This window comes from Amycolatopsis decaplanina DSM 44594 (genome assembly GCF_000342005.1).
GTDB lineage: Bacteria > Actinomycetota > Actinomycetes > Mycobacteriales > Pseudonocardiaceae > Amycolatopsis > Amycolatopsis decaplanina.
In genome coordinates, this window is sequence record NZ_AOHO01000045.1 from 167,859 (window position 1) to 223,785 (window position 55,927).

A 55,927-nucleotide genomic window follows, 5' to 3' on the forward strand; every position below is an offset into this window, starting at 1 on the left:
CGGGGCCGAGCGGCACGAAGCCGGTTCCCCCAACACCGTCGGCGTCCACGCGCTCGGTGTCGCCTGCGAGACCCTGGCCGCGAACTGGGACGCGATCGTCGCCCACGAGGACGAGCTGCTGGCGCGGTTGCGCCGCGGTCTCGCCGGCATCCCCGGATTCGCCGAACTGCGACTCTTCGACGCGCCGGTCGACCGGGTCGGCACGCTCAGCTTCGTCGTCGACGGCTTCGACCCGGGCTGGCTCGCCGCGGTCCTGTCCGCGGAGTACGGCATCGGTGTGCGGGACGGCGCGTTCTGCGCGCACGTGGCGACCAAACGGCTGATCGCCGTCGCCGGTTCGACGGGTCAGCAGGCCGTGCGGGTCAGCCTCGGTCTCGGCAGCACCATCGAGCACGTGGACCGGCTAGTCCTGGCGCTGCGCCAGATCGTCGCCCGCGGCGCGCGCTGGAAGTACGAGAAGCCGGAAGGCCGCTGGGTTCCGGAGAACGACCCGCGCGAACTCCCACCGTTCTGCGCCTGAACCACTACCCTCACCCCGCATGGGGAACGAGCGACCGCGTTACTGGTTTCCGCTGGCGCTACTGGGATTCGCCCAGCTGGCGGTGGTGGCCTTGTCCTTCGGCGGGATGTGGTCCGGAGGCTGGTTCGCCTACGCACCCGCTACGGGCGAGCAGCAGTTCCTGACTCAGAATCTGTATGGAGTCGGGTCCGGCGGAGTCTTCGGATCCTTTCGCGGTGTGGAGATGAGCCGCGAGACCGCGGCCGCGCTGGACATGTCGTTCTCCGGCCTCGGCCGGAACGACGGCTGGCTGTTCGCCGTGCTCGCGGTCTACCTCGGCACGGTGCTCTTCCATGCCCTCCGGTCGAAGGCCATGCGGTGGTGGAAGGTCGTCGCGATCGCGCTCGGCGGACTGGTCGCCATCGTGCTGGCGGATCTGGTCGGGTACTGGGAACTCGATCTCGACGGCGACACCCGGAGCGCGATCCTGCTGACACTCGGTCTGGTCGCGCTCGCCTGGCTGGAGCGCAGCGTGCTCGTGCTGGTGGTGGCCGCGGCCTACGTGCTCTGCGCGGTCGTGCTCGCGCAAGGGCAGCTCGCGCTCGTGCTGTCGTCGCTGGTCGTGCTCGCCGGGGCGTTCGCGGCCCTGCTGAGCAGGCCGAAGGCGGCCGCCGAGGAGACCTGAACACGCTCAGTGGACAATGGGTGCGTGAGTACAGAGCCCGAAACCGCGCCGCCCTCGCCGCCGCTGCCCAAGAAGCGCGTCGCCGTGGTGTTCGTCGTCGCCGCGGTGCTGTGGGGGATCGACCTCCTCACCAAGCAGATCGCCGTGTCCACGCTGGAGGGCAAGCCGCCGGTCGAGTTCCTCGGCGGGCTCGTGTACTTCCAGCTGGTGCGCAACCCCGGTGCCGCCTTCTCGATGGCGACCGGGCTGACCTGGGTGCTCGCGCTGGTCGCGATCGCCGTCGTGGTCGCCATCGTCTGGCTGTCCCGGCGGCTGCGCTCGGTCGGCTGGGCGATCGGTCTCGGCCTGGTGCTGGCGGGCGCGCTCGGCAACCTGACCGACCGGATCTTCCGTGCCCCCGGCCCGCTGCAGGGACACGTGGTCGACATGATCTCCGCGTTCGCGCCGAACGGTCAGGGCTGGGCGATCTTCAACGTCGCCGACTCCGCGATCTGCGTCGGCGGCGTGCTCATCGTGATCCTGTCCCTGCTGGGCAAGGACTACGACGGATCGTCTACAAAGGACAAAAAGAAGGCGGCGAGCGAATGAGCGCGCGGATGTTGCCCGTCCCCGACGGGCTCGACGGCATGCGCGTCGACGCGGGGCTGGCGAAACTGCTGGGACTTTCCCGTACGGTCGTGGCGGAACTGGCCGAATCCGGCGAGATCCTCCTCGACGGCAGGCCCGCCGGGAAGTCGGACCGGCTGACCGCCGGCGGGCTGCTCGAAGTGACGCTGCCCGATCCGGCCTCGGCCGTCGAGGTCGTCGCGGAACCCGTCGAAGGCATGAAGATCCTGCACGACGACGACGACATCGTGGTGATCTCGAAGCCGGTCGGCGTCGCCGTGCACCCGAGCCCCGGCTGGACCGGGCCGACCGTCGTCGGCGGGCTCGCCGCCGCCGGGCTCCGCATCGCGACCTCGGGCGCGGCCGAACGCCAGGGCGTCGTGCACCGGCTGGACGCCGGCACCACCGGCGTGATGGTCGTGGCGAAGAGTGAGCACGCGTACACCGTGCTGAAGCGGGCGTTCAAGGAACGCACCGTCGACAAGGGTTACCACGCCATCGTCCAGGGCCACCCGGATCCGACACGCGGCACCATCGACGCGCCGATCGACCGGCACCCCCGGCACGACTACAAGTTCGCCGTCGTCCAGGGCGGGCGGCCCAGCGTCACGCACTACGAGGTCGTCGAGGCCTTCCGCGCCGCTTCGCTGGCCCAGATCAAGCTGGAGACCGGGCGCACGCACCAGATCCGCGTGCACTTCTCCGCGCTCAAGCATCCGTGCGTCGGTGACCTGACCTACGGCGCCGACCCGGTGCTGGCGCGCAAACTCGGGCTTTCCCGGCAGTGGCTGCACGCGAAGACGCTCGCCTTCGCCCACCCGTCCGACGGGCGCTGGGTCGAATTCGAGTCGGAGTACCCGGACGACCTGGCCACCGCGCTGCGGATCCTGCAGGACGAGAACTGAGCCCCGAGCCTCGTGAGTGGTAAGGACGGTTAGAACCGTCCTTACCACTCACGAGGCGAGCCGGGTCAGTCCTCGATCGACCAGGTCAGCGTGCGCTCGTCCGGCTCGGGCCGGGGCGACCAGCGCACGGCGACCACGCGGGTGGCGTCCGGCAGCACGTACACGGTGTGCCCGCCGAGGGTCTCACCAGGCCGGACGCCGATCTTGTGCGGCGGCCGCGAGGTCAGCGAGACCGGCGCCTTCGCGATCGGCTTGCCGTCCGCGGTGAGCAGTTCGAGGTAGTTGTCCGGGAGCGACACGAACGGGATGTTCCCGCGGTTGGTGATCTCGGTGTGCACCACGACGGACCGTTCCCCGGCTTCCAGCGAGTAGCCCGCCGCGCTGAACAGGTAGTCCGCCGGGTCCTGGACCTCGAGCAACTGGACGGTGAGCTGCTCGCCCTCCAGGCCCTGGGTCTCCATCACGTCACCGGTCCGGCCCTTCTTGCCCTCCGGGGCGGGCTGCGGCGTGACCTGCTGTTCGTCACCACGAGCCCACGACGCGGTCTGGGGGACACCCCACGTGCTCATCACCGGGTCGGCGGGCGCCATCGGGGGCGCGGCGAACTGCTGCTGCGGAGGGACGGGCGGCCGCGGCGGTGGCTGCTGAGGCGGCGCCATCGGCTGGCGCACCGGAGCCGACGGCGGACCGGGATAGCGGCCCGACGGCGTGCCGTGCACGTTGTACGCGCCCGAAGGCGTCCCGTGGACGTTGTACGGCCCCGAAGGGGTGCCCTGGACGTTGTGCGGTCCGGAGTGGCCCGGCGGACGCTGAGGCTGTGGGGGTTGCTGAGGCTGCGCGGGTTGTTGAGCCCAGGAAGGCGGCGAGCCGGCGATGGCGGCCCGTAGCCCGTTCGGGTCGCTCTCCACGCCCACGAGCAGCGGCAGCCCGCTGCCGGAGAGGGCGACCAGGCGGTACGCGACCTCGCGCGGATCCATCCCGACCTTGGCCGCGAGTTCGTGTACGGCCGCCTTGCCCAGGTCCGCGAGGGCGGCGAGCAGGCGGATGTCCACGGGATCGGTCACGGCCACGTCCGGGAACGCTACCGTCTCGCCCCCGGCGCCGCGGGGAGAGGCCTTCCGAGTGCGGCAAAACCCGGCTTCGGTCGTACGCGTTCTCCATTAGGGTCGGGGATACCGCCTCCACCGACCCCCTGGGGAAAGAACCATGAGCGAAGTCTCCGCCCTCGCCGACGAGTTCGTCGAAGCCCTCTTCGACGCCGAGCCGGTCATGCCCGCTTTGCAGGGCTTCCGTCCGGAATCGACCGGGCTCACCGATCTCAGCGAGGCCGCGGGGGACGCCTTCCGCGCGCGGCTGGCCGGGTTCGCCGAGCGGGCCGAGGCCATCGCCACCGACGGCTTGAGCGCGGAGGAGAAGACCACCCGTGACGTCCTGATCGCGATGGCACGGGCGAGGATCGCGCTGCTGGACTCGCGGTTCGTCGAGTTCACCGTCAGTGATCTGTTCATCTCGCCCGCCGCCGAGGTGCTCACCGTGCTGCCGATGATGTCGGTCGGGACGGGCGCGCAGGCGGAGGCGCACCTCGGGCGGATCGCCGCGATCCCCGAGTACCTGCGGCAGGCCGCCCAGCGGCATCGTGACGGCGTCGCCCGCGGCCTGGTCCCGGTCGCGTATCTCGTCGATGCCACCATCGCGTACCTCGACCGGCACCTCGCCGAGCCGTCGGCCGATCCGCTGCTGCGCCAGCCCGCGCCCGACGAGGACTTCGAAACCCGCCGCGCCGGCCTGCTGCGCGACGTCGTCCGGCCCGCGATCGCCGAGTACCGCGAGGTGCTCGCCAAGGAGATCGCGCCGCACGGCCGTCCCGAGGACAAGCCCGGTGTCTGCTGGCTGCCCGACGGCGAGCGCATCTACGCCCTGCTCGCCGAGATGCACACGACGACCGACCGCACCCCTCGTGAGCTGCACCAGACCGGTCTCGACGTGATCGCCGACCTCGCCGACGAGTATCGCGAGTACGGCTCGCGGGTCTTCGGCACCAGCGATCTCCAGGAGATCTTCACCAAGCTCCGCACCGACCCGGCCTTGCGCTGGTCCAGTGCCGACGAGATGCTCGATTCCGCTCGCGCGGCCATCACCAGGGCCGAGGCCGAGGCGCCGAAGTGGTTCGGCCGGATCCCGCCGCAGCCGTGGACGGTCGAGCCGGTCCCCGCCGAATCCGCGCCCGGCGCGCCCGCCGCGTACTACATGTGGCCCGCGGTCGACGGGTCCAGGCCCGGGATCTACTTCGCCAACACGCACAAGGCGGAGGAGCGCTTCCGGCACGCCGCCGAGGCGACGGCGTTCCACGAGGCCATTCCCGGCCACCACTTCCAGCTGAGCCTCGCGCAAGGACTCACCGAACTCCCGCTGCTGCGCCGCATCGGTGACTTCACCGCGTACGCCGAGGGCTGGGGGCTGTACACCGAGCGCCTCGCCGACGAGATGGGCCTGTACTCCGACGACGTCGCGAAGCTCGGCATGCTGACCATGGACTCGATGCGCGCCGGACGGCTGGTCGTCGACACCGGGCTGCACGCGCTGGGCTGGAGCCGCCGCCAGGCCATCGACTTCCTCACCGAGAACACGCCGATGGCGCTCGTGGAGATCGAGTCCGAAGTGGACCGGTACATCGCCTTCCCCGGCCAGGCGCTGTCGTACATGGTGGGACGGCTGGAAATCCAGCGCATCCGCGCCGAGGCCGAGCTGACGCTGGGCGGCCGGTTCGACATCAAGGCCTTCCACGACGTCATGCTCGGCGGCGGGTCGCTGCCGCTTTCGGTGCTGAACGGTGTGGTCCGCGACTGGGTCGACGGCCACGGCGACACCCCGAACGGCCTCGCCGAAGAGCTGATGGAGCTCAAGTTCGAAGAGCTTCCGCTGTGGCGCTCCCTGCTCGGCCTCCCCGGCGACCACGGCGCCCTGCCCGACCCGAGCGCGGAGGCCGCGGCCGCGCGGCGCGCAACGGCGGTCGCCATCGCCGAGCGGGCCGAAGCCCTTGACACCGAAGGACTTTCCCCGGCCGAGGCGGTCACCCGCGAGGTCGTGATCCAGCAGGCGAAGGCGATGGTGGACGTCATCGACGCCCGCGCCGCCGAATTCTCGGTCAGCGACGGGCTGGCCTCGCCCGCGCTGTTCATGCTCAACGAACTCTCGGTGCTGTCGCTGAACGACGAGGAAAAGGTCCGCGGCTACCTCAAGCGGTTGGAGGGCATGGGCGCCTACCTGGACGCCCTGATCGTGCGCCAGCGCGCGGCGGCGGCCGACGGGCTGGTCCCGCCCGGCTTCCTCGTCGAAGGCGGGATCGCCTACGTGGAGCGCTATCTCGGTGACGAGGCGGGGGATCCGCTGGCGCTCACCGCGTCCGTTTCCGTGGAGGGCTACGAAGCCGAACGGGACCGGCTGCTGGCCGAGGTCGTCCGGCCCGCGTACACCCGGTATCGCGACTTTCTCGCCGACGAGCTGCGTCCCGTGGCGAAGTCCGAAGAGGAACCGGGTCTCTGCGCGCTTCCGGGCGGGCAGGAGAAGTACGCCGCGCTGATCCGGGCGCACACCTCCACCGAGCGCACCGCGCGGGATCTGCACGACACCGGGCTCGACATGATCGCGAAACTGGCCGACCAGTACCGCGAGCTGGGCGAGAAGATCTTCGGCACCAAGGATCTCGACGAGATCTTCGAGCGGCTGCGCACCGACCCGGCACTCCGCTGGCGAGACGGCGACGAACTGCTCACCGCCGCGCGTGACGCCATCCTCCGAGCCGAAGCCGTCGCCCCGCAGTGGTTCTCGACCGTTCCCGAGGAGCGGTGCGAGGTCGAGCCGGTCCCGCCCGCGGAGGCGCCCGGTGGCACGCTGGCGTACTACATCGAGGCGTCGCTCGACGGTTCGCGGCCGGGCACCTACTACGCGAACACCTACGAGGCCGAGCTGCGCCCGAAGCACACGAGCGAGGCGATCGCCTTCCACGAAGCCGTTCCGGGCCACCACTTCCAGATCTGCATCGCGCACAAGCTCAAGGGCCTGCCGATGTTGCGCGGGCACGCCGACGTCAACGCCTACGTCGAAGGCTGGGGTCTCTACTCGGAGCGCCTCGCCGACGAGATGGGCCTGTACTCCAGCGACCTGACCAGGTTCGGCATGCTCACCCAGGATTCGATGCGCGCCGGGCGGCTGGTCGTCGACACCGGGATGCACGCGCTCGGCTGGAGCCGCCGGCAGGCCGTCGACTTCCTGGTCGAGAACACGCCGATGGCCAGGGTCGAGATCGAGGCCGAGATCGACCGCTACGCCGCCGTTCCCGGGCAGGCGTTGTCGTACATGGTGGGGCGGCTCGAGATCGAGCGGATTCGCGCCGAGGCGGAGGCCGCGCTCGGTGACCGGTTCGACATCAAGGGCTTCCACGAGGTCGTGCTGAGCAACGGGATCCTGCCGCTGCGGGTGCTGGACGACGTGGTGAAGGCATGGGTGGCCGCGCAGTGAGCCGGGACACACGCGACGAGCGTGGCCCGGGCGCATACTATCGCTAAGCGAACGCTCAGTAACTTATGAGGAGATGCCGATGAGGATCGGGACCGCGATCAGCTACGCCGGCGGGTTCGCCGAGAGCGTGGCCGACATCGTCGAGCTGGAGAAGGCCGGACTGGACATCGTCTTCGTCCCCGAGGCCTATTCGTTCGACGCCGTCAGCCAGCTCGGCTACGTCGCGGCGAAGACCGATCGCGTCCAGATCGCCTCGGGCATCTTCCAGATCTACACGCGGACGCCGACGCTGACCGCGATGACCGCCGCCGGGCTCGACTTCGTTTCCGACGGCCGGTTCACACTCGGCATCGGCGCGTCCGGTCCGCAGGTCATCGAGGGTTTCCACGGCGTCAAGTACGACGCGCCCCTCGGTCGTACCCGCGAGATCATCGACATCTGCCGTCAGGTGTGGCGGCGGGAGAAGGTGGTGCACTCCGGCACGCACTACTCGATCCCGCTGCCACCCGAGCAGGGCACGGGCCTCGGCAAACCGCTGAAGCTGATCAACCACCCGGTGCGCGAGCGGATCCCGATCCTGCTGGCCTCGATCGGCCCGAAGAACGTCGCGCTCACCGCCGAACTCGCCGAGGGCTGGGAGCCGATCTTCTTCCACCCCGAGAAGGCCGCCGACGTCTGGGGCGCGTCGCTGGCGGAGGGCAAGGCGAAGCGCGACCCGTCGCTGGGCGAGCTGGACACCTTCGTCGGCATCGCCCTGGCGATCGGTGACGACGTCGAAGGGATGCTGGACCACCTGCGCGGCATGCTGGCGCTCTACATCGGCGGCATGGGCGCGCGCGGCAAGAACTTCTACAACAGTCTCGCTCAGCGGTACGGCTACGAGGCGGAAGCCAAGCTCATCCAGGACCTCTACCTGGACGGCAAGAAGGAAGAGGCCGCCGCGGCGGTGCCGAAGGAGCTGATCAGGGCGATCTCGCTGATCGGGCCCGAGGGCCACGTCAAGGAGCGGCTGGCCGCCTTCCGCGAGGCCGGCGCGACGACGCTGGTGGTCAACCCGCTGCTTCCCGGTCGTGAGGCCCGTGTCGCGCAGGTTTCGAAGCTGCGCGAACTGATCGACTAGGGGCGCAGGGGGGAGGCGAACCTCTCACCTGTATCGATCCGGTATCCTTGACCTGCGCCGGTGTATCCCCTTCGTGGTCAAAAAGTGGTCTTCCGGTGGAAAGAGAACGTGAATCACGCCTGAACGGCAAGAAAATCCGCCATTATCAGGAGTGAAAGCGAGACCTCGGGGGAATACGTTCGCGACGAAGGTGAGGTGCCTCGCGTGCGCAAGCAGATCGGCGAGCCGTCCGCCGCGGTCCTTGACGTCGGGTCGTTCAGCGCGCGGCTGGTCGTTGTGGCCAAGGGTGGTTCGCCGCTCGACCCCGTGCTGAGCCACCAGACGCGGCTGCGGCTGGACAGGGAACTCGACGACGACGGCAAGCTGACCCGGCGTGGCATCGACGCGGTCACGTCCGCGGTCGAGGCCGGGATGACCACGGCCGCCAAACACGGTGTCGAGGACGTCTACCCGCTCGCCACCTCGTCGATCCGTGACGCCGCCAACGTGAAGCAGGTCGTTTGTGACGTCGCGAAGGCCACCGGGGTCAAACTGCGGTTCCTCAGCGGCCGCCGCGAGGCCGAACTGGCCTACGTCGGCGCGCGCCGGTGGTACGGCGCTTCCGCGGGCGGGCTGCTGGTGCTCGACATCGGCGGCGGGACCGTCGAACTCGCCGCGGGGGACGCGGAGGAGGCCGGGTTCGCGCACTCCCTGCCGCTCGGTGCCCGCTCACTGACGCGAGACTGGTTCGCCACCGAGTGCCCCTCGGCCAAGGTCGTGCGGGCGATGCGGGAACACGTGCTCGACGAGGTCCGCGACGCGATGCAGGACGTCCTGCCGCAGATCCGGGACCATCGCGCCGTCGGCTGCTCCAAGGTGCTGCGGCAACTCGCCCGGCTGGCCGGCGACCGGCCGTCCCGCTCCCGGGAACTGCACCTCGACGACCTCCGCGCCTGGATCCCGCGGCTGGCGAAACTACCCGCGAAACGCCGCGCCGAGCTGCCGGGCATCTCGCGGCAGCGTTCCCATCAGGCGCTCGCGGGCGCGATCGTCGCCGAGGCGCTGCTGACGCTGTCCGGTAAGCAGGTCGCCATCTGCCCGTGGTCCACCAGGGACGGGCTGCTGCTCGGCATGCTCGACGGGCTGGTCACGCTGGAGGGCAAACCGGCGAAAGCCGCCTGAAGACTGGCGCATCCGGCCGCGAGCGGGTACCCCGGACACATGAGGGAAAGCAAGAAGAGCTTCGGGCAGGACGACGAAGAAAACCTCGACGACCTTCGCGGGATCCAGCCGAAGACCGACGTGCCGGGCGCGCCCAACCGTGATGTCGGCCCGCACGGCACCAAGGAGGTCGACGACGTGCCGGGCAACGGTGAAGTGCCGATCGAACCGCCGGACTGAGCAGCGGCTTCACGCGTCCGGAGGCTGCCTCCGCACCGGAGCGCGGCCCGCGGGCTGCACCGGCGCCGGACCCGGATCCAGCGCCGGGATCGGCAGCCGCACCGGCTCGGAGGTCACCGTGAAAGTCTCGCCGTGGTGCGCCAGCTCCAGCGGCTCCCCGGTGATCACGTGGTACGTCGCGCCCTCACCGTCGATCTCGACCTGGAACCGGGTGCCGCGGAAGGTCAGCCGGAACGCGATCCGCCGCAGTCGCGGTGGCAGCTGCGGCGCGAAGGTCAGCCGCCCGCCGTGGTCGCGCAGCCCGCCGAACCCGGCGACGGTGCCTTGCCACGCGCCCGCCAGCGAGGCCAGATGCAGCCCGTTGCGGACGTTGTTGTGCACGTCGTGCAGATCGGTGAGCGCGGCCTCGGCGAGGTAGTCGTAAGCCAGTTCGAGATGGCCGACCTCGGCCGCCACCACGGCCTGGGTTCCCGCCGACAGCGAGGAATCCCGCACGGTCCGCGCCTCGTAGTAGGCGAAGTCGCGTGCCTTCTGCTCCGGGGTGAAGGAATCCCCGCACAGGTGCAGGGCGAGCACCAGATCCGCTTGCTTGACCACCTGCTTGCGGTACAGGTCGAAGTACGGGAAGTTCAGCAGCAACGGGTAGAAGTCCGGATCCGTGGCCTCGAAATCCCACTCGTCGTGCTCCAGGAACCCTTCGGACTGCGGGTGGACGCCGAGGTCCTCGTCGTAGGGCACCAGCATCGCGTCGGCCGCCTTGCGCCACAACGCGACCTCGTCCTCGGTGACTTCGAACGCGGTCGCCACGTCGTCGTGCTGGCCGACGATTTCGGCGGCGTAGAACAGGTTCCGGCGGGCCATCAGGTTCGTGTAGACGTTGTTGTCCGCCACCGCGGAGTACTCGTCCGGTCCGGTGACGCCGTCGATGCGGAACCGGCCCCGCCGGTCGAAATGCCCGAGCGACGACCACAACCGCGCGGTCTCGAGGAGCAGTTCCGCGCCGCAGGTCCGCATGAACTCCTCGTCGCCGGTGGCGTTGAGATAGCGCACGACGGCGTCGGAGATGTCCGCGCTGACATGGAACGCCGCCGTGCCCGCCGGCCAGTACGCCGAACACTCCGCGCCGTTGATGGACCGCCAGGGGAACGCCGCGCCGCGCAAACCCAGCTGTGTCGCCCTTTCCCGCGCTTTGTCCAAAGTGGAGTGACGCCAGCGCAGTGCGTCGCGGGCGGCGTCCGGCATGCTGTAGGTGAGCACGGGCAGGACGAAGGTCTCGGTGTCCCAGAACGCGTGCCCGTCGTAGCCGGGGCCGGTCAAGCCCTTGCCCGCCAACGCCCTCGTCTCGCCGCGGGCCCCGGCCTGCAGGAGATGGAAGAGCGCGAACCGCACCGCCTGCTGCAGTTCGGGGTCGCCGTCGATCTCGATGTCCGAGGTTTCCCAGAAGTCGTCGAGGAACTCCTTCTGCTCGGCGAGCAGTCCCTTCCAGCCGGTCTGCCGGGCCCCGGCCAGCGCGGCCTCGACCTGTGCGCGCACGGCGGGCACCGAACGCTGCGCGGACCAGCCGTAGGCGAGGAACTTGGTGATCCGCAGGCGTCCGCCCTTGGGCACGTCGACGGCGATGGTGAGCCGTGCCAGATCGTCCTCGGCCTCGATATGCGTGCGCACGCCGTCGGAGACGTCGATCTTGTGGTCCATCGCGGCGGCCATCCGCAGCCCGGATCGCCGGGTCTGATGCACCAGCACCGCGTGGTACGCCTCCGCGTGGTGGTATTCCCCGACCAGTGGCGACTCCAGTGCCGCCGCGACCCGCGGATCGCGCGTGTCGGACTCGATCGGTTCGTTAGCCAGGAGATCCGACTGCACCACCAGCTGGAGGTCGTCGTCGAGCGGCTCGACCTCGTACCGGATCGCCGCGACGGCGCGCTGGGTGAAGGAGACCAGGCGTTCGGTCTTCACCCGGACCCGGCGCCCGGTCGGCGAAGACCAGACGGTGTCGCGCGCGAGGGTGCCCTTCCGGAAGTCGAGTACGCGGTCGTGATCGGTGGCCTGGCCGTACCGCATGTCGAGCGGTTCGTCCTCGACCAGCAGCCGGATGATCTTGCCGTCGGTCACGTTGACGACGGTCTGCCCCTCTTCGGGATAGCCGTAACCGCTCTCCGCGTAAGGAAGGTCGTGCTGTTCGTAGAAACCGTTCAGATAGGTGCCCGGCAGACCGCGCGGCTCGGCCTCCTCGAGGGTGCCACGCAGGCCGATGTGCCCGTTGGACACCGCGAACGCCGATTCGGTGCGCTGCAACGCGTCGACGTCCATTCCATGCCAGCGCAGCTCCCAGGGCGCGACTTCGTAGCCGCGGAGAAGCGATTCGGTCACTTGCGGCCCTCCAGGAGTTCGGCGAGGTCGTCCACCACCACGTCGGCACCGTGCGCGAGCAGTTCGCCGGCCTGGTGCGCCCGGTTCACCCCGACCACGTAACCGAAACCGCCGTCCTTGCCCGCCTGCACGCCCGCGAGAGCGTCCTCGAAGACGGCCGCGTCCGCCGGTGCGACACCGAACGCCTCGGCACCGGCGAGGAACGAATCGGGGGCGGGCTTGCCGCGCAGGTTCTTCTCGGCGATCACGATCCCGTCGATCCGCGCTTCGACGAACTTCGTCAGGTCGGCCGCGTCGAGCACCTTCGCGCCGTTGGCCGACGAAGTGACGACGCCGACGCGCAATCCTGCCGCCTTCGCCGCCTTCAAATACCGGACGGAACCCGGGTACGGGGTGACGCCCTCTTCGTCGATGATCTTCAGCACCAGCTGGTTCTTCCGGTTCCCGACCCCGTTGACGGTGGCGGCTTCGATGCCGTCGTCCGGGTTCCCCTCGGGCAGTTCGATCCCGCGCGAGGCGAGGAAGGTGCGGACGCCGTCAGCCCTCGGCCTTCCGTCGACGTAGGCCGCGTAGTCGGTGTCCGTGAAAGGAGAGAACGCGTCACCGTCGCGGGCGCGCAGGAACTCGTCGAACGTGCGTTTCCACGCTTCGCGATGCTGGGCGGCGGTTCCGGTCAGCACGCCGTCGAGGTCGAAGAGGCAGGCCGTGATGGTGTCGGGCAGACCGATCATGTCTGGCCACGCTACCCGCGCTCGCCGGTACACGCTCGGCTTCGTCAGGTGGCGCGGAACACGAACGCCAAGCGAGCAGGGGCGCGCGACACTCACAGCGGCGGGCGGACCCGGCGACCGCGGATCGCCTCCGGTTCGCCGTAGCGGCCGAGGATCCCGGCCAGCAGCGCTTTCGTGTCCGAGACCCGCTCTTCGCCGAATTCGGCGGTGAGTTCCCTTTCCAGCGCGGCCCGGTGTTCCCGTGACGCTTCGACGGCACTTTCGGCTTTCTCCGTCAGGTGCAGCAGGCGGGTACGCGCGTCGGCCGGATCGGGTTCGCGCCGCAGCAGGCCCCGGCGTTCCAGTTCGGCGACCGCCTTCGACGCCGCCTGCTGGGTCACGCCCATCCGCTCGGCGAGCGCGGAGATCGACAGCGGCCCCGCGAGCACGTGCTGGAAGACGACGCCGTCGTTGAACCGCAGGTCGCCGAAGCCGTCGGCGGTCAGCCGCCGCTGGATTTCGCCGCCCATCGTCCAGCCCGCGAACAGTGAGACGAGTGACAGGTCGAGGTTCGACGGCGTAGGATCCACAACCATGGTTGTGGAATCTAGCACGATACCGCCCGACGTGGCGGCGGAGTTCGTCCGCGTCGCCCATCGCGTGGTCTGGTGCACGCTCGCGACCGTCGACAGGCAGGGCAGACCGAGGTCCCGGGTGGTGCACCCGATCTGGGAGGAGCGGGACGGTGGGCTCGTCGGGCACCTGTTCACCCGGCCGACGCCGCTGAAGAAGGCGCACCTGGCCCGCACGCCGTTCGTCTCGTGCTCGTACTGGGATCCGGCGCACGAGGTCGCCGTCGCCGAATGCGGCGCCGCCTACGCCGACGACGAGGAAACACGACGCCATCTGTGGCGCCTGGCCTCGGAAACCCCGGAGCCTCTGGGCTTCGACCCGAAGATCATGGGCGGCGAGGACCCGCTGGACCCGGGGATCACCGTGCTGAGGCTGACACCGTGGCGGGTCAGCGCCGGCGGGAAGGCCTGGCGGCTGGCGGCCTAGGCCGCGCCGACCTTGCGTTCGAAGACCAGGCCCTCGGCGGCGCGCAGCCCGACGCTGATCGCGCCGGTCAGCACCCCGTCGTCACCCAGTTCGCCCTGGACGACGGACGGGACCAGGGGAGTGAACGAGCGCAGGGCACGGTCGATCGGGTTGAGCAGCAGATCGGCCGCGGTGCCGATACCGCCGCCGAGTACGATCAGTTCGGGGTCGATCACCGCCGCCACCGACGCCACGGTGTACGCGAGCCTGTCCGCTTCCGCCTCGACGGCACGCAGGGCGAGTTCGTCGCCGTCACGGGCGAGCCGGAAGACCTCGCGGGCCGATTTCGCCGTGCCGAGGCCGAGTTCGCGCGCGCCGCGGACGACGGACTGCGCCGCCGTCGCCTCTTCGAGGTGACCGCGGACGGGCGGGGCGTCCTCGCCTTCGCCCGCCGCGTGCGCTTGGCCGTAGGGCAGGTAGCCGATCTCGCCCGCCGCGCCCGTCGCGCCGCGGAAGACCTGGCCGTTGACCATCACGCCCATGCCGACGCCGGTGCCGATGGTGATGCAGCCGAACACGGACGCGCCGCGCGCGGCACCGCGTTCCCATTCGCCGACGGCGGTGAGGTTCGCGTCGTTCTCGACCATGAGATCCGGACCGAGGACGCCTTCGAGTTCGTCGAGCAGGCCCGCCTTGCCCCAGCCGGGCAGGTTCGGCGCGTGCCGGAAGCAGCGTTTGTCCGGGTCGGCGACGCCGGGCGAGCCGAGGACCCGCACGACGATGTCGGCCTGGCTCAACCCCGCTTCGCGCACCGTCGCCGACGCGAGGGCGCCCACGGCGCTGACGAGCGCGGTGCCCGAACGCGAGGTGTTCCGCTCGTCACGGCGGGCTACCACGGTGTGGCCGAGGTCCGAGACGGCGACGCGGAGGTGTTCGCGTCCGATGTCGACACCGAGGACGTAACCGGCCGTGGGATCCGCTTCGTAGAGCACGGCGGACCGGCCGGTGCCGGTCGAGGTGTGCCCGGTCGCCCTGGCGAGACCGGCCGCTTCGAGCGCGAGTAACGCTTGGCTCACCGTGGGTTTCGAAAGACCGGTGTCCTTGGCGACTTGGGGCCGCGTCGCCGGGCCGCTGCGGCGCAGGAGATCCAGCACGGCGCGCTGATTGATCTTCCGCATCCCGGCGGGGGTGCCGACGGGCGGATTTTCTGCGCCAACCACGAGCTTCGCCTCCTGTCGAACCAAGGTGTTCCACCAAAGTTATCCGGGTCCGGCCCGAAATGGGCAAGAAGGTTTACATTCGGTGGTTCCTGGCGACGATAACCGTGTCCGAGCCGCGAATCGCGCATGCCGCGCGCGAAAACCCGTGATTCACCCGGTATCCGGACGCGTGCTCCCAGTGACCGGCAATGGTCTAGACCAGGCGGGTCAGGCGACGTGACGACTCGCCGGACGCCGGAATCCCCTGTGCTGGCGGGGTCGTTCGGGGGCTTCGCCGGTTTCGTGGTCCGTTTCCGAGGCGTGGGAATCCGGGGCGTCGGCCGTCGTCGCCGGACTGGGGCGGTTGCGCAGACGGTGCTGCCGGTTCACCACGTACAGCAACAGCAGTCCGGCGACGACCAGCCCGTGGGTGAGCACGCGCCCGGCGGTGACCTGTCCGGTGACGAGGTCGCCCGCCGACAACGCCAGGAGGAGCGCGACGAAACCGGTCAGCGCGGGCAGCTGCCCGGCCGCCGCCTTCGTGCGGACGGCCGCCCAGCCGAGTCCGACGCCGACGGCGAGGTTCCACGCGCTGCTTTCGTGGGAAAGGTGCCCGATCAGGGATTCCGTGCCGTGTCCCGCGGCGTGGTCTTCGACGCCCAGTAGCTGGGCGAAGGCGAGGCCGAGCTGCGCGATCGCGACCAGCGCGAGCGCGATCCTGGCAGGCCAGCCCTCGCTCGGCGGGGCTGGGGTGCGTTCGAGGATGACGGCGGTGAGGTCCGGGACGCTGGGAGCGGGCCGCAGCAGCATCACCCGGTGCATCCGCTCGGCGCGCGAAAGCCACGACCGGCAGGCGGGGCAGCCTGCCACATGCCGGTCGAGGGCCTCGGGCGGGGCGGGTTCGGTTTCGCCGTCGAGCCGGGCCGACAGGGCCTCGCGGCAGGTCTCGCACTTCACGTCTCATTCGTCGGGCGCGGGCCTGCCCCGGTTCCCGCGACGCTGCTACGTTTCTCGTATGGCCGGGCCGCGCAACCACGACGACGAGCGGGTGACCGCGCTCGCTCTCGCCGCCGCCCGCGGTGACCGGAGGGCGCTGGAGGACTGGGTGCGTGCCACTCAGGCCGACGTCTGGCGCTTCGTCGCGCACTTGGCCGACGTCGCTGCCGCCGACGATCTCACCCAGGAGACGTACCTGCGCGCGTTCGGCAGCCTCCGCCGGTTCGCCGGCCGGTCTTCCTCGCGGACCTGGCTCCTGTCGATCGCGCGCCGCGTGGTCGTGGACCGCATCCGGGCGGCTTCGGCGCGCCCGAAGCTCGCCGATGTCGACTGGGAGGCCACCGCCGAGCGTCGCGGCGCTCGCCAGGCGGAGGGTGTCGCCGGGTTCGAGGACCTGGTGGAGCTGCGGATGCTGCTCGACGGGCTCGACCCGGAGCGGCGCGAGGTCCTCGTCCTCACCCAGGTGCTGGGACTCTCGTACGCCGAGGCCGCCGAGATCTGCGGCTGCCCGGTCGGCACCGTGCGCTCGCGTGTCGCGCGCGCCCGCGAAGACCTGCTCGAAGCGGGCCGGGAGCGCGACTCCATCTGACCCGCGCTGTGGCGCGTCACACATTTGGGCCCGCGCGCTGTCATCTCGTCACACAGATGAGCCGACTCGACTACTCCGCGTTGACTAGGCCGAATGCCGATGCCTAGCGTGTCGCCATCCAACCCCAGGCCGCGCGAGGGTCCCCGCCTTCTCCGCGCGCTCTCGAAGGGATCTTCCCGATGGCCAGTCCCACCACTGGAACCCCGGGCCGCGACGGTGAGGCTCCGGACACCGGCGGCCTCGGCCGCCGCCGGTTCCTGAGCTTCCTCGTCGCCGCGCCCACCCTCACGATCGCCACGAAGATCGGTATCGACACCGTCGCGCCCGAAGAGGCCGAGGCCGTCATCCCGACCCCGCCCGGGCCCGCCGAGATCCTCGACCTCGGCGATGTGCTGATCTTGTCGAACGCCCCCACCGCCGGTCTCCTCGTGCTGGAAGTCCGCGAAGACGGCCGGGTACGGCTGGAACTGCCGCGGACCGAGGTCGGCCAGGGCATCACCACGGCGAACGCGATGCTGGTCGCCGAGGAGATGGACCTGCCGCTCGACCGCGTCGACGTCGTCCTCTCCGACGCCCGCCCGGAACTGCTGTTCAACCAGCTGACCGGCGGTTCCAACACGATGCGCTCGCTCTACACCCCGGTGCGGACCGCGGCCGCCGCCGCCCGCGCCCGCCTGGTCGCGGCCGCCGCTCGGCAGTGGGACGCCGAGTCCGATCGGCTGTCCACAAGGGACGGTGCGGTGATCGCGCCCGACGGCCGCCGGGCGGAGTACGGCACGCTGTCCAAGCCCGCCGCCCGCGCCGACCTCGGCAAGCTCACCGCGACCCCGAAGGCGGAGTCCGCGCACAAACTGGTCGGCACTCCGCAATCGCGCAAGGACGCCCGCGCGATGGTCACCGGACAGCTGCGGTACACGCTCGACCTGGACATCCCCGGTGCGAAGCCGGTCATGGTCCGCCGTCCGCCGACGATCAACGGCACGGTCGAGAAGGTGAACAACGAGGCCGCGGTCCGTGCCATGCCCGGAATCATCGACATCGCCGTCATCAAGACCGGTGTCGCGGTGATGGCCGAGACCTTCGGCCAGGCGCTCGACGGCAAGAACGCCCTCGACGTCACCTGGAACGGTGGCACCGTCGACGGCGAGAACAACGCGACGATCAAGAAGAAGCTGCAGGCCGCGGCGTTGCCGTTCGTCGTTCCGCCGCTGCTCACCCAGTACGTCGACGGCGAGTTCGACTTCGCCTTCGCCAGCCACGCGCCGCTCGAGACCAATTCGGCGGTCGCCGACGTCCGCGAGGACAGCGCGACCATCTGGTCCGGGATGAAGGTGCCGATCCTCGCGAAGCAGAACATCGCGCGGGAACTGGGATTGCCGGAGAACAAGGTGACGGTGCACGTCCAGCAGGCGGGCGGGTCCTTCGGCCGGCGGCTGTTCTCCGACGGCGCCATCGAGGCCGCTCGCGCCTCCAAGGCGTTCAAGCGGCCGGTGCGGCTGATGTGGAGCCGCATCGACGACATGCGCCACGGCCGCGCGCGTGCCGCGAGCCACCACAAGATCCGCGCCACGTTCGCCCTCGGCCAGGTGCTCACCTTCGAACACCGGGTCGCGAGCGTGGAGACCGACTGGAGTCACGGGCTCGGCGAGGTCCTGACCGCTTTCGCCGCGGAACTCCCGGTCGGTGGCAACCTGAGCTTCGCGCAGACGGTGTTCCTGCTGACGGTGAAGTCGCCGTACAACTTCGGGGTCACCACGCAGCTGCTCAACGAGGTCCCGGTGAACTTCCACACCGGCGCCTGGCGGTCGGTGTACTCGTCGAGCACGCGCGGCGCGGAAGAGATCATGGTCGACGAGATCGCCGCGAAGCTCGGCAAAGACCCGGTGGCCTTCCGGCGTGAGTTCATCAAGGACGACCGGCAGCGCGCCGTGCTGGACAAGGTCGCCGAACTGGGCGAGTGGGGCAAGAAGATGCCCAAGGGCTTCGCGCAGGGTGTCGCCGTGCACGGCGAGTACAAGTCTTACACCGCCTGCCTCGTCGAACTCGACGGCCGCGACCCGAAGAACCCGCGCGTCACCAAGGCGACCATCGCCGTCGACGTCGGCAAGCCGATCAACCCGCGCGGGATCGAGGCGCAGATGCTCGGCGGCCTGACCGACGGCATCTCCACCACGCTGACCGCGGGGCTGCACATCGACAAGGGGCTGCCGCTGGAAGGCAGCTACTCGCAGTTCCACTACGCGCGGCAGAAGAACTCGCCGATGGACGTCAAGATCCACGTGATGCCGGAGACGGGCGAGATCGGCGGCGCCGGGGAACTCGGCGTGCCCGCGCCGGTCGGCGCGATCGGGAACGCCTACGCGCGGGCCACCGGGATCAAACCGCGCAGCTTCCCGATCAACTTCCCGGTCGACTTCGAACCCTTCCCCCGCTGACTTTCCTTCCCCGCCAAGGAGTTCCGATGCCCAATTACACCTTCACGGTGAACGGGAAGACCGTCACCGTCGACGCGCCCGCGGACCTGCCCATGCTGTGGGCGCTGCGGGACAAGCTCGGCGTCCGCGGCCCGAAGTACGGCTGCGGGATCAACGTCTGCAAGGCCTGCACCAGTCACCTCGACGGCGAGGCGTTCAACCCGTGCGTGACGCCGGTGTCCGACTGCTCGGGCAAGGAGGTCACCACGATCGAAGGCCTCGCCGACGGTGAAGACCTGCACCCGGTGCAGGAAGCCTGGCTGGAACAGGACGTCGCGCAGTGCGGCTACTGTCAGCCGGGGCAGATCATGGCGGCGGTGGCGCTGCTGAAGAAGACGAAGAACCCGACCGACGCCGAGATCGACGCGATCCAGAACGTCTGCCGGTGCGGCACCTACTTCCGGATCCGGGAAGCCATCAAGAGCGCGGCCGCGAAGATGTGAAATCCCGCCGATGCGGCGGAAATCCCGACTTTCCGCCGCACCGGCGGTTCCTTCCGGCTTCGACAGGCCACCTCCGGACAAGTCGTGTTAGATGACGACCCCAGGGACTCGACGAGGAGTCCCTGCCCCGGAGGACGTCCATGCACTACGAAACTGTGCTCCGCGAAGGTTCGGCCGTCGTCGTCGCCGAACTGGCCGTCGAGGTCGAAAAGCAGCTGCCCGGACTCATCGACACCACCGTCGAGCAGATCCGTGCCGAGATGCCGGTGTACCGCGAAGCGCAGTTCGTCACCCTCGCCGAATTGCGGACGTCGGTGCGGAACAACCTCGAGTTCGTCATGCGGACCCTGCGCGGCACGGAGGAACCCGACCTCGCGCAGGCGAGGGCGACCGGGCGCGCACGGGCGTTGCAGGGCGCGCCGCTGCCGGAACTCCTGCGGGCCTACCGGATCGGGCTCACCGAGGTGTGGAACCGGTTCGTCGAACTGACCGCTTCGGGCGAGCACCAGGACCTCCGCGGCCTCGTCGCCGCGACGTCGGCGATCTGGGCGCTGATCGACGACTACGCCGAGGCGCTGACGACGACCTACCGCGACACCACCGCCGAAGTCATGCTGGCGCACCAAAGCCGGCGCTCCGCGTTGGTCGAGGCGCTGTTCGCCGGTGGCGCGGCCACCGAGGGCACGCTGTGGGACATCGCGCGCGTGCTGGAGCTCTCGCTCGACGGGGCCTATGTGGTCGTCGCGGCGGAGACCCCGCGCGTCGGGCACGAACCGTTGCCACAGATCGAAAACCGGCTCCGCGACCGGCATCACGCGTCCGCCTGGCGGCTCACTCCGGACCTGCAGGTCGGTGTCGTGTCGATGCGGGACCCGTCGGTGTCCCAGGTGATCATCGAGTTGCTGAGGGAGAACCAGACCGGCCGGATCGGCGTCAGCCCGGTGTTCACCGGTCTCGGGAACACCTCCCGCGCACTGCATCTCGCGCGGGTCGCGCTCTCCAGCATGATGCCGGGGACGACGGGAATGGTGCAGTTCAACGAATCCCCGCTGGCCGGCCTCGTCGCCAGCGCGCCGGAGGCGTCGGTCCAGCTCGCGCACCACGTGCTGCGGCCGCTCCTGGACCTGCCCGGCGACGATCGGAACGTGCTCCTGCTGACGTTGCGGACGTGGTTCGAATGCCAGGGCTCCACGAAACTGACGTCGGAGCGGATGTTCTGCCACCCCAACACGATCCGGCACCGGCTGAAGCGGATCTCCGAGGAGCTGGGCCGTTCGCTGACCGACCCGGCCGACATCGCCGAGCTCGGCGCCGCCCTGCGCGCGCTCCACATGTTCCCGGACACCTCGCATCTGCCCCCGCCGAGAGACCCACTGCGCTAAGCCTCGTGAGTGGTAGGGACGGTTCTCTTGAGGGGTAAGGCAAAGGTGTCGTGGCAGGCACCTCGGCGATGCGCGTTCCCTCAGGCCTGAGCCTGAGCCTGGGCCTGGGTCTCGTGTCGCGAAAGCCACTTTCGGGACATCAGACGTCGCGAAAGTGGCTTTCGCGACATGCCCGACAGCACCCGGCACCTCACGTCACGATCGACCCCACCTGGCCGACCGCCCGCCTCCACCGACGTAGCGGAAGAGGCCTTCGCAACACGCCACATTTGCCTTACCCCTCAATAACCGTCCTTACCACTCACGAGGCTTGACGGCCTCCACGAGGACTCGCCGGGAGTGCGCGACGAACTTCCCGTCGTCCTCGATCATCCGATGGAGTTCCGCGAGCTTGTCCCGGTACTTACCGACCTCGAACCCCGGCACGATCCAGATCACCTTCCGGAGGAAGTGGACGACCGCGGCGAGGTCGAAGAACTCCATCCGCAGTTTCGCCGGTTCGAGCCGCTCCACCCGCAGCCCGACGGCTTCCGCCTCGACGCGCAGCACGTCGGGCGTCCAGTCGCCGTAATCCTGCGGGCCGAGGAAGAACTCCGTCAGCTCGCGGACGGTGCCGGCGCCGATCTGTTGCGACAGAAAGGTTCCGCCCGGACGTAGCACGCGGGCGATCTCCCGCCACGGGTTCTCGACCGGATGGCGGCTGCTCACCAGGTCGAAGGATTCGTCGGGGAAGGGCAGTGGCCCGTCGTCCGTCGCCTCCACCACCTGGCCGCCGAGGGGCGCGAGGTTCTTCCGCGCGACCTCGACGTTCGGCGGCCAGCCTTCGGTGGCGGCGAGGACCGGCGGCGGTTCCGGGATGCCCGCGAGCACCTCTCCGCCGCCGGTCTGCAGGTCCAGTCCGGCCGAAGCCGCCGCCATCCGTTCGCCGAGCAGCCGCGAGTAGCCCCACGGCGGCCGTTCCTCCGTGGCCCGGCCTTCGAACCACGAGAAGTCCCAGCCTGCGACCGGGATGGCTTCCCCCTCGGCGAGCAGATCTTCGAATGTCATGTCCGCAGTCTCGGTCCCGCCGCCGGGTGGGGCAACGAGTTTTCGCGACCTGCACCCTATCCGGCGTCGGTCGAACGCTTCCAGAGGTTGATGCCGGCCTCGGTGGCGTAGCGGTCGATCTCGGCCAGTTCCTCTTCGCTGAAGTGCAGGTTCTTCAGCGCGCCGACGTTGTCCTCCAGCTGGGCGACGCTGCTCGCGCCGATCAGCACCGACGTCATCCGCGGGTCGCACAGGCCCCACGCGAGCGCGAGCTGCGCCAGCGTCTGACCACGCCGCCGGGCGATCTCGTTCAGCGCCCGGATCTTGCCGAGGGTGTCCTCGGTGATCGTGTCCGGATTGAGCGACTTCCCTTGCGCCGCACGGGAATTCTCGGGAACGCCGTCGAGGTAACGGCTGGTCAGCAGCCCCTGCGCCAGCGGCGAGAAGGCGATGCAGCCGGCGCCTTCGGCTTCGAGCGTGTCGAGCAGCTTGTCGCCTTCGAGCCAGCGGTTGAACATCGAGTACGACGGCTGGTGGATCAGCAGCGGCGTGCCCAGTTCGCGCAGGAGCCGGGCGGCCTCGGCGGTCTTCTCCGACGAGTACGACGAGATGCCGACGTACAGCGCGCGTCCGGAGCGGACGGCGGTGTCGAGCGCGCCGACCGTCTCTTCGAGCGGTGTCTCGGGGTCGAAGCGGTGCGAGTAGAAGATGTCGACGTAGTCCAGGCCCATCCGGCCGAGCGACTGGTCCAAAGAGGACAGGAGGTACTTGCGCGAGCCCCATTCGCCGTACGGGCCGGGCCACATGTCGTAGCCCGCCTTGGTCGAGACGACCAGTTCGTCCCGGTACGGCTTGAAGTCCGAGGCCAGCAGCCTGCCGAAGTTCTCCTCGGCCGAACCGTAGGGCGGGCCGTAGTTGTTGGCGAGGTCGAAATGGGTGATGCCCAGGTCGAACGCGCGCCGCGCGATGTCCCGCTGCGTGCCCAGCGGCTTGTCGTTCCCGAAGTTGTGCCACAGGCCAAGCGAGATCGCGGGCAGCTTCAGGCCGCTGCGCCCGGTGCGGCGGTAGGGGATGCTCTCGTATCGGCCCTCGGCCGCGACATAGGTGCTCACGGGCCCGATGCTAGCTGTTGGAAGCGCGCCGTCGAATGTGACATCTCGGTTCCCGCCGTCTCGGCCGCGTATTCCCGGCAGGGCACGGCTAACGGAACCCCGTCAGTTCGAAGTACTTCGAACTGACGGGGCAATACCGGAATGGATGGCTGGTCGGGTGTGGGAAAGGGGCTATCCTGCGGGGGTAACGGAACGAACTGGGGGTTCCATTAATGCTGCGCATATACTTTTCCACGGAGGATCTGGTCAGGATCCGGCTACTGGCCGAACCACATCGGATGTGGGAGATCCTGCTGAGCCTTCATCTGGTCCAGACCGGTCAAGGCCAGCCGGTTTTCGGTGGTTGGCGGCGGAAGCTGCGGCCTCGGTTGCCGTCGGGCACGGGGCTGCTCACCGCACTGGCGAGACCCACGGGCTACTCGCCGGACTTCCTCACCCCGCACGGCGACATCCCCGATCTGGAGACCGGTATCGACCTGCTTCTCGGCACCGCGAGGACGAGGTTGAAGACCGATATCGCCGAGCTCGCCCGGCACCGGGTGCTGCCGACCTGGGTGGCCGACATCGCCGACGGCGAGGTGGAATCGCTGAAACGGCTGGCCGGCGCCTTGCGCGCGTACCACCGCGAGGCCATCGAGCCGTTCTGGCCGGGTATCCGTCACCACGTCGAGCTGGACCGGCGGAGCAGGGCGGATGTCGTCGCCTCCGTCGGTTTCGAGGCCGTTCTCGCCGGGCTGCACCCGGCCGTCCGGTGGCGGCCGCCGGTGCTCGAGATCGACTATCCCGTCGAACAGGATCTGTACCTCGACGGCCGTGGCCTGGTCCTGGTGCCGTCGTTCTTCTGCTGGGGCGGGCCCATCACCACGCTCTCCGGCGACTCCGCCACGCCCATGCTGGTCTATCCCGTCGAACGGTCACCGGGCTGGACGGCGAACGCGGACGAGGAGGCGGTGCGGGTCCGCTCGCTGACCGCCCTGCTCGGCCGGACCAGGGCCACCGTGCTGCGGACGATCGCCGATCTGCCGCAGGTCAACACCACCGATCTCGCCAACGCCCTCGGCATCTCCCTGGCAGGCGCCAGCCAGCACACGACCGTGCTGCGCAACGCCGGCCTGGTGCAGACGGCACGGACGAACGGCGCGGCGGAACACCGGATCTCGCAAAGAGGTTCCGCATTGCTCCGGCCGTGATCGCGGTTTCAGGCAGTCGTGAAAGGGCTTGTCGCCCGCGAGTCGAATTCATAAGTTTTGAGATGTCCGACCGGACCGGCGGTGAAATACCGGCCCCCTTCCCGATGGCGGAATGGTCCCCGCTCGCTCATTGGGAAAGGGGCTTTCCGGAATTGCTCGGACTCGGGAAACCAATCTGGAGGGAACAGCCATGTTGAAGCAGATCGCCACCAGGGCCGCCGTCGCCGCGTCGGTCGCCGCCTCGGCGGGCGCGCTGATGTTCGGCGCCGCCACCACCGCGTCCGCCGCGGAGGCCACTCCCCAGGGCGACCTGGGCACCATGGCCGTGTGCGGCTACTACGAGCAGGGCCTGATCAGCTACTACAACCACTGCGGCTCGACCAACATCACGATCCACGTGACCTACAACGTCGGCAGTGACGAGGACCTCTGTGTCACGCCGGGTATCACCAAGCTCGGCTACAACGCCGACAACGCGTGGTACACGGGTCTCTGCTGACCTGACGCGCCCGTCGGGGCGCGTCCGGACAGGGCTTTGTCGATCACCGGTGGCGGTGAAGGGTGCTCACCCTTCACCGCCGCTTTCGTTTCCGTCGCGCGAAGCACGGGAGAAGAGAGTGGCGACGGCGCCGAGGTGATCTTTGAACGCAGATGGGCTCTCGACCTCGAAAGGCGCGCCGATGGCGGCGAGGATCAGCACGGGCCAGTCGAAGGTGTCGACGTTCATCGTCAGGCGGCAGGACGTCTCGTCGATCGCTTCGAGCACGCCGCCGAGGTACCGCACCGCCGATTCGACCCGGGCTTTCGGCGCCTCGACCCGGACGAGGAGCGTGTGTGTGGTCGGCCTTGCCTTGATCTGGGCCTCCACGAACTTGACCGCGTCCCCGCCGGGGATCTCGCGCGGCCGGTAGCGGGCGCCGGTGGTGCGCGGCTCGCTGAGCCTGTCGACGCGGAAGGTGCGCCAGTCGACCCTGTCGAGGTCCCACGCCACGAGGTACCAGCGCCGCCCGAGCGAGACGAGCCGGTGCGGCTCGACCAGCCGCGCGGACTCTTCGCCGCCGCGTGCCGCGTAATCGAACTTCAGCCGCTCGTCGTCCCGGCACGCCTGCGCGATCACCGTCAGGCTGGCGGCGCTGACCCGGGGACCGGTGACGGCCGCCGGCGTCGTGTACGCCTGGAGCGCGTCGACGCGCCTCCGCAGCCGGGGCGGCATCACCTGGACGACCTTCGTCAGCGCCCGCACCGAGGTCTCCTCGATGCCCTCCACCGAACCGCTCGCCGCCGTCCGCAGGCCGACCGCGATCGCCACGGCCTCCTCGTCGTCCAGCAGCAGCGGCGGCATGACCGTGCCCGACCGCAACTGGTAGCCGCCCGCGACGCCCCAGCTCGCGTTGACCGGATAGCCCAGCTCTCGGAGCCGCTCGACGTCGCGCCGCAGCGTCCGCTCGCTCACCTCGAGCTTGTCGCTCAGTTCGATCCCCGACCAGAAGCGGTGTGTCTGCAGCAGGGACAGCAGCCGCAGCATCCGCGCACTCGTGTTCGCCATGAATCCAGGTTCGCTCGCATTCCGGTCAGAAAATGGCCGGAATTGACTTTAGCGTTGGTCCCATGACGATGACACTGGACACCCCGAGCGGTGTGACCTCGGAAAACACCCTCGTGGCGAAGCCGTATCGCTGGCGCTGGCCCGCGCTGTTCGTGATCCTGACCGGTTCGGTGATGGAACTGCTCGACATGACGGTCACGAGCATCGCCGGGCCGGTCATGCGGGCCTCGCTCGGCGGCGGCACGGCGATGATCCAGTGGCTCGGCGTCGCCTACACGCTCGCGATGGTGTCCGGTCTGCTCACCGGCGGACGGCTCGGCGACATCTTCGGCCGCAAGCGCATGTTCCTGATCGGCGCGATCGGCTTCGTCGCCGGTTCGCTGTTCTGCGCGGTCGCGGTGAGCCCCGAGATGATCATCACCGCGCGGGTGGTGCAGGGCCTGTTCGGCGCCGCGATGGTCCCGCAGGGCCTCGGCATGATGAAGGAGATGTTCACCGGAAAGGAGCTGCAGTCCGCGTTCGGCATGTTCGGCCCGGTGATGGGGCTCGCCGCGGTCGGCGGGCCGATCCTGGCCGGCTGGCTGGTCGACGCCGATCTCTTCGGCACCGGCTGGCGGATGATCTTCCTGATCAACCTCCCGATCGGCGCGCTGGCCGTGCTCGCCGCGCTGAAGTTCCTTCCCGGGTCGCGTCCCGGCGGTTCGCTCACCCTCGACATCCCCGGCGCGCTGCTCGCCACGACCGGTGCGCTGCTGATCGTCTTCCCGCTGGTGCAGGGGCGTGAGTACGGCTGGCCGCTGTGGACTTTCGCGATGATGGCCGCCGCGGTCGTGGTGTTCGGGGTGTTCGCCTGGTTCGAGAAGCGCAAGAGCCGTCGCGGCGGTGACCCGCTGGTCGAGCCGAGCCTGTTCCGCAAGCGCAGCTTCCTCGCCGGGATGGCGACCGGGACGATCTACTTCGCGGCGTTCTCCGGCTTCGGTCTCGTCTTCACGCTGTACCTGCAGCTCGGGCTCGGTTTCTCGCCGCTCAAGGCCGGGCTGACCGGTGTGCCGATGTCGCTGGGGATGATCGTCGGGATGGGCCTGGTGCAGGCTGTCCGCAAGCACGGCCGCAAGGTGCTGCACACCGGCGCGCTGATCATGACCGCGGGCGTGGTCGCGCTGCTGCTGCTCCTCGGCCCGGATACCGGTCCGTGGCTGATCGCCCCCGCGTTGCTGGTGGTCGGGATCGGCTCCGGGCTGATCATGGGGCCGTACTTCGAGATCGCGCTGTCCGGTGTCGAACCGTCGGAGGCCGGATCGGCGTCGGGCGCGCTGACGTCGCTCCAGCAGGTCGGCGGCGCGCTGGGGATGGCGCTGCTGGGCACGGTGTTCTTCGACGCCGGGACCGCCGACCCGACCGACGCGGCCCAGCGGACGTTCTGGGTGGTCGCGGTGATGGTGATGCTCACCTTCGCGGTCGGATTCCTGCTGCCGAAGCGGATCCGCGACGTAGAGTCGGCCGGGTAGGCGATCGAGCTGGGAGGCCGCGTGGCTGGGACCGGGTACTTCACATCCGTCGAAGACGTGACGGCGAAGCTCGCCGATACCGGCTACCTGGCCTCCGCGGCCGTCGCCACCACGGTGTTCCTCGCGGACGCCCTCGGCAAGCCGTTGCTGATCGAGGGCCCCGCGGGGGTCGGCAAGACCGAACTGGCGAAGGCGGTCGCGCACGCGAGCGGCTCACGGCTCGTGCGGTTGCAGTGCTACGAAGGCGTCGACGAGTCCCGCGCGCTGTACGAGTGGAACCACGCGAAGCAGCTTCTCCGGATCACCGCCGGCAAGGACGAGACCTGGGACGAAGCCCGTAACGACATCTTCGGTGAAGAGTTCCTGCTCGCCAGGCCGCTCCTGACGGCGATCAAGGGGGACGAGCCGACCGTCCTGCTCATCGACGAGACCGACAAGGCCGACGTCGAGATCGAGGGCCTGCTCCTGGAGGTGCTCGGCGACTTCCAGATCACCGTCCCGGAACTCGGCACGATCACCGCCGGGCGCAAACCGTTCGTGGTGCTGACCTCCAACGCCACACGGGAGCTTTCCGAGGCGCTGCGCCGCAGGTGCCTGTTCCTGCACATCGATTTCCCCGACGCGGCACTGGAGCAGCGCATCGTGCGGCTCAAGGTGCCGGGCGTGGACGACGCGCTCGCGGCGTCCGTGGTCAAGGTGATCACCGCGCTGCGGGCGATGGAACTGCGGAAGGCGCCGTCGGTCGCCGAAACCATCGACTGGGCCCGGACCCTGCTGGCGCTCGGCGCGGACAGCCTCGGCGAGGACGTCGTCCGCGCGAGCCTCGGCGTCATCCTCAAACACCAGGACGACGTCGTGAAGGCGGACGCGCGGCTGGAGCTCGGCAAGGTCCTCGACTCGTGAGCGGCGTGCCGGGCAGGCTCGTCGAGTTCGTGGAAGCGTTGCGGGAACACGGGATCCCGGCGGGCCCCAGCGAGACGGTCGACGCCGCCGCGGCACTCGAAGTGCTGGGCCTGGCCTCACGCGAGCAGATGCGGGAGGGGCTCGCGGCGGCACTGGTCCGGCGCGGCGGCCAGCGCGCGGTGTTCGACGCGACGTTCGACATCTATTTCCCGCTCGGCGTCGGCGCGCTCTCGCAGGATCCCGTCGACGACCTGGCCGCACTGCGCGACCGCCTCGCCACGGCGCTCGCAGACAACGACCAGACGGAACTGACGCAACTGGCCGGGCTCGCCGTCGACATGCTGGGGGAGTACGGCGGCACGGCGGGCACCGGCGGCTGGTCGGCGCACCAGACACTGGAACGGCTCCAGCCGCAGACGCTCGTGGTCCGCGTGCTCGAAGCGATCCGCGCGGGTGCGCCGGAGGACTTCACCGACCGGCTGGACCGGGACGATGTCCGACGGCGGGTCGAAGGCTTCCGTGGGCTGGTGCGGACCGAAGCCCGCCGCCGGGTGGCCGAAGTCCGTGGCAGGGAACGGGTTTCGCGGCACGCCGTGCCGCCCGCCGCAGACCGCGTCGACTTCCTGCTCGCCAGCCGCGCGCAACTCGCCGAACTCCGCCGGGTCGTCCAGCCGTTGTCGCGCAAACTCGCCACGCGGCTGGCCGCCCGGCGACGGCGGCACGCGCGCGGGCAGATCGACCTGCGCCGGACGCTGCGGCGTTCGCTGTCCACCGGCGGCGTCCCGATGCGGCCGTCGTACCGGCGGCACCGGCCGGGGCGGCCGGAAATCGTGCTCCTGTGCGACATGTCGGGGTCGGTGGCCGGATTCGCGAATTTCACCATGCTGCTGGTGCAGGCCTTGCGTGACCAGTTCAGCAAGGTGCGGGTGTTCGCGTTCATCGACGCGTGCGACGAGATCACCCACCTCGTCGACACCGGCGCGGCCGATCCGGAGGACCTCGGCGCGCGCATCCTCGCCGACGCGGAACTGACCCGCTGGGACGGGCACAGCGACTACGGGCACGCGCTCGGTGAATTCGCCGAGCGGTATCCGGATGCCGTGGGCCCCAGGACGTCCGTGCTCATCCTCGGCGACGCCAGGACCAACGGCGGCGACCCGAACCTGGCCGCGGTGCGCGGGATCGCCGCCGCGGCGAGGCATACGTACTGGCTCAACCCCGAGCGGACCGCGCTGTGGTCCACAGGGGACTCCGAGGCGCACGCGTACGCCCAGGTCGTCGAGATGCACGAATGCCGGAACGTGCACCAGCTGACCCGGCTGGTGGCCCGTCTGGTCTCGTGAGTGGTAAGGACGGTTAGAACCGTCCTTACCACTCACGAGGCTCTAGGGCTTCAGGGCGGCTTTCCCGTAGGCGTCGGCGTTGCTGAACACTTCCTGCCCGTACTGGGTGGAGTTGTTGTAGGTCAGTACCGCGGTCCACCAGCCAGAGGGTTCGCCGAGGTCGCCGCCCCGCGCGCACATGTACCGCGCTGTCGTCTGCGCCGCGTCGTCGATGTTCTGCGGGTCAGGCGCGGCGCCGTCGCCGCTCGCGCGGACGCCGTACCGCTTCCAGGTGGCGGGAAGGAACTGCATCGGCCCGACCGCGCGATCCCACTTCGGGTCGCCGTCGAGGGCGCCCTTGTCGGTGTCGACGACGGCCAGCACACCGGGCGAGCCGTCGAGCGGGATGCCGATGATCGGCGGCGTCACGATGCCGTCCTCACCGGCGCGGGAACCGTCGTGCCGGGCGTGCTGGGACTCGGTCCGGCCGATCCCGGCGATGGTCGCCCAGGTGATTTCGCAGCGCGGAGTGGTCTTCGCGGTCTTCTCGGCCGCGTTCACGTAGGCCCGCAGCGTGCGCGAGGGGATGTCCGTGTTCTCCGACACCTTCGCGATCCAGGCGTCTTTCGCGGGCTCCGCGGGCAGCGGTCCGGCGTCGCCGGGGATCGCCGAACGCGGCGCGGGGGTGAGCGCGGGCACGGTGAACACCGGTTTGACCGGCACCGGTTCGCGGTCGTTGAGGCTCACGACGACCCAGACGGCGCCGGCCACCAAGGCGCCCACGACCAGGAGCGTGAGCATCACGCAGCCACGCGGGCCGCGTTTCCTGGGCGGCGGTTGCCACTGGTCCAGCAGGTCCAGTGTCGAAGGGGACGAAGCGGTCACCGGCTCCACGGTACGTGACGGTTGTGGAGAACTTGTGTGGTCCGCCGTCCGGGTGACCCGTGCCACGACCCGCAATTCGTCACCTACTCGCGATCCTTGCCCGCGCAACTACCGCAAGTAGGTGACGAATTGCGGGGTGCAGGCGAGCCAGGCGTCGATCTCCGCATGGATCGAACGCTTGAGCCCGGCGGGGGCGAAGGACGCGTCGACGGACGCCCGGGCGAGTCCGGCGAGCGCTCGATCGTCGTAGGCGAACGCCTCGCGAGTGCGCAGGAACTCGTCGGTCAGGGTCGTCCCGGTGACCGAGGGGACGTCGGTGCTGAGGGTGACCACGAGCCCGGCGTCGACCAGCCGGGGGAGCGGGTGCTCCTCGAACGACGGCACGAGCCCGAGCGTCACGTTCGACGACGGGCAGACCTCCAGCGCGATACCGCGTTCCCGGACTTCGGCGACCAGCGCGACGTCCTCCAGGATCCGGATGCCGTGGCCGATCCGTTCGCTGTGGCCGACCTCGAGCGCCTCGCGGATGCTGGCCGGGCCGGCGTCCTCCCCGGCGTGATGGATCAGGTGCAGCCCCGCTTCCTCGGCCTCGTCGCAGATCCCGGCGAACGGCGCGAGCGGGTACTTCTCCTCCCCGGCGAGACCGATCGCGAACACCCCGTCCTGGGCATAACGGCGGGCGAGGTCGAGGGTGAGCCGGGCCCGTTCGACCGGCCGGCGGCGCGAGTGGTCCAGGATCACCCGCCAGTGGAGCCCGTGTTCGGCCGCCCCCACCGAGAGTCCTTTGAGGACGGACGCCAGCGGCATGTCCGGCTCGCCCAGTCGTTCGCCGTGAGAAGCCGCCGTGAAGGTGACTTCGGCGTAGCGGACGCCGTCCGTGACCTGGTCCTCGCAGAACTCGCGCGCCACCCGTTCGAAGTCCTCCGGATTCCGCAGGCAGGACCGCAACAGCCCGTTGTAGTCGCCGAACGCGCGGAACCCGTCGAACACGGGTTGTTCCGCGGGTACGGCGACGCCGTTCGCCTCGCCGAGCTCACGGAGCGTGTCCGGCCGGATGGTGCTTTCGAGGTGGACGTGCAGATGGGTCTTGGGCAGCAGAGAAAGATCCCGCATGAGCACGAATCTAGTGGTCGTGGCCCTCGCCGCGCGCCCCGTTTTCCGGCGGTCGGTATCCGAAATGAGTGATTCGGCTCGCGGCGGGGAACCCAGGGGTCATCACCGGTCGTTGAGCAGGCAACCAGACGACCCCGAGGAAAGGGACCATCGTGGCTCTACTGCGGAAGTTGACGGCTCTGGCCGGCACCGCCACGGCTGTGCGCGCCTACGTGCGGAAGAACCCCGAGAAGGTCTCCAAGGCCGTGAACAAGGCCGCGACCTTCGTCGACCACAAGACCAAGGGCAAGTACCACAGCCAGATCGACGGCGCGGTGCGCAAGGTCGACGGGATGACCGGACGGCCGCCGCGCCGCCCCTACCAGCCCTGAGCTAAACCTCGGCGAGCGTCTGCAGGATCTGCTCGCCGTACTTCGCGAGCTTGTTCTCGCCGACACCGCTGACCGTACCCAGCTCCTGTAGCGTGGCGGGCCGTTTGGTGGCGATCTGGCGCAGGGTCGCGTCGTGGAAGATCACGTACGCGGGCACCCCCTGCTCCTTCGCCGCCGCGGCCCGCCACGAACGCAGCAGTTCGAACACCGGCGCCGCCTCGGCGGGCATATCGGCGGCCGCGGCCTTTTTCGCACTGGACCGGGCCGCGGCCTTCGCCGCCCGCTCCGGCTCGCGCCGCAGCTGGACCTTCCGCTGCCCGTTCAGCACCTCGGCGCTGCCCTCGGTCAGCACGAGCGAGCCGTAGTCGCCCTCGACAGCCGCGAGCCCCTGCGCCAGCAGTTGCCGCACCACAGCGCGCCATTCGGGTTCTTTCAGCTCCGTGCCGATCCCGAAGACCTTCAGGGAATCGTGCCGGTGCTGGGTCACCTTCGGCGTCGATTTGCCGAGCAGGATGTCGATGATCTGCCCCGCGCCGAACTTCTGGCGCCGCTCGTTCTGCAGCCGGACGATGGTCGAAAGGATCTTCTGCGCCGGGATCGTGCCGTCCCAGGTCTCCGGCGGCGCCAGGCAGGTGTCGCAGTTGCCGCAGGGCTCGCTCCGCTGCCCGAAATAGCTGAGCACCTGTACACGGCGGCATTCGACCGTCTCGCACAGCGCCAGCATCGCGTTGAGATGGGCGCTCTGCTGCCGCTTGTGCGCCTCGGATCCCTCCGACATGTCGATCATCTTGCGCTGCTGGACGACGTCTTGAAGGCCGTACGCCAGCCAGGCCGTCGACGGCAGCCCGTCACGGCCCGCTCGACCGGTCTCCTGGTAATAGCCCTCGACGGACTTCGGCAGGTCCAGGTGTGCGACGAACCGTACGTCCGGCTTGTCGATGCCCATGCCGAACGCGATCGTCGCGACGACGATCAGACCGTCCTCGCGCAGGAACCGCGACTGGTGCTTCGCGCGCGTCCGCGCGTCCAGCCCGGCGTGATAGGGCACCGCCGGAATCCCGTTCTCCATCAGGAAATCCGCGGTCTTCTCGACCGAGTTCCGCGACAGGCAGTAGACGATCCCGGCGTCGCCCTTGTGCTCGGTGCGCAGCAGCTCCAGCAGCTGGCGCTGCGGCGAGTTCTTGCCGACGATCCGGTACTGGATGTTCGGCCGGTCGAAGCTCGCGACGAAGTGCCGCGCGTTCTCGAGGTTGAGCCGGGACGCGATCTCGGCGTGCGTCGCCTTGGTGGCCGTGGCGGTGAGCGCGATCCTCGGCACGTCCGGCCAGCGCTCGTGCACCGCGGACAGCATCAGATAGTCGGGCCGGAAGTCGTGACCCCACTGGGAGACACAGTGCGCCTCGTCGATCGCGAACAGCGAGATCTCGCCGCGGTCGAGCAGCCGCACCGTCGATTCCACCGAAAGCCGCTCCGGTGCCAGGTACAGCAGGTCCAGCTCGCCGGCGACGAACGCGGCCTCGACCCTGTTCCGCTCGGCGTAGTCCTGGGTCGAGTTGAGGAAACCCGCGCGCACGCCGAGGTTGCGCAGCGCGTCGACCTGGTCCTGCATCAACGCGATCAGGGGTGAGATCACCACACCGGCGCCCGGTCGCACCAGGGCGGGGATCTGATAGCACAGCGACTTCCCGCCGCCGGTGGGCATGAGGACGAGCGCGTCACCGCCTGCGATGACGTGTTCGACGATGGCGTGCTGGTCGCCGCGGAAGTCGTCGTAGCCGAAGACGCGGTTCAGCGTTTCGAGGGCTTCCGAGGTACCGATGTCGGGGGCTGCCACCCGGACGATTCTAGGGGCGGGGTCCGACAGCCGACGCGCCCCGTGCCACCAGGAACCGGCGTTGTCGTCCAACCCGCTCGAGGTCGCCCGAAACGCCGTCGTGAGCAGCAGGAAGGCGACGGGTTCGGCGGGCAGCCACCGCTCGACGCGATCCCAGGCGGCGCATGGGGAGAAGCTTAATCGCTCTCTTCGGCGGCCTTCCGGCGTTCGCGGCGGCCGCGCGCGATCTCGGTGGCGAGCGCGTCGAGCGGCCCGGTCCAGAACCGCCGGTACTGCTCCAGCCAGCCGTCGATCTCCTTGAGCGGTCCCGGATCCACCGAGTACAGCCGTCGCGCGCCCTCGGCGCGGACGGTGGTGAAGCCGTTTTCGCGCAGGACGCGCAGATGCTGGGAGACCGCCGGCTGCGAGATCCCGAACTCGGCGCGGACCACCGTGGTCACGTCGCCGGAACTCTGTTCCCCGCCCGCCAGCAGTTCCAGGATCCGACGGCGCACCGGATCCCCGAGGACGTCGAACGCGTGCATCCGGCAACTATCACGGCCTGGGCTTATATAAGTCAAGGTTGCAAGGCCTGGGTCACCTCACGGTGGCATCGTGGGCGGGAGACGCCGGAAGGGGAATCGATGAAACTGGCCGAAGTGGTGGCCGACGGGTTCGGCCGCGTCCAGGAAGTGGTGCACGACGCCGTCGAGGGGCTGAGCGCCGAGCAGTTGACCGCGAGCCCGGCGCCGGGCGCGAACACGATCGCCTGGCTGGTCTGGCATCTGACCCGGGTGCAGGACGATCACGTCGCCGACCTGATGGGCACCGAGCAGATCTGGACCGCGCGGGACTGGGTGGGCCGCTTCTCACTGCCCTTCCCCGCGTCGGACACCGGATACGGGCACCGCCCCGAGGACGGCGACGCGGTCCGCGTCGACTCCGCCGACCTGCTGACCGGGTACTACGACGCGGTGCACGAGGCGACGACGGCTTGGGCCGCCGGACTCGGCGAAGCCGACCTCGACCGTATCGTCGACGAGGGGTGGGATCCGCCCGTCACCCTCGGGGTTCGCCTGGTCAGCGTGCTTTCCGACGATCTCCAGCACGCCGGGCAGGCGGCGTACGTCCGAGGGCTCGTACTCCGCGATACGTAGCCGAGGTGTCGCTCCACGACGGACGACGGGAGCCTCGCCCGCGGAAACACTGGTCGCATGAGTACTTCCACAGTGCGGCGGCCGCCGATGACGCTCACCCCGCGGTGGCGGAAACTCGCCCTCGTCGTCCATGTCGTCTCGTCACTCGGCTGGCTCGGGATCACCATGGTGAACGCGGTACTGACCTTCACCTCAGTGTTCACCGACGACGCCCGGCGCCAGCACGCGGCCATCCTGATGTTGGACCAGATCGGCGGCTATCTCCTGCCGCCGGTCAGCCTGACCGCCCTGATCAGCGGAATCGTGCTCGGCGTCGGCACGAAATGGGGGCTGATCCGGTACAAATGGGTCGCGATCAAACTGGTGCTGACCCTGATCGCCGCCGGGCTGACACTGTTCTCCCTGCTGCCGGGGATCCGGGAACTGGCGGCCGCCGCCGAGTCCACTATGGACGGTGCGTTCGTGGAAGCGGGGCGTCGCGTGGACGGGTTCTACCCGATCATCGTGTCCACGACGATGTACGTGACCATGACCGTGCTGTCGGTGTACAAGCCGGGTGGCAAGACACCGTATGGACGCCGGGTGACCGCCACGCGGCTTCGCGAACGTCAGCCGGCTTTGGTGGGCCTGGCCGACCTGAGCGGCGGACCGTGGTGGGGCTCGTGAGTGGTGAGGACGGTTCTAACCGTCCTCACCACTCACGAGGCTCGCCACCAGGACACGCCACGTTTGCCTTACCCCTCAAGGGAACTCCTTGAGGGCTTCGTCGACCCGCTCCGCTTCGGCGCGCAGATCGTCCAAGACGGTCTGCGCGGCCGCGGTCTCACCGTTCGCCGTCTCTTCCTCGAGTTCGGCGTCGGCGAGCCGCCGCCGGAGGTCGTTCGCCTTCTCCGTGGCCTTCTCGGCCCGGCGTTCGGCGCGGGCGAGGTCGATCTCGGCTTGTTTGCAGGCCTTCGCGAGGTCGGCCGCTTCACGCCGGAGCCGGTTGAACTCGGCCACCCGTTTCTGTTCGCGTTCGGCCTCTTGCCGGGCCTTGGTGATCCGCTCCTGTTCGGCCTTCTCCGCCGCCTCCCGCTTCGCTTTGCGGCGATCGTCCAAACGCGACACAGTGGCGGGTTTTTCGCGCTCCGGCGCGGGTTTCCGCTTCGGTTGCGGGGTGAACCCGCTGGTGAGCCACTGGTCGCCCGAGCTGTCCACGCCGCTGCTCAGCCGCCCGGCCAGTGCCAGCGCCGCCACCTCGGGATCGGCCACGACGGCTTCGAGGGTCGCTTCGACTTCGCGGGCGACGGGCTCGCTCATCGAACGTTCGTCCCGCAGGATCAGGTTCACCAGTTCCTGGCGCCGCCGGGCGAGCTTGCGCAGGTCCGCGCCGGCCAGCGCCGAATGTGCCTTGCGCAGATCGTCGCCCAGCCTGGCCAGCTCCGCCAGCTCGGGGGAGCCGGCCCGGCGATTGAGGATCGTGGCCGCGAGCGTGGGTTTCCGTAACGCGCGGATACGCTCGGCCAAGGCGGCTTCACCCGCCGCTTTGGCCTCTTTCGCCCGTTGGTTGCGCACCTGTACGAACTCGGCCGGATCGCCGGCGTAGAGCTCGTCCGCGACCTCGTCGAAGTCCATCGCCCTCCGCAGGGTCAGTGGCCGGTCAAGGCCGGATCGGGTGGCCATGCTCGCCGTACACGTCCGATGATGGTCCCACGAGACTCCGGAGCTTTCACCTTTTCGGAGTCATTCGGTCACGCTTTGACCGGATGGCGGATCGGCTCCTTCGACGGCACCCGCCGGACCGGTGAATCCGGATTGCCCGGAGCCGGTCGGACCAAGGGCAGATCGGCACTTTGGAGGTGGCGCGTGCCCGATGGCGGAACAACGATGGGCATCAGGGGGAAGCCATCAGCCGCTGGAGGTACGAAATGTCCGTCACCGAACGCGCTCCCGTTTCCCCGCAGGCGAATTTCCTCGGCTCGGGACCCTATCCGGAACACAGATGGCGCGTGGTCCTCTGGTCGGTCCTCGCCGGCTTCGCGCTGACGGTGATCTGGTCGGCGCCCTTTGTGGACAGTGTGATCGGTGACAGCGTCGCCAACACCCTCCTGGGACACGACGCCAAGGCGACCCCGATCGGCGGGGTACTGGCCGGAACGTTCTTCGCGTTCGTCTCGGGCCTCGCCGGAACGTTCACCGCGTGCAACATCGCCGCCTTCGGTGCCGTCGCCCCGCTTGTCGGCGGAGGAGCCACCGGACGTCCGAAATTCACCGACACCTTGAAGCCGTTGGGCTGGATCGCGGCGGGGATGCTGACGGTTTCCGTGGTGTACGGCGTCGTCGTCGCTCTCGTCGGCACGCGGATGCCGCAGTTTTCGACGGTTTCGTCACCGGGCGGGCTCACGCCGCGGAACATCCAGTCGATGATCGTCTTCGGCGTGATCGGGATCGTGTTCATCGTGCTGGGCCTGGCTTCCGTCGGCGTCGTCCGCAACCCGATCGCCGGCCTCACCCGCCGGTTTCCGCACGCACCGCTCGTGGTGATGGGCGCGCTGATCGGCGGGTTTCTGATCGGCAGGCCGTTCCCGCTGTTCCGGATGATGTTCCGCAGCGCGGCCGAAAGTCACAACGTGTTCTACGGCGCCGCCGCGTTCGCCCTGCAGTCGGTCGGCAACATCCTGGTGATGGCGCTGTTGTTCCTTCTCCTCACCCGCGGCACGGGCGGGCGGCTGCAGCGGTGGATGCTCGCGAAGCCCACCAGGATCGCCGTGGTGACCGGCGCCGCGTTGCTGGTCGCCGGCACGTTCACGCTGCTGTACTGGGACTTGCGCGTACTGGGCCGGACCGGCGTCATCTGGTACCCGACCATCAAGTGGTGAAGAGCCGAGCCAGTACCTGCTCGACCGAATCCTGAAGACACCTCGCCGCGTCCTCCCGGCCGGCGAGGTGCTTCAGCAGGCTTTGCTGGAACAGGCCGTCGAAGAGCGCATACGTCGTCGACGATGCGAAATCCGTCGGCTTGCCCAGCAGGTCCGCGTACCGGGACACGACCCGCCAGATCATCAGTTCGAGTGTCTCGTCGATGGCGAGCACATCGGCTTGGAACAGCTTCTCGAACAGGCTCTGGTTGCGCAGGTCGTACCAGAGCCTGTGCAGCCGGGCGTTTTCACGCAGTGTGGCCGCCGTCGCGGCACCGAAGGCCGCTTTCAGTTCTTCGGCCGTTTCCGCGGTCTCGACTATCCGGTCGTACCTGGTGACGCATTCGGCCTTGTACTGCTTGACGCAGTAGGTGATCAGCTCGGCCTTGTTGCGAAAGTAGTAGTGCAGTACCCCGTGGGAGAACTCGGAGTTCTGCGCGATCTCACGCAGGCTCGTGCGCGCGTAACCCAGCTCGGACAACGTGACCAGCGCCGACATCGCCAGCTGCGCGCGCCGTTGGTCGAATCTGTCCACCTGGCGGGTCTCGTCACCGCTGCGGTTCGCCACGTCGGTCACAGTTCCCGGTTCCCGTCGCCTCGGGTGCCCGCCGGCCACGAGCACGTCGTCGGATTCTAGCCTGGGGAAGGGTTTTCTAGCGCCCGGCAGAATTACTCGAGCCACTCGGTGATGAAATGGTCGCTTTCGTGGATGTGGACCGCTTCGTAGACCTCCGGGCCGATCACGGCGAACTTGTGCGGTGTTCCCGCCGGTACGACCAGGACTTCGCCCGCCCCTCCCTCGCGTTCGGCGTCCCCGATGGTGAACCTGGCCCGGCCGCGGATGATGACGAACGTCTCCCGGTACGGATGCCGGTGCAACCTCGGTCCGGAACGACCTCCAGCATCCGAGCCGGAGGTTCGCGACCGCATGGCGCGCGGGAGGGAGATCGCTCCCTGCCGAGAGGGAAACCGCCGGGTCAGAAGGGCGGCTCCGGGCTTCCGGCGGTCACCGGCGTTCGCTCCCACGCGCCGTCCGACGGGGTGCCTCCCGAACTCCGGCCCGCCTTGTTCACCTTCGCCGTGGCATAACGCAGCGACGGGCCGATCTCGTCGACGTCGAGCTCCACCACCGTGCGTTTCTCGCCTTCCTTGGTTTCGAACGATCGCTGTTTCAGCCTGCCCTGCACGATCACCCTGGTCCCTCTGGTGAGCGATTCGGCCAGGTTCTCCGCGGCCTGCTTCCACAGTGCGCAGCGCAGGAACAGCGGGTCTCCGTCACGCCACTCCCCGCTCGCGCGGTCCAGGACACGCGGCGTCGACGCGACCGTGAAGTTCGCGACCGCCGCTCCCGACGGGGTGAACTTCAGCTCCGGGTCGGTCGTCAGGTTGCCGATCACCGTGAGCACCGTTTCTCCGGCCATGGACTTTCCTCCTCGCTTCCGCGCGCGGGCCCGGCCGGGCCCGCTGTCGCCTGTGAAGAGGAGACCACCGGGGTACGACAGTTTCCGGCGGCCCGCGGCGATCGGATGTCTTGAAAGGGTCGGTCAAGACGAAAAGTGTCCTGAACGAACCTTTCATCACATCCTGGCGGCCGAAACGCACTCCCCGAGCCGCGCGAGCCCTTCGTCGATGCGGTCGGGACCGACCAGCCCGTAGCCGATCACCAGCCCGCCGCGCCTTCCCCCGTACGTGGACAGGTTTTCGACGGCCACCCCGGCCCGCGCCGCTTCCGAGACGGCACCTTCCACAGCGACCGTCGCATGTGGAGGGACCTGTGCGCACAAGTGAAGCCCGGCACTCGAAGGAACGACTTCCAGCGAATCTCGCAGTTCGTCACGGACGAAGGCGAGGATCCGCTCCCGTCGCACCGAATATTCCCGGGTGGCCTTGCGCACGTGACGGGCGAGCAGACCCTCGTCGATGAAGCTCGCCAACGCGGCTTGGGTGACGAGGTCGCCGTGCCAGTCCATGAGTTGCTTCGCCTGCCGCAACGCCGGGCGCAGAGAGGCTGGTGCGACGAGAAAACCGAGACGCAACAAGGGAAGTAGGGTCTTCGAGAATGATCCGACGTAGAGCACCCTGCCGTCGTGATCCAGGCTTTGGAGCGGTTCGAGCGGCCGATCCGAGAACCGGTACTCGCTGTCGTAGTCGTCCTCGACGATCACCGCGTCGTTCCGCTCCGCCCACGCCAGCAACGCCGTCCTCCTGACGAGTGACATCGGAGTGCCGAGCGGGAACTGGTGCGACGGCGTCGTATAGATCAATCGGGTGCCCTTGGCCAGCGCGGTGACGTCGAGACCTTCGGCATCCACCGGCACCTTCGTGACTCGGGCGCCGAGGGCGATGAAGAGCCGTTCGGCCGGCGGATAGCCGGGGTCTTCGACGGCGACACGCGTGCCGGGTTCGATGAGGACCCGGCCGATCAGGTCGAGGGCCTGTTGTGCCCCTTGGGTGACCAGGACGTCCTCACCGCCGGCTCGCACCGACCGGGCCGCGCCGATGTGCCGGGCGATCGCCACCCGCAGTGCTTCGAGCCCGGCCGGGTCGGCGTATCCCGACGGCGGCGGCAACGAAGGCCGCAGTGCCTGGCTGACCAGCCTTCGCCAGGTCCGCAGCGGGAACAGGGCCGGATCCGGGACACCTACGCGGAAATCGAACGCGGGGGAGGACCGGTCGTCGCCGAGTGGATCCGGGAGCGAACGCCAGCGGGCGATGGGCCGCACTCCGGTGCCCGCGGGTGCGGCGCGCTCCGATCGCGCCACGGGATCCGAGCCGACGAATGTCCCGCGCCCGACGTGGCTGCTGAGGAAGCCTTCCGCGGTCAGCCGTTCGTAGGCGACCGCGACGGTGTTGCGCGAGACGTCGAGTTCGCGGGCCAGCTCCCTGGTCGGCGGCAGGCGCTCTCCGGCGCGCAGGCGCCCGTCGAGGATGCCGTCGCGGAGTTGACGGTAGATCCGCGCGGCCAGGTCGGTGTGACCGTCGAGGCTGATGTGGAAGGGCACGCTCCGAGTCTATATTGGCCCAACCAGAACGGCGGGTATTGGAGCTGGGACGAGGCCAATCTGCCGCTTAGCTTGGGTCCATGAACCGACTGATCTCGGCCCAGCTGATCAGCTCCGTCGGCGACGGCGCCTACTACGTCAGCTCGGCCTTGTACTTCACGCTGGTCGTCGGGCTTTCGCCCGCGCAGGTGGGCCTGGGCCTCACCGTGGGCTGGGCGGTCGGCTCGGTGGCCGGGGTCGCGCTGGGGCATCTGGCCGACCGTCGCGGGCCGAGGGGAACGGCCGTCCTGCTGGCTTTGGGCACGGCCGTGTCGGTCGCCGCTTTCCTCTTCGTCGGTTCGATCGTCGCGTTCGTGATCGCGGCCTGTGTCTACGCCTGCTGCCAATGCGGACTCGGTGCCGCGCGGCAGGCGTTGCTCGCCGGCCTGACCGACCCGGCCGAGCGCACGACGTTCCGTGCCCGGTTGCAGGCGCTGTCCAACGCGGGGATCGCGATCGGCGCGGCGCTCGGCGGGATCGCGCTGGCGCTCGGGACGCGAGAGGCCTTCCTGGCCGTCTTCGTCGTCGACGCGCTGGCTTTCGTCGCCGCGGCTCTTGTCCTCCGCAAGGTGCCTTCGGTGGCTCCGGTACCGGTGCGGGCGGGCGAGCCGTCCGTGGCCGTTCTCCGCGACCGCCCGTACGCGCTGCTGGCGCTGCTCAACATGGTCATGCTGCTCTACATGCCGCTGTTCAGCCTGGTCCTGCCGTTGTGGATCTCGACCAGGACAGCGGCCCCGAGCTGGCTGGTTTCGGCGATGCTGGTGCTCAACACGGCGAGCGTGCTGGTCTTCCAGGTACGTGTGGCGCGTGGCGTGACGGGCCTGCGCAGCGCCTCTCGCTACGCCCGTTACGCGGGGCTGTTGCTTTTCGTCTCCTGCCTCGTCTTCTCGGTCTCCGCCATGGGCGATTCCGCGTGGGCGGCGGCACTGGTCCTGCTCGTGGGGGCGGCGCTGCAGGTGCTGGGGGAGATGGCACAGGCGGCGGGCTACTGGGAGATCGGCTTCGGCCTCGCGCCCGACGGCAGACAGGGCCAGTACCAAGGGCTTTTCGGTGCCGGGGCGGCCATCGCCCGCATGCTCGGGCCGGTACTGCTGACCGGGCTGATCCTGGTGGGCGGCGCCGCGGGCTGGGTGGTGCTGGGCGGACTGTTCCTGCTGGCGGGCACGCTCACCGCCCCCGCCGTCCGGTGGGCGGACCGGAATCAGTCCTCGATCGCCTGCCGGAAATGATCGGCGAGGTCGAGTCCGGCGGCTTCTTCCCGGGTGTGCCAAGCGTGGGCGTCGTGCTCGTCGGGATCGAGCACGACTTCGCCCGGATCCTCTTCGGTGAGCGTGTACACCGTGGCGTGGATCCGCATCGGCCTGCCCGCGACGTCGTCCCAGCTGTGGGTGCCACGTTCGCCGGTGACGCGGACGGTCAGCCCGGTCTCCTCGGCGAACTCGCGGACCACGGTCTCGGCGGGCGGCTCGCCCGGCTCGACGGTCCCGCCCGGCAATTCCCAGCGGCCGCCAAGGAAGGAGCCGGGCCGTCGCCGGATGAACAGGATCTTCCCGTCGCGGATGAGCCTGCCGTAGGCCAAGTACTTGTCCGTCACGAGCGCATCTTCCCGTACTCGGAATGTCTCCCTGATCGAGGACAGAACCTGTCCGCAACGGCTCGTAGCGTGGGCTTCATGGAAAACACCGAGCTCCGCCCCTTCCGCCTCGACGTCCCCCAGGAGCAGCTGGACGAACTGCACGCGAAGCTCGACAGCGCGCGTTGGCCCGCTCCGCTCCCCGGCGACGGCTGGGACACCGGAGTGCCGGTGGCATGGCTGCGCGGACTCGCCGAATACTGGCGCGACGGCTACGATTGGCGCGCCGCCGAACGCGAGATCAACCGTCATCCGCAGTTCACCACGGTCATCGACGGACAACGGATCCACTTCCTGCACGTCCGCTCACCCGAAGCCGGCGCGACGCCGCTGATCCTCACGCACGGCTGGCCGGGTTCGGTGGTGGAGTTCCTCGACGTCATCGGTCCGCTCACCGACCCGAAGGCCCACGGTGGCGACCCGGCGGACGCGTTCCACCTCGTGATCCCGTCGCTGCCCGGCTTCGGTTTTTCGGGCCCTGTCTCGGATTCCGGGTGGACCATGCCGCGGATCGGCCGGGCATGGGCGGAGCTGATGCGCCGGCTCGGATACGAACACTACGGCGTGCAGGGCGGCGACCTCGGGGCTTCCGTGTCGCCGGAGGTCGCCAGGGCCGCGCCGGGCAACGTGATCGGCGTGCACGTCAACGGCGGGCTGACACCGATGCCGCCGATGTCGTTGTCGGAGCAGGAACTCGCTTCGCTCACCGACATCGAACGCGATCGCGTCAAGCGGATCAGGGCATTCATGCGGGAGGAGTTCGGGTACATCGCGATTCAGTCGACGCGGCCGCAGACCCTCGGCTACGGGCTCGTGGACTCCCCGGTCGCGCAGCTGGCCTGGATCATGGACAAGTTCCGCGAGTGGACCCATCCGCGCCCCACCCTGCCGGAGGAGATCATCGGCAGGGACCGCTTGCTGACCAACGTCATGTTCACCTGGCTGACCGGTACGGCGGCTTCGTCCGCGTATGTCGGCTACGCGCAGGCTGAAACCTGGGGAGCCGTCGAGAAGAACTCCGGCGTGCCGACGGCGGCGCTGATCTTCGCGCATGATGTCGGGATCCGGCGGTACTCCGAGAACGCCCACACGATCGTGCGGTGGACCGACGTCGATCGCGGCGGGCACTTCGCGGCGTTGGAAGAGCCCGAGATCCTCGTCGTGGACGTGCGGGAGTTCTTCCGGTCCCTCAACTGACGAGAACGGCCGTTTCCCCGAGGAAGCGGCCGTAATCGTCCACTTCGGACTCCAGTCCGGTGATGGCGGATCGCGGAAGCGTGGCGAAGGGCTCGACGACGACCTTCGTCTGCTTCGCGGTCCGCTTGGTGTGCCAGGTTGCGGCGATTCGGCCGTCGACCAGCACGGTCGGCGCGATCATCCCGCCGCCGGAGTTGACGCGTTTCGCCTCGGCCGGGTCGAGGAGCAGACCGCGGTCGCGGTAGCCCAGCAGGTAGGTGTCGAAGGCGCCGAGCAGGCGCGGGGGACACGGGGGAGCGGACAGGTCGGTCTCCGGCAAGGCGAAGCCCATGCCTGCCGGCACGAGATCCAGCGCGGCGAAAGCGTTGCGGCAGAGGCCGAGCGGGAGTCCGGACCAGGCGCTGAAGTCCTCGGCGGTCGCGACGCCATACGCGGTCAGGTACCGGTGGGCGAGTTCGGTATGCGGTTCCGCTGGGTCGTGGTCTTCGGTGGCCCATTCGTCGAGGAGTACGTACGTCGGCTCCGTCCCGTCGTCCCGGCCTCGGCAGAGCAGGCCGCGATTGGCCGCGTACGCCAGGAGATGGGCCGGCGCTTGAGACTTCGAGTCGAGCGTGATGCCGTCGGCGGCCAAGCCGTCCAGGATCTCTTGCCGGGTGAGAGCCTTGCCCGGCAGGAGAACCTGGAGCTTCTCGAGCGCGCGTTCGCAGAGTTCGTCGGTGAGGCCCAGCTGTTTGCGGCGTCCCTGCCCCGCCTGGGCGTTACGTGGACCGAACAGCCGGTTCAGCCAGCGGAGATCCGCCATCGGCACCAGGTGGAGCGTCTTGCGCATCAGCCAGGTGCGCGTCACGGCGCGGGACGCGTCGGCGTCCGCCGCGGTCAGACCCCGGCTCCGGGCCCGGATCGCGAGCCGGGCTGCGGGCGTCGACTGCGCCTGGATCGCGGCGATGGACCTGACCACGGTGAGCACGTCCGCGGCCGGGGCGGTCAGCAGTTGCGCGCGGGCGCGGACGGCGCGGATGTCGTTGTCGGACAGCGTCACCCGGTGACGATCTCATGGGCGTTCACCGGTTCGGTGTGCACGACCGCTTCCGTGAGTCGCGGGAGGACCTCGCGAAGCCGCCCCTCGACACGATGGGCCAGGTGATGCGCCTCGGTGACGCTCAGTCCGGCCTCGACCGACACCGCCAGTTCCGCGCGCAGGCTGTGCCCGATCCAGCGCATCCGCAGGTCCCGCGTGCCGAGCACGCCGGGGACGTCGGCGGCCGCGCGTTCGGCGCGATCGACGTCGGCCGGATCGACGGCGTCCATGAGGCGGCGGAAGACCTCTTTGGCCGCGTCGCGCAGGACGAACAGGATCGCGACGGTGATGGCGAGACCGATGATCGGGTCGGCCATCGGGAAACCGAACGCGACACCGGCGGCGCCGAGCACGACCGCGAGTGACGTGAACCCGTCCGTGCGGGCGTGCAGCCCGTCGGCGACCAGCGCGGCCGACCCGATCTCGCGGCCGACGGTGATGCGGTACCGGGCGACGAGTTCGTTGCCCGCGAAGCCGATGACCCCCGCGGCGGCGACCACCCAGAGATGCTGGACCGGACGCGGATCGAGCAGCCGCACGACGGACTCGTACCCGGCGAGGAAGGCCGAGGCGGCGATGAGCAAAACGACGAGCACGCCGGCCAGGTCCTCGGCGCGGCCGAGCCCGTAGGTGTAGCGGCGGGTGGCGGCGCGGCGGCCGAGCAGGAAGGCGATGCCGAGCGGGAGTGCCGTCAGCGCGTCGGCGAAGTTGTGGATCGTGTCGCCGAGCAGGGCCACCGAACCGGTGATCAGCACGAGCGCGAGCTGGGCGACGGCGGTGACGAACAGGGCGGCGAACGACCAGATCAGCGTCCGGACGCCGCGTTTGCTGGTCTCCAGCGCGGTGTCGACGCGGTCGGCGCTGTCGTGGCTGTGCGGGGTCAGCAGCCCGCGGAGGCGGCCCTTCCCCGGCCGGTGGCCGTGACTGTGCCCGTGACTGTGCCCGTGTCCGGTCATCTCCCACCTCTTTGTCATGCTACCTGCGCAGTCATGCAGGTACGCAGGCAGAAGGATAGCGGCTATCCTCCAGGCATGCACGAGTCGGTTCCGGATTTCGAGATGCCCACCGAGGAACAGGTCCACCTGGCCGCGGAGACGTTCCGGCTGCTCGCGGATCCGACGAGGATCAAGGTCCTCTGGGCGCTTCTGCAGGGTGAGTCCTCGGTCGCCTGTCTCGCGGAACTGGCGGGCGCGGCACCGACGGCGGTCAGCCAGCATCTCGCGAAACTGCGGCTCGCCGGCCTGGTCAAGGGCCGCCGCGAGGGGACGTTCGTCTACTACTCGGCGGCCAACGACCACGTCCGCGGCCTGCTCGCGCAGGCGCTGTTCCACGCCGACCACATCGATCGCGACATACCGGCACTGCATTCGGCGGGGAAACCCCACCGTCCGGCGGCGCGCTGAATCCGGCTACGGTGGAGCCGTGACCCAGTCCTCGTACCCGGCCGCCCTGCGGTGGCTGCTGTTGTGCGTGGTCGCGCTGGGGCTGGTCGGCATGCACCACGTCGTCGCCGAATCCGGCCACGGCGCGGGGCACTCCGCTGTCGCCATGGCGGATCCGTGCTGCGCGGACACACCTTCGCACGACGACGGTGGACACAGTGGACTGCACCTGTGTCTCGCGGTGCTCGCCGCGGCCGTGCTGCTGATCGTCACCTGGCTGCTCGTCCGGAATGGACGGACGGTGGCGACGTGGAAGTCGCGACAGGGCGGTGGTTCGGCGTCGGGCCGTGATCCGCCGCGGTGGAGACCGGTGCCGGAACGGTTGTCGTTCCTTTGCGTGTTGCGGGTGTGACAGGCGGGTACGTCCCGCCCTGCCCGTAACCGATTTCGAGGAATAACCATGATCAGCAGGAAACTGGCCGGAGCGGCGCTCGCCGCCCTGGCCTCCTTCGCCGTGCTCACCGGATGCGCCAGTTCCGACACCGCTTCCACCGGGCACGACATGTCCACCGTCAAAGCGCCGGATCCGCAGCAGGCCGGTCACAACCAGGCCGACGTCGCGTTCGCGCAAGGGATGATCCCGCACCACGAACAGGCGCTCGAGATGGCGAAACTCGTCGACGGCCGCACTCGGAACGCGAAGGTCGTCGACCTCGCCGCGCGGATCCAGAAGGCGCAGGATCCGGAGATCCGGCAGCTGACCGGATTGCTGGAAGGCTGGGGAGTGGCGCAGTCGGGTGAGCACTCCGGGCACGGCTCGGCGTCCGGCATGATGACCGAGGACGATCTCGCGAAACTCGGCCAGGCCAAGGACGCCGCGTTCGACAAGCAGTGGCTCGAAATGATGGTCGAACATCACGAAGGCGCGCTCGAGATGGCGAAGACCGCGCTGCAGCAGGGCAGCAACGCCGAGGTGAAAGCCTTGGCGCAGAAGGTGATCGACGGTCAGCAGGCCGAGATCACCGAGATGCGCACGCTGCTCGGCTGAGTGGGACGGTGGCACGGACCGGGTTCATCCGGCCAGTGCCACCGCTTCCCGGAAGTGCGAGCACTGGGTGTCGAGCCTCGTGAGTGGTAAGGACGGTTCTAACCGTCCTTACCACTCACGAGGCCCACGACGGTCCGCCGCTCAGGTCGCCTGAAGTACGGCGGGTGCGCTGGTCTCCGCCGCCGAGGCGCTGACGACCCGGTCGCCCCGGGCCGCCACCGTTCTGAACCATCGCCGGCAAATGACCACGGTGCTGTGCCTGGCGGTGTTGCGAGCCCACCGCTTTCGATTCCTGCCTGAGCATCGCCACCTACCGAGATCACTGCGCGACATTGCGCCACGCAGCTACTCCGCGAGGAGCCGTTGCCGAAAAACGACCATCACGCGACCAGAACCATGACGGCGACGCGCCCTCACAAGCGAGTGCCCAGCACCGACATACCCAGCACCAGCTCGTTCGCCGGATCGCAGCCGAGGAGGTCCTCGACCAGTTCGTCGCGAAGCGCCGCGGTGAACGTGACGTTCAGTCCCAGCGCGGTCGCCATCAGATACACGGTCTGGCTGAGATGGCCGACGTCCATCAGCAGCACCCGATAGGTGCGGCTCATCGGGTACTTCCATTGGTTCCGCTCGATGACGCTGGTGTAGATCAGCAGCGCGCCGGCGTTCCCGGCCCACTGCTGGTCGCCGGCGAGCGCGATCAGCTCGTCGTCGTCGATCTTGCCGTCCAGTGGCGTGAGGCCATGCCGGAAACCGTCGTAATGGTAGGCGCCCCGATCCAGGCCCTCGACGTTCCTCGCGTAGACGTACACCTCTGTCGGATGGCGCGCCCCGCCTGATGGGCTCGTCTTGAAGACGTTCCCGGTGGCGGGGATGTCGGGATGCGTTTCCGGCCTCGTCGGCCGTGCCGCCGTGAGAAGTGCGCTCAAATCGGACCGACGCAAGGGTTCTTCACCGAACTCGCGGACGCTTCTGCGCTGGTTCAGGGCGTCGCCGAGCCCGATCGCGTTCAGCGGTTCCGGTGACGGTTCGGGCAGCGCTATCGCGTCGTACTCGCCGGAAGGCCTCGCCGGAGAAGGCGGAGGACTGACCTTTGCCTTCTCCAGCAAGGTTTTCGCCGTCATTTCGCTGGTCGTGAACTCGGTCTCGCGCAAGGAACGGGTGCCGAAGTGAAACGCCCGCGCGGACGTTCCCCAAGGGCCCCAATCCCGAAGGATCTCTTCTTCTCGTTGTTGCCGGGAAGAACCTTTGGCCACCAGCACGTCGTACCGGATCATCGCTCGCGCGATACGGACGAGCCTTTCCCCGATCTCGGGATTCTCATCCGCTTCACGGACCGATTCCGGTTCTCGCCAAGAACTGAACCATCGCAGGACGCGTTCGGTTCCTTCGGCGAGTTTGAGCTGGCGATGTCCCAGATGGTCGTCCCAGACGACGTCACCATCGGACCAATAGAGCGTTCCGCAAGAGGAAACCCTGACCAGCATCGAATGTCTTGCGCCCCAGTCCCCAGTAATACTTCCGAATACGTCAGGTCATTCAGCGTCGCGAGCGGAAAGGAGGCCCGCCGTGCGGCGGCGGCTCGAACCCGCCCCAGGTGCTCTGCGCCTTGTACTCGGCTTCGAGCTCGTACAAGAACTCGTCGTCGTCTTCATCGTGCATGCCGCCGATCCTCTCCGTGAGCGGTTACTCCGGTCAAGCGAATATACCTACGCCAACAGAGTACCGGAGCGGAACGGCCAATTACGCCGAGTAATCGGCCAGCTGCCGTTTGAGTTCACGAACCTCGGGGGACTCCGAAATGCCGAGATCGGTGTACATTCGCAATGCGAACCGGCGATGACGTTCCGCATTCGCTCGCTCACCGAGAATGTCGAAGGCGAACGCCATCTCCTTGTGGGCGATGGGCAGCATGCTGCGATTCCCGGTCGATTCGAGCACTTCCATCGCGGTCGTCAACTGGGTGACCGCGAGCGCGCCGTCGCCGAGCCCGCGCGAATTGATACCGAGAGCGAGAAAGCATTCCGCTTCGAGATCGGGTGATTCGTTCTCCTGGGCCAGTCTCAGTGCCTTGTCGAGTTCCGCGGCGGCTTCGGGATATCGCCTGTTCTCGGTGTGGATCAGTCCGATCCGGTGCCTGGCGCGGGCTTCGATGAGCACGCTGCCATGGGCATGCGCGGTCTCGCGGACCCAGCCGAGGTGTTCGATCGCCTCGTCCGACTCGCCCTTGAGCCAGTGGGTGACACCCGAATTGCCCCTGGCCCGGCACTGCATCCGGATGTCGCCGGTGGTCGAGGCCAGTTCGAACACCTCGTTGAACAGCCGGTTCGCTTCGGTGAACTCGTTGAGCCGCCACAGGGTCAGCGCGTACATGTGCAGGGCCTGGTACTCGAGGACCACGTTCCCGGTGACCCGCGCGGCGGACAGGGCGAGGGTCTCCAGCTCTCTGGCCTGCCGGTAGTAGCCGCGGTTGTCGAAGTAGCGCCACACCGCCGAGCAGAAGGGCACGAGGTCCGAGTACTGCTGGTGGTTGTTCATCGCGACGGCCACCGGCAGCACGTTCTGCCATTGGGCGTCCATCCAGTGCGCGGCCTGGTCGTAGTCGGCGAAGGATTGTCCGAACTCGCTCTTCGGGACCTCGAGGCCGCCCGGCTCCTCTTCGGAATCCGGGTCGATGAAGTCCATCGCGGCCGCGACGGTGCTGCGGTAGTAGTCGAACAACCGTCGCATCATCGCCTCGCGCTGGTGTTCGGGCTCCTCGGCGAGCAGGAGCTCACGACCGTAACTGCGGAGGAGGTCGTGCATCTCGTACCGGTCCATCGTCGGCTGGCGCAGGAGATTCACGTCGACGAGGCGTTCGGCGAGGCGGCGGGCCTCGCCGAGGTCCACTTCCGCCAAGGCCGCCGTCGAGTGGAGATCGAACGCGGCACCGGGATGATGGCTCAACCGGCGGAACACCCGGCGCTCGGTTTCGGTCAAGTTCAGATAGGACACCCGGAACGCGCCCGCGACGTCCCGTTCCCCCGCGGTGAGCTCGCCGAACCTGTTCCGTTCGTCGCGCAGCTGCCTGGCGACGAAGTCGAGCGTCCACGACGCCCGCGCGCGCAGCCTGCTCGCCGTGACGGCCAGCGCGAGCGGGAGATCGCCGCACAGGCTCGCGACCTGGTCGGCCGCGTCCGGGGATTCCCTCCTCAACCGGGAGGGCCCGACGATCCGGCCGAGCAGGTCCACCGCGTCGGCCCGGCTGAACGGTTCCAGCGAGAGCAGTTCGGCGCCGTCGAGTTCGACGAGCCGGGTGCGGCTGGTGATCAGCACGCAGCAACTCGCCGATCCGGGCAGCAGCGGGTTCACCTGCGTCGCCCCGATGGCGTTGTCCAGCACCAGGAGCACGCGTTTGCCGGCGAGACAGCTGCGGAACAGGGCCGCGCGCTGCTCGGTCCCGGCGGGGATGTCCGAACCCTGGATGCCGAGCGACCGCAGCAGTGCCTCGAGCGCGGACCCCGGGTCGACCGGGTCGCCCGCCGGTGAGAACCCTTCGAGGTTCACGAAGAGCTGCCCGTCGGGGAACAGCGGGGCGAGCCGGTGCGCGGCGTGGACGGCCAGCGCGGTCTTGCCGACACCGGGCATGCCGTCGATCGCGATCAGCCGCGGCCCCGTCGAGGAGTCGTCCTGGCCGATCTCGAGGACGGTCCGCAGTTCCGCGGCGCGGCCGCCGAACGCGGGGAGGTCCGCGGGAAGCTGCGCGGGGCGGGGGAAGAGCGACTTCTGCGCGTCCGCGTCCTCGCGTCGCCCGCCGGTGTCCATCCCGGCCCGGAGTCCGCCGACGCCATACCGGACGAGGGCGCCGTCCTTCATCAGCTCGGCGTCGGCACGCAGGATCTGCTGGTGGAGCGCGCTCAGTTCGGCACTCGGGTCCACGCCGAGCTCTTCGGCGAGCGCGATCCGGGTCCGGTCGAACGTCCGGAGCGCGTCGGCGCCGCGGCCCGCCCGGTAGAGCGCCAGCATGGTGAGGCACTGCAGGGTCTCGCGCGTGGGATGCCAGGCGGCGAGGTCGAAGGCCTCGCGCGCGGCCGCTTCGGTCTCGCCGAGCCGGAGCCTGGCGCCGATCAGGAGCTCGCAGGCGGCGAGGCGTTCTTCGTCGAGCCGCCGTGCCGTCTGCTCGATGGCTTCGCCTTCGAGACCGTCGAACGCCGGGCCTCGCCAGAGCGAGAGCGCGTCCGCCAGTTTGGCGGCCGCCTGCGAGATCAGCCCGGCCGCCAGGAGTTCCGCGCCCTGGTTGTAGTCCGCTTCGAAGCGGACCGAATCGAGCGACGCGCTGCTGATGACGACGCGGTACGCCGAGCCGGTGGTGACCACGGCGGACCGGGCGACGCCGAGGTCGTGCCGCAGCCGCGCGATCGCGTTGCTGACCTGACGGACCGCGGTCTTCGGCGGATTTTCCGGCCACATCGTGCCGATCAGGTACGACACCGGGACCAGCCTGCCCGCGTTGATCAGCAGTGCGGCGAGGAGACGCTGTTCACGGCGTCCGCCCAGCCGGACGGGGACGCCGTCGACCTCGGCTTCGAGCGGGCCGAGAACGGAGAAGCTGAGCTGGGATCGCTGGCCGGTGTGCTTCGGATCGCCGGGGATTCGGGGCGATCCCGCCGAATCGGGTAAACGATCAGCGGTCATGTGCCACTATGTCGTCCGAGGCCGTGAGCGCGCTCACGCATTACCTCCAGTCCGTTCGCCGGCTGATCGGCACCCTAGCCCACCGCTTCGGCCTCCAGCCAGATCAGCGCGGGGGTACGCCATACGGCATTCGGCCTAACGGGCGTGCGCGGGCCTGCCCTGAAACCGGTTCGATTCTACGCCCGGCCGCCCCTGAACTGCGCGGATGTCCGGCGGTGGAGAGCCGATGTAATTCCGATGCAGGGACTTGGAAAGCTGAAGACATCAGCTGGCGGGTCGACGCGACGGGGCAGCGCGCCGAACCGTGTAGGGGGCTCCGCGGCGGTTGGCCTTCGAACTGGGGGTGGCCAACCGCCCTGGTAGCCCTTTCCTCTTGTCACGGGTTGCTCCCGGTCCTCTGACCAGGTGTGATCCGCCGCGATTCCGGGTATCAGGTCGCTGGAGGAGAGGAGTGTGTGCCCATGCGCCCGGTCTGGAGCGGTTCGCTTTCGCTCGGTCTGGTGACGGTGCCGGTCCGTCTGTACAGCGCGGTCGAGGACCATACGGTGCACTTCCGCCAGTTCCAGCGCGGCACCGAGGACCGCATCCGGTACCGGCGGGTGAACGAGCGCACCGGCAAGGAAGTCGGCTACGACGACATCGTCAAGGGTTACGAACTCGACAGCGGCGAGTATGTATTGGTCGAACCCGAGGAGCTCGACGAGATCGCGCCCGGCCGGTCGAAGTCGCTCGACATCGAGAGCTTCGTCGAACTGGACGCCATCGACCCGATGTTCTTCGACAAGACGTATTGGCTCGCGCCCGCGAAGGACGAGTTCGAGCGTCCGTACGCGTTGCTGCTCGAGGCGATGGACTCGTCGGGCAAGGCCGGGATCGCCAAGTTCGTCATGCGCGGCCGCGAGTACCTGGCGCTGGTCCGTTCCGGGGACGGCGTGATGGTGCTCAACACCCTGCATTTCGCCGCCGACCTGCGCGATCCCGCCGAGCAGCTGCCGGAGCTGCCGGGCAAGGCGAAGGCACGCGGCAAGGAACTCGACATGGCCGTCGACCTGATCGACGCGATGAGCGACGACTGGCGGCCCGAGGAGTACCGCGACACCTACACCGACCGGGTGCGGGAGCTGATCAAGGCCAAGAAGAAGGGCGACACCATCACCCCGGCCACCGAACCCGGCGAGCCGACGAAGGTCGTCGACCTGTTCGAGGCGCTTTCGAAGAGCGTGGAAAGCGGGAAGGCCAAGAAGAAGCCCGGGGCGAAGAAGCCGCCCGCGAAGAAGGCCGCGGCGAAGAAGGATTTGTCCTCATTGTCGAAGGCGGACCTGGAGAAGCTGGCGCGGGAGCGGGACATCAAGGGACGGTCGAAGATGACCCGCGCGGGTCTGGAGAAGGCACTCAAGGCCTCGTGATGATCCCTGCCGTCGCCAGTTCGCTCGCGATGGCCTCGATCAGCAGCCGGACGTCCTCGGCCGCGGTCGCGTGCAGCCCTTCGGAAAGGATCAGCACGTCGGACGTCGCGGCGGAGACCGCGGAGTGCCCGCTCTGCCGGTTCGTCCACCGCCGCGCGTGGGCTTGACCGTCCTCGTCGGCGAAGATCACCTCGCCAGGATTCGGCTGCTCGACCGTGCCGGCGAAGGTCACGTATTTCTCGTCGCCTCGCGCGTGACGGACTTCCAGCGAGCCGCTGATCTTCGCGACATCGAGCACCGCGACAGGGATGGCGTAGGCGACCGAGACCGCGTTGCAGAGGTCGATCACGGGATGGATCCGGGGGAGCGCGCCTTCTTTCCGCAGCCTGCGCAGCAGTGATTCCGACGCGCAGCGGTACTGCGTCGGTTTCAGGCCCATCTTGGCGAACGCCCGCCGCCAGGCTTGGATCTCGGGGAATTCCGATTCCGGGCCGTCCGCGAGCCGCCGCGTCGCCCGCGCGACGAACTTCTCGAGGTCGACCGGCATTTCCGGGGTGATACCGGTGGCCTGGAGCGTCCCGACGGCGAGGCCGGGGTGAGCGGCGCGGATGTCGGAGTGGTGCTGGAGTCGCATGCTGGACCTGTCTACTGGGTGGTGAACGCGAGTTTGGCGCCGAGCGCGGCGAAGGAACCGGCGAAGATCCGCCGAAGCCAGGCGAGCACGCGCGGCCGGGTGAGGACGTGGTGCCGCACGCCGGCGGCGAGGACGCCGTACACGCTGAACACCACGAAGGTCGCCAGCATGAACACCCCGCTCAGCAGCAGCATCCGAGGGATCGAACCGGGCTCGCCCGCCGGGACGAACTGGGGCAGGAACGCGAAGAAGAACAGCGTCAGCTTCGGGTTCAGGACGTTGATCAGCACGCCGGAGGTGATCGTCCGCAGTGTCGACGCGGGTTCGGGATCGCCCTCCACGACGATGGCTTCCCGGTCCTTCAGCGTCGCCCACGCCATGTAGAGCAGGTAGGCCACGCCGAGGTATTTGATGATCTCGAACGCCACCGCGCTCGCGTGCAGCAGTGCCGCGAGGCCGGTGATCGCGGCGACCATGTGCGGGATGATGCCGAGGGTGCAGGCGGTGGCGGCGATGACGCTCGCGCGTCTGCCTCGGGACAGACCGGCGGAAAGCGTATAGACGACGCCGGTGCCGGGTGTGGCCACCACGATCAGCGTGGTGATCAGGAAGGCGATACTCACGAGATCACTGTGCGCGCTCTTTGGTCCCATGAACAGGGCCAAACCGATGCGACTCCACTGGACCAAAGAATTGTGTGAGGCGGCTGACGGCTTCACCGGATGGAGTGGCATGATGCACGCTCGCACGTCGACGAGGAGGGCCTTGGTTTGAGCGCGCGCACTTCCCAGGTGGACGACCTCCGGCTGGTGGCACAACCGAATGCCGTGTTGTGCTCCGAGCTCTTCGTCCGTCTCATCTTGTCGGATTGGTCCTTGCGGCCGTTGCTCGATCAGGCGAAAACCGCCGCGGCCAGATTGGTGGGAGCGCTCGTCGACGTGGCCGATCCGAAGGAGCCGCCGTTCCTGACGTTGAGACTGCGGTTGCGCTCGGACGTTCTGGTCATCGAGGTCGACCACGACCTGGAAGGACTTCCCGCGCCCACACCCGCTCCGGGCGAGCGGACCGGGGTGGCGCCGGGCGAGACCGGCGGCGTGACCACCTGGTGCGAGCTTCCGCTGCCCGGTGGCCTGTCGGCCGGACAGGTCCGGCTGCCGAGGCGGGGCGACCGGCGCACCCTCGTGGACGAACCCGTCTCCGGTGAGCCCGTCGGCGCCGATCCCGAAGTCCTGGAACGGCTTTTGACGCGGTTGAGCGGCTGGTCCGGCTGATGGGCACGAAGCGCGTCACCACACCGGTTCTGGAGATCGAGTACGAACACGCCGGTGAGGCGGGCGGCCCTCCGGTGGTCCTGCTCCACGGCTTCCCGTACGACGTGCGGGCCTACGGCGAGGTCGCCCCGGTCGTCGCCGCGGGCGGTGCCTCGGTGTACGTCCCGTATCTCCGCGGGTTCGGTGGGACGCGGTTCCTCGACGACGCCACGCCCCGCTCCGGACAGCAGGCCGCGCTCGCGCAGGACCTGCTCGAGTTCATGGACGCGCTGGGGCTGGAAAACGCCGTCGTCGCCGGTTACGACTGGGGCGGCCGCGCGGCGTGCATCGCGGCCGCGCTCCGGCCCGAGCGCGTCCGCGGACTGGTCTCGGTGGACGGCTACAACGTCCAGAACCTCGCTCGCGCCGGAGAACCCGCACCACCGGAATGGGAACGCACTTACTGGTATCAGTACTACTTCCATTCCGAACGCGGCCGCCGCGGGCTGACGGAGAACCGCGACGAGCTGTGCGCCCTGTTGTGGCGCACCTGGTCGCCGACCTGGACCGGCGCCGACGCGGCGTTCCCGGCCAGCGCCCCCAGCCTGCACAACCCGGACTTCGTCGACGTCGTCATCCACTCCTACCGGCACCGGTTCGGCCTGGCTGAAGGCGACCCGCGGTATCAGGCGCTCGAAGACCTGATCGCGAAGGAACCGGCCATCACGGTGCCGGCGGTCGTGCTGGAAAGCGGGGACGACGGCGTCGGCGGTCCCGGTGCGGAGGGCGACCGCGAGTACTTCACCGGGCCGTACGAGCACCGTGTC

The 55,927-nt window shown here is 69.0% G+C and carries 56 protein-coding genes (2 of these 56 only partly in view); 30 read left to right on the plus strand and 26 right to left on the minus strand.

Translation table 11 applies throughout. The annotated features are described in order from the left end of the window. The 4 genes in view from H074_RS10460 to H074_RS10475 are tightly spaced (at most 24 nt apart) and all read left to right on the plus strand, a layout consistent with a single transcriptional unit that may run on beyond the window. On the plus strand, positions 1-520 hold the 3' end of the coding sequence (locus tag H074_RS10460; RefSeq protein ID WP_007029995.1) for an aminotransferase class V-fold PLP-dependent enzyme. Its footprint begins 845 nt before the window's first position; 520 of the gene's 1,365 nt are visible here — the last part of the coding sequence; the start codon falls outside the window, past its left edge; its stop codon occupies positions 518-520. Between the two features lie 19 nt (positions 521-539). Then, positions 540-1,184, plus strand: a complete 645-nt coding sequence (locus H074_RS10465) for a hypothetical protein (RefSeq protein WP_007029996.1) — start codon at positions 540-542, stop codon at positions 1,182-1,184. Between the two features lie 24 nt (positions 1,185-1,208). Continuing rightward, positions 1,209-1,772, plus strand: coding sequence for a signal peptidase II (gene lspA / locus H074_RS10470; RefSeq protein WP_039922037.1), 564 nt, complete (start codon positions 1,209-1,211; stop codon positions 1,770-1,772). Next, positions 1,769-2,695, plus strand: coding sequence for an RluA family pseudouridine synthase (locus H074_RS10475; RefSeq protein ID WP_007029998.1), 927 nt, complete (start codon positions 1,769-1,771; stop codon positions 2,693-2,695). The genes lspA and H074_RS10475 overlap by 4 nt, the downstream gene beginning before the upstream one ends. A 65-nt stretch (positions 2,696-2,760) precedes the next feature. On the opposite strand, the gene H074_RS10480 is transcribed toward H074_RS10475, so the two are convergent. After that, complete coding sequence (locus H074_RS10480; protein ID WP_007029999.1) at positions 2,761-3,765, minus strand: AsnC family protein; 1,005 nt, start codon at positions 3,763-3,765, stop codon at positions 2,761-2,763. Positions 3,766-3,901: 136 nt separating this feature from the next. Between H074_RS10480 and H074_RS10485 the strand changes: the two genes are divergently transcribed. The 4 genes from H074_RS10485 to H074_RS10500 all read left to right on the plus strand — a co-directional run bounded on the left by H074_RS10485 (position 3,902) and on the right by H074_RS10500 (position 9,713). After that, positions 3,902-7,213, plus strand: a complete 3,312-nt coding sequence (locus H074_RS10485; RefSeq protein WP_007030000.1) for a DUF885 domain-containing protein — start codon at positions 3,902-3,904, stop codon at positions 7,211-7,213. Positions 7,214-7,292: 79 nt separating this feature from the next. Further along, entirely contained in the window at positions 7,293-8,333 is a 1,041-nt protein-coding gene (locus H074_RS10490) for an LLM class F420-dependent oxidoreductase (protein ID WP_007030001.1), read from the plus strand. Positions 8,334-8,537: 204 nt separating this feature from the next. Beyond that, on the plus strand, positions 8,538-9,494 hold the full coding sequence (locus tag H074_RS10495; protein WP_007030002.1) for a Ppx/GppA phosphatase family protein: 957 nt from the start codon (positions 8,538-8,540) through the stop codon (positions 9,492-9,494). A gap of 39 nt (positions 9,495-9,533) precedes the next feature. Further along, positions 9,534-9,713 carry a hypothetical protein gene (locus H074_RS10500; protein WP_039922039.1) on the plus strand — a complete coding sequence of 60 codons (180 nt, stop codon included), beginning with the start codon at positions 9,534-9,536 and terminating at the stop codon, positions 9,711-9,713. A 9-nt stretch (positions 9,714-9,722) separates the two neighbouring features. On the opposite strand, the gene H074_RS10505 is transcribed toward H074_RS10500, so the two are convergent. From H074_RS10505 to H074_RS10515, 3 genes are all read right to left on the minus strand, one after another. Further along, entirely contained in the window at positions 9,723-12,083 is a 2,361-nt protein-coding gene (locus H074_RS10505) for a glycoside hydrolase family 65 protein (RefSeq protein ID WP_007030003.1), read from the minus strand. Further along, on the minus strand, positions 12,080-12,814 hold the full coding sequence (locus H074_RS10510; protein WP_007030004.1) for an HAD family hydrolase: 735 nt from the start codon (positions 12,812-12,814) through the stop codon (positions 12,080-12,082). Before H074_RS10510 ends, H074_RS10505 begins: the two co-directional genes overlap by 4 nt. Positions 12,815-12,906: 92 nt before the next feature. After that, positions 12,907-13,389, minus strand: coding sequence for a MarR family winged helix-turn-helix transcriptional regulator (locus tag H074_RS10515; protein ID WP_039922041.1), 483 nt, complete (start codon positions 13,387-13,389; stop codon positions 12,907-12,909). Here H074_RS10515 and H074_RS10520 point away from each other — a divergent pair. Then, complete coding sequence (locus H074_RS10520) at positions 13,388-13,852, plus strand: pyridoxamine 5'-phosphate oxidase family protein (RefSeq protein ID WP_039922043.1); 465 nt, start codon at positions 13,388-13,390, stop codon at positions 13,850-13,852. The two genes, H074_RS10515 and H074_RS10520, sit on opposite strands and share 2 nt — an antisense overlap. On the opposite strand, the gene H074_RS10525 is transcribed toward H074_RS10520, so the two are convergent. Both H074_RS10525 and H074_RS10530 read right to left on the minus strand, forming a co-directional pair. After that, complete coding sequence (locus tag H074_RS10525; RefSeq protein WP_007030007.1) at positions 13,849-15,051, minus strand: ROK family transcriptional regulator; 1,203 nt, start codon at positions 15,049-15,051, stop codon at positions 13,849-13,851. The genes H074_RS10520 and H074_RS10525 overlap by 4 nt on opposite strands. A 207-nt stretch (positions 15,052-15,258) precedes the next feature. After that, positions 15,259-15,987 (minus strand): zf-HC2 domain-containing protein, encoded by a 729-nt coding sequence (locus tag H074_RS10530; RefSeq protein ID WP_007030008.1) that lies wholly within the window; start codon positions 15,985-15,987, stop codon positions 15,259-15,261. 58 nt (positions 15,988-16,045) lie between these two features. Here H074_RS10530 and sigC point away from each other — a divergent pair, with 58 nt between their 5' ends. The 4 genes from sigC to H074_RS10550 all read left to right on the plus strand — a co-directional run bounded on the left by sigC (position 16,046) and on the right by H074_RS10550 (position 20,914). After that, positions 16,046-16,615 carry an RNA polymerase sigma factor SigC gene (gene sigC / locus H074_RS10535; protein ID WP_007030009.1) on the plus strand — a complete coding sequence of 190 codons (570 nt, stop codon included), beginning with the start codon at positions 16,046-16,048 and terminating at the stop codon, positions 16,613-16,615. Positions 16,616-16,794: 179 nt separating this feature from the next. Continuing rightward, positions 16,795-19,050, plus strand: coding sequence for a xanthine dehydrogenase family protein molybdopterin-binding subunit (locus tag H074_RS10540; RefSeq protein ID WP_007030010.1), 2,256 nt, complete (start codon positions 16,795-16,797; stop codon positions 19,048-19,050). 26 nt (positions 19,051-19,076) lie between these two features. Further along, positions 19,077-19,532 (plus strand): (2Fe-2S)-binding protein, encoded by a 456-nt coding sequence (locus tag H074_RS10545; protein WP_007030011.1) that lies wholly within the window; start codon positions 19,077-19,079, stop codon positions 19,530-19,532. 140 nt (positions 19,533-19,672) lie between these two features. Next, positions 19,673-20,914 (plus strand): PucR family transcriptional regulator, encoded by a 1,242-nt coding sequence (locus tag H074_RS10550; RefSeq protein ID WP_007030012.1) that lies wholly within the window; start codon positions 19,673-19,675, stop codon positions 20,912-20,914. Positions 20,915-21,208: 294 nt separating this feature from the next. On the opposite strand, the gene H074_RS10555 is transcribed toward H074_RS10550, so the two are convergent. Together H074_RS10555 and mgrA are read right to left on the minus strand one after the other, a co-directional pair. Further along, on the minus strand, positions 21,209-21,961 hold the full coding sequence (locus H074_RS10555; protein ID WP_007030013.1) for a class I SAM-dependent methyltransferase: 753 nt from the start codon (positions 21,959-21,961) through the stop codon (positions 21,209-21,211). A 56-nt stretch (positions 21,962-22,017) separates the two neighbouring features. Next, positions 22,018-23,052, minus strand: coding sequence for an L-glyceraldehyde 3-phosphate reductase (gene mgrA, locus H074_RS10560; protein WP_007030014.1), 1,035 nt, complete (start codon positions 23,050-23,052; stop codon positions 22,018-22,020). A 212-nt stretch (positions 23,053-23,264) separates the two neighbouring features. Between mgrA and H074_RS10565 the strand changes: the two genes are divergently transcribed. Then, positions 23,265-24,242 carry an ArsR/SmtB family transcription factor gene (locus tag H074_RS10565; protein WP_007030015.1) on the plus strand — a complete coding sequence of 326 codons (978 nt, stop codon included), beginning with the start codon at positions 23,265-23,267 and terminating at the stop codon, positions 24,240-24,242. A 190-nt stretch (positions 24,243-24,432) separates the two neighbouring features. Continuing rightward, positions 24,433-24,741 (plus strand): DUF6355 family natural product biosynthesis protein, encoded by a 309-nt coding sequence (locus H074_RS10570; RefSeq protein WP_007030016.1) that lies wholly within the window; start codon positions 24,433-24,435, stop codon positions 24,739-24,741. A 66-nt stretch (positions 24,742-24,807) separates the two neighbouring features. On the opposite strand, the gene H074_RS10575 is transcribed toward H074_RS10570, so the two are convergent. Next, positions 24,808-25,788 (minus strand): helix-turn-helix transcriptional regulator, encoded by a 981-nt coding sequence (locus tag H074_RS10575; RefSeq protein WP_235096720.1) that lies wholly within the window; start codon positions 25,786-25,788, stop codon positions 24,808-24,810. Positions 25,789-25,850: 62 nt separating this feature from the next. Here H074_RS10575 and H074_RS10580 point away from each other — a divergent pair, with 62 nt between their 5' ends. From H074_RS10580 to H074_RS10590, 3 genes are read left to right on the plus strand one after another with little or no spacing between them, the layout of a single operon-like run. Beyond that, complete coding sequence (locus tag H074_RS10580) at positions 25,851-27,296, plus strand: MFS transporter (RefSeq protein WP_007030018.1); 1,446 nt, start codon at positions 25,851-25,853, stop codon at positions 27,294-27,296. A 21-nt stretch (positions 27,297-27,317) separates the two neighbouring features. Then, positions 27,318-28,199 (plus strand): AAA family ATPase, encoded by an 882-nt coding sequence (locus H074_RS10585; RefSeq protein WP_007030019.1) that lies wholly within the window; start codon positions 27,318-27,320, stop codon positions 28,197-28,199. Beyond that, positions 28,196-29,542, plus strand: a complete 1,347-nt coding sequence (locus tag H074_RS10590) for a vWA domain-containing protein (RefSeq protein ID WP_007030020.1) — start codon at positions 28,196-28,198, stop codon at positions 29,540-29,542. Before H074_RS10585 ends, H074_RS10590 begins: the two co-directional genes overlap by 4 nt. A 42-nt stretch (positions 29,543-29,584) precedes the next feature. On the opposite strand, the gene H074_RS10595 is transcribed toward H074_RS10590, so the two are convergent. Beyond that, entirely contained in the window at positions 29,585-30,406 is an 822-nt protein-coding gene (locus H074_RS10595) for a lytic murein transglycosylase (protein ID WP_235096721.1), read from the minus strand. A gap of 108 nt (positions 30,407-30,514) precedes the next feature. Then, positions 30,515-31,519 carry an adenosine deaminase gene (gene add, locus H074_RS10600; RefSeq protein ID WP_007030022.1) on the minus strand — a complete coding sequence of 335 codons (1,005 nt, stop codon included), beginning with the start codon at positions 31,517-31,519 and terminating at the stop codon, positions 30,515-30,517. 152 nt (positions 31,520-31,671) lie between these two features. Here add and H074_RS10605 point away from each other — a divergent pair, with 152 nt between their 5' ends. Beyond that, positions 31,672-31,890, plus strand: a complete 219-nt coding sequence (locus H074_RS10605; RefSeq protein ID WP_007030023.1) for an antitoxin — start codon at positions 31,672-31,674, stop codon at positions 31,888-31,890. A 1-nt stretch (position 31,891) separates the two neighbouring features. On the opposite strand, the gene recQ is transcribed toward H074_RS10605, so the two are convergent. Both recQ and H074_RS10615 read right to left on the minus strand, forming a co-directional pair. After that, complete coding sequence (gene recQ / locus H074_RS10610; protein ID WP_007030024.1) at positions 31,892-33,724, minus strand: DNA helicase RecQ; 1,833 nt, start codon at positions 33,722-33,724, stop codon at positions 31,892-31,894. Between the two features lie 176 nt (positions 33,725-33,900). Further along, positions 33,901-34,248, minus strand: coding sequence for an ArsR/SmtB family transcription factor (locus tag H074_RS10615; RefSeq protein WP_007030025.1), 348 nt, complete (start codon positions 34,246-34,248; stop codon positions 33,901-33,903). Positions 34,249-34,347: 99 nt separating this feature from the next. Between H074_RS10615 and H074_RS10620 the strand changes: the two genes are divergently transcribed. Both H074_RS10620 and H074_RS10625 read left to right on the plus strand, forming a co-directional pair. Next, positions 34,348-34,860, plus strand: coding sequence for a mycothiol transferase (locus tag H074_RS10620; RefSeq protein ID WP_007030026.1), 513 nt, complete (start codon positions 34,348-34,350; stop codon positions 34,858-34,860). A 57-nt stretch (positions 34,861-34,917) separates the two neighbouring features. Beyond that, on the plus strand, positions 34,918-35,526 hold the full coding sequence (locus tag H074_RS10625) for a hypothetical protein (protein WP_235096722.1): 609 nt from the start codon (positions 34,918-34,920) through the stop codon (positions 35,524-35,526). Positions 35,527-35,601: 75 nt separating this feature from the next. Here the strand turns inward: H074_RS10625 and H074_RS10630 are convergent, their stop codons facing one another. Beyond that, positions 35,602-36,474, minus strand: a complete 873-nt coding sequence (locus H074_RS10630; RefSeq protein ID WP_007030028.1) for a hypothetical protein — start codon at positions 36,472-36,474, stop codon at positions 35,602-35,604. Positions 36,475-36,767: 293 nt separating this feature from the next. Between H074_RS10630 and H074_RS10635 the strand changes: the two genes are divergently transcribed. After that, entirely contained in the window at positions 36,768-37,718 is a 951-nt protein-coding gene (locus tag H074_RS10635) for a hypothetical protein (RefSeq protein WP_007030029.1), read from the plus strand. On the opposite strand, the gene H074_RS10640 is transcribed toward H074_RS10635, so the two are convergent. From H074_RS10640 to pdxR, 4 genes are all read right to left on the minus strand, one after another. Further along, positions 37,708-38,334: a TetR/AcrR family transcriptional regulator gene (locus tag H074_RS10640; protein WP_007030030.1), complete on the minus strand. Its 627-nt coding sequence runs from the start codon at positions 38,332-38,334 to the stop codon at positions 37,708-37,710. The genes H074_RS10635 and H074_RS10640 overlap by 11 nt on opposite strands. A gap of 92 nt (positions 38,335-38,426) precedes the next feature. Further along, the gene (locus H074_RS10645) at positions 38,427-38,687 is read right to left on the minus strand and encodes a cupin domain-containing protein (RefSeq protein WP_051071912.1); all 261 of its coding nucleotides are present in this window, start codon (positions 38,685-38,687) and stop codon (positions 38,427-38,429) included. Between the two features lie 47 nt (positions 38,688-38,734). Then, positions 38,735-39,178 (minus strand): single-stranded DNA-binding protein, encoded by a 444-nt coding sequence (locus H074_RS10650; protein WP_007030032.1) that lies wholly within the window; start codon positions 39,176-39,178, stop codon positions 38,735-38,737. Between the two features lie 156 nt (positions 39,179-39,334). Continuing rightward, the gene (gene pdxR / locus H074_RS10655) at positions 39,335-40,759 is read right to left on the minus strand and encodes a MocR-like pyridoxine biosynthesis transcription factor PdxR (RefSeq protein ID WP_007030033.1); all 1,425 of its coding nucleotides are present in this window, start codon (positions 40,757-40,759) and stop codon (positions 39,335-39,337) included. 80 nt (positions 40,760-40,839) lie between these two features. Between pdxR and H074_RS10660 the strand changes: the two genes are divergently transcribed. Beyond that, positions 40,840-42,027: an MFS transporter gene (locus tag H074_RS10660; RefSeq protein WP_007030034.1), complete on the plus strand. Its 1,188-nt coding sequence runs from the start codon at positions 40,840-40,842 to the stop codon at positions 42,025-42,027. Here H074_RS10660 and H074_RS10665 read toward each other — a convergent pair. After that, positions 42,000-42,392: an NUDIX hydrolase gene (locus tag H074_RS10665; protein ID WP_007030035.1), complete on the minus strand. Its 393-nt coding sequence runs from the start codon at positions 42,390-42,392 to the stop codon at positions 42,000-42,002. The genes H074_RS10660 and H074_RS10665 overlap by 28 nt on opposite strands. 78 nt (positions 42,393-42,470) lie before the next feature. Here H074_RS10665 and H074_RS10670 point away from each other — a divergent pair, with 78 nt between their 5' ends. After that, entirely contained in the window at positions 42,471-43,628 is a 1,158-nt protein-coding gene (locus H074_RS10670; RefSeq protein WP_039922138.1) for an epoxide hydrolase family protein, read from the plus strand. Here the strand turns inward: H074_RS10670 and H074_RS10675 are convergent. Both H074_RS10675 and H074_RS10680 read right to left on the minus strand, forming a co-directional pair. After that, complete coding sequence (locus tag H074_RS10675) at positions 43,621-44,667, minus strand: winged helix DNA-binding domain-containing protein (RefSeq protein WP_007030037.1); 1,047 nt, start codon at positions 44,665-44,667, stop codon at positions 43,621-43,623. The genes H074_RS10670 and H074_RS10675 overlap by 8 nt on opposite strands. Next, positions 44,664-45,662, minus strand: coding sequence for a cation diffusion facilitator family transporter (locus H074_RS10680; RefSeq protein ID WP_007030038.1), 999 nt, complete (start codon positions 45,660-45,662; stop codon positions 44,664-44,666). Before H074_RS10680 ends, H074_RS10675 begins: the two co-directional genes overlap by 4 nt. Before the next feature lie 75 nt (positions 45,663-45,737). On the opposite strand from H074_RS10680, the gene H074_RS10685 reads away from it, so the two are divergent. From H074_RS10685 to H074_RS10695, 3 genes are read left to right on the plus strand one after another with little or no spacing between them, the layout of a single operon-like run. Beyond that, on the plus strand, positions 45,738-46,109 hold the full coding sequence (locus H074_RS10685; protein WP_007030039.1) for an ArsR/SmtB family transcription factor: 372 nt from the start codon (positions 45,738-45,740) through the stop codon (positions 46,107-46,109). A gap of 19 nt (positions 46,110-46,128) precedes the next feature. After that, positions 46,129-46,500, plus strand: coding sequence for a DUF6153 family protein (locus H074_RS10690; RefSeq protein WP_007030040.1), 372 nt, complete (start codon positions 46,129-46,131; stop codon positions 46,498-46,500). A gap of 48 nt (positions 46,501-46,548) precedes the next feature. Continuing rightward, the gene (locus tag H074_RS10695) at positions 46,549-47,136 is read left to right on the plus strand and encodes a DUF305 domain-containing protein (protein WP_007030041.1); all 588 of its coding nucleotides are present in this window, start codon (positions 46,549-46,551) and stop codon (positions 47,134-47,136) included. A 413-nt stretch (positions 47,137-47,549) separates the two neighbouring features. On the opposite strand, the gene H074_RS10700 is transcribed toward H074_RS10695, so the two are convergent. The 3 genes from H074_RS10700 to H074_RS10705 form a co-directional block, all read right to left on the minus strand. Beyond that, positions 47,550-48,623: a SagB/ThcOx family dehydrogenase gene (locus H074_RS10700; RefSeq protein ID WP_007030042.1), complete on the minus strand. Its 1,074-nt coding sequence runs from the start codon at positions 48,621-48,623 to the stop codon at positions 47,550-47,552. 52 nt (positions 48,624-48,675) lie between these two features. Continuing rightward, positions 48,676-48,798 (minus strand): hypothetical protein, encoded by a 123-nt coding sequence (locus tag H074_RS42020; RefSeq protein ID WP_255432121.1) that lies wholly within the window; start codon positions 48,796-48,798, stop codon positions 48,676-48,678. 81 nt (positions 48,799-48,879) lie between these two features. Continuing rightward, the gene (locus H074_RS10705) at positions 48,880-51,810 is read right to left on the minus strand and encodes an AfsR/SARP family transcriptional regulator (RefSeq protein ID WP_007030043.1); all 2,931 of its coding nucleotides are present in this window, start codon (positions 51,808-51,810) and stop codon (positions 48,880-48,882) included. A 461-nt stretch (positions 51,811-52,271) separates the two neighbouring features. Here H074_RS10705 and ku point away from each other — a divergent pair, with 461 nt between their 5' ends. Then, positions 52,272-53,216, plus strand: coding sequence for a non-homologous end joining protein Ku (gene ku / locus H074_RS10710; RefSeq protein WP_007030044.1), 945 nt, complete (start codon positions 52,272-52,274; stop codon positions 53,214-53,216). Here the strand turns inward: ku and H074_RS10715 are convergent. After that, the gene (locus tag H074_RS10715) at positions 53,203-53,850 is read right to left on the minus strand and encodes a B3/B4 domain-containing protein (protein WP_007030045.1); all 648 of its coding nucleotides are present in this window, start codon (positions 53,848-53,850) and stop codon (positions 53,203-53,205) included. The two genes, ku and H074_RS10715, sit on opposite strands and share 14 nt — an antisense overlap. 11 nt (positions 53,851-53,861) lie before the next feature. Next, entirely contained in the window at positions 53,862-54,473 is a 612-nt protein-coding gene (locus H074_RS10720; protein WP_039922052.1) for a LysE family translocator, read from the minus strand. A 147-nt stretch (positions 54,474-54,620) separates the two neighbouring features. Here H074_RS10720 and H074_RS10725 point away from each other — a divergent pair, with 147 nt between their 5' ends. Together H074_RS10725 and H074_RS10730 are read left to right on the plus strand one after the other, a co-directional pair. Continuing rightward, on the plus strand, positions 54,621-55,121 hold the full coding sequence (locus H074_RS10725; RefSeq protein WP_007030047.1) for a hypothetical protein: 501 nt from the start codon (positions 54,621-54,623) through the stop codon (positions 55,119-55,121). Beyond that, positions 55,121-55,927: the 5' portion of an alpha/beta fold hydrolase gene (locus tag H074_RS10730; RefSeq protein WP_007030048.1), read on the plus strand. It continues 78 nt past the right edge of the window; the window shows 807 of its 885 coding nt (coding positions 1-807); the start codon lies at positions 55,121-55,123; the stop codon falls past the right edge of the window. The genes H074_RS10725 and H074_RS10730 overlap by 1 nt, the downstream gene beginning before the upstream one ends.

Excerpts from the sequence above, each read along its gene's own strand:
- H074_RS10465 (WP_007029996.1), top strand. The coding sequence starts at position 540 with ATGGGGAACGAGCGACCGCGTTACTGGTTTCCGCTGGCGCTACTGGGA.
- H074_RS10475 (WP_007029998.1), top strand. The coding sequence starts at position 1,769 with ATGAGCGCGCGGATGTTGCCCGTCCCCGACGGGCTCGACGGCATGCGC.
- H074_RS10485 (WP_007030000.1), top strand. The coding sequence starts at position 3,902 with ATGAGCGAAGTCTCCGCCCTCGCCGACGAGTTCGTCGAAGCCCTCTTC.
- H074_RS10490 (WP_007030001.1), top strand. The coding sequence starts at position 7,293 with ATGAGGATCGGGACCGCGATCAGCTACGCCGGCGGGTTCGCCGAGAGC.
- H074_RS10500 (WP_039922039.1), top strand. The coding sequence starts at position 9,534 with ATGAGGGAAAGCAAGAAGAGCTTCGGGCAGGACGACGAAGAAAACCTC.
- H074_RS10510 (WP_007030004.1), bottom strand. The coding sequence starts at position 12,814 with ATGATCGGTCTGCCCGACACCATCACGGCCTGCCTCTTCGACCTCGAC.
- H074_RS10520 (WP_039922043.1), top strand. The coding sequence starts at position 13,388 with ATGGTTGTGGAATCTAGCACGATACCGCCCGACGTGGCGGCGGAGTTC.
- H074_RS10515 (WP_039922041.1), bottom strand. The coding sequence starts at position 13,389 with ATGGTTGTGGATCCTACGCCGTCGAACCTCGACCTGTCACTCGTCTCA.
- sigC (WP_007030009.1), top strand. The coding sequence starts at position 16,046 with ATGGCCGGGCCGCGCAACCACGACGACGAGCGGGTGACCGCGCTCGCT.
- H074_RS10540 (WP_007030010.1), top strand. The coding sequence starts at position 16,795 with ATGGCCAGTCCCACCACTGGAACCCCGGGCCGCGACGGTGAGGCTCCG.
- H074_RS10545 (WP_007030011.1), top strand. The coding sequence starts at position 19,077 with ATGCCCAATTACACCTTCACGGTGAACGGGAAGACCGTCACCGTCGAC.
- H074_RS10550 (WP_007030012.1), top strand. The coding sequence starts at position 19,673 with ATGCACTACGAAACTGTGCTCCGCGAAGGTTCGGCCGTCGTCGTCGCC.
- H074_RS10555 (WP_007030013.1), bottom strand. The coding sequence starts at position 21,961 with ATGACATTCGAAGATCTGCTCGCCGAGGGGGAAGCCATCCCGGTCGCA.
- H074_RS10565 (WP_007030015.1), top strand. The coding sequence starts at position 23,265 with ATGCTGCGCATATACTTTTCCACGGAGGATCTGGTCAGGATCCGGCTA.
- H074_RS10570 (WP_007030016.1), top strand. The coding sequence starts at position 24,433 with ATGTTGAAGCAGATCGCCACCAGGGCCGCCGTCGCCGCGTCGGTCGCC.
- H074_RS10575 (WP_235096720.1), bottom strand. The coding sequence starts at position 25,788 with ATGGCGAACACGAGTGCGCGGATGCTGCGGCTGCTGTCCCTGCTGCAG.
- H074_RS10580 (WP_007030018.1), top strand. The coding sequence starts at position 25,851 with ATGACGATGACACTGGACACCCCGAGCGGTGTGACCTCGGAAAACACC.
- add (WP_007030022.1), bottom strand. The coding sequence starts at position 31,519 with ATGCGGGATCTTTCTCTGCTGCCCAAGACCCATCTGCACGTCCACCTC.
- H074_RS10615 (WP_007030025.1), bottom strand. The coding sequence starts at position 34,248 with ATGCACGCGTTCGACGTCCTCGGGGATCCGGTGCGCCGTCGGATCCTG.
- H074_RS10620 (WP_007030026.1), top strand. The coding sequence starts at position 34,348 with ATGAAACTGGCCGAAGTGGTGGCCGACGGGTTCGGCCGCGTCCAGGAA.
- H074_RS10625 (WP_235096722.1), top strand. The coding sequence starts at position 34,918 with ATGAGTACTTCCACAGTGCGGCGGCCGCCGATGACGCTCACCCCGCGG.
- H074_RS10630 (WP_007030028.1), bottom strand. The coding sequence starts at position 36,474 with ATGGACTTCGACGAGGTCGCGGACGAGCTCTACGCCGGCGATCCGGCC.
- H074_RS10635 (WP_007030029.1), top strand. The coding sequence starts at position 36,768 with ATGTCCGTCACCGAACGCGCTCCCGTTTCCCCGCAGGCGAATTTCCTC.
- H074_RS10645 (WP_051071912.1), bottom strand. The coding sequence starts at position 38,687 with ATGCGGTCGCGAACCTCCGGCTCGGATGCTGGAGGTCGTTCCGGACCG.
- H074_RS10650 (WP_007030032.1), bottom strand. The coding sequence starts at position 39,178 with ATGGCCGGAGAAACGGTGCTCACGGTGATCGGCAACCTGACGACCGAC.
- H074_RS10660 (WP_007030034.1), top strand. The coding sequence starts at position 40,840 with ATGAACCGACTGATCTCGGCCCAGCTGATCAGCTCCGTCGGCGACGGC.
- H074_RS10670 (WP_039922138.1), top strand. The coding sequence starts at position 42,471 with ATGGAAAACACCGAGCTCCGCCCCTTCCGCCTCGACGTCCCCCAGGAG.
- H074_RS10680 (WP_007030038.1), bottom strand. The coding sequence starts at position 45,662 with ATGACCGGACACGGGCACAGTCACGGGCACAGTCACGGCCACCGGCCG.
- H074_RS10685 (WP_007030039.1), top strand. The coding sequence starts at position 45,738 with ATGCACGAGTCGGTTCCGGATTTCGAGATGCCCACCGAGGAACAGGTC.
- H074_RS10695 (WP_007030041.1), top strand. The coding sequence starts at position 46,549 with ATGATCAGCAGGAAACTGGCCGGAGCGGCGCTCGCCGCCCTGGCCTCC.
- H074_RS10700 (WP_007030042.1), bottom strand. The coding sequence starts at position 48,623 with ATGCTGGTCAGGGTTTCCTCTTGCGGAACGCTCTATTGGTCCGATGGT.
- H074_RS42020 (WP_255432121.1), bottom strand. The coding sequence starts at position 48,798 with ATGCACGATGAAGACGACGACGAGTTCTTGTACGAGCTCGAAGCCGAG.
- H074_RS10705 (WP_007030043.1), bottom strand. The coding sequence starts at position 51,810 with ATGACCGCTGATCGTTTACCCGATTCGGCGGGATCGCCCCGAATCCCC.
- ku (WP_007030044.1), top strand. The coding sequence starts at position 52,272 with ATGCGCCCGGTCTGGAGCGGTTCGCTTTCGCTCGGTCTGGTGACGGTG.
- H074_RS10715 (WP_007030045.1), bottom strand. The coding sequence starts at position 53,850 with ATGCGACTCCAGCACCACTCCGACATCCGCGCCGCTCACCCCGGCCTC.